General features: G+C 60.9%; 43 protein-coding genes, 1 tRNA gene and 1 pseudogene. 18 read left to right on the top strand and 27 right to left on the bottom strand.

What is annotated here, in order from left to right; translation table 11 throughout:
- The 5 genes and pseudogenes from ACIOMR_RS25750 to ACIOMR_RS25730 form a co-directional block, all read left to right on the top strand.
- The coding region (locus tag ACIOMR_RS25750) for an OmpA family protein (RefSeq protein WP_401197077.1) at window positions 1-283 on the top strand (283 nt) is incomplete at its 5' end.
- A gap of 6 nt (window positions 284-289) precedes the next feature.
- A complete protein-coding gene (ybgF, locus tag ACIOMR_RS25745) occupies window positions 290-1,123 on the top strand; it encodes a tol-pal system protein YbgF (RefSeq protein WP_023659229.1) in 834 nt (277 codons plus the stop codon).
- Window positions 1,124-1,287: 164 nt separating this feature from the next.
- Window positions 1,288-1,935 carry a 7-carboxy-7-deazaguanine synthase QueE gene (gene queE, locus ACIOMR_RS25740; protein ID WP_003209831.1) on the top strand — a complete coding sequence of 216 codons (648 nt, stop codon included), beginning with the start codon at window positions 1,288-1,290 and terminating at the stop codon, window positions 1,933-1,935.
- A 1-nt stretch (window position 1,936) separates the two neighbouring features.
- Window positions 1,937-2,613, top strand: a pseudogene (gene queC, locus ACIOMR_RS25735) (7-cyano-7-deazaguanine synthase QueC).
- 63 nt (window positions 2,614-2,676) lie between these two features.
- Window positions 2,677-2,752: transfer RNA gene (locus ACIOMR_RS25730), tRNA-Lys, on the top strand.
- 118 nt (window positions 2,753-2,870) lie between these two features.
- On the opposite strand, the gene pstB is transcribed toward ACIOMR_RS25730, so the two are convergent.
- The 5 genes from pstB to lldD form a co-directional block, all read right to left on the bottom strand.
- Complete coding sequence (gene pstB / locus ACIOMR_RS25725; RefSeq protein WP_003209835.1) at window positions 2,871-3,650, bottom strand: phosphate ABC transporter ATP-binding protein PstB; 780 nt, start codon at window positions 3,648-3,650, stop codon at window positions 2,871-2,873.
- Complete coding sequence (pstA, locus tag ACIOMR_RS25720) at window positions 3,650-4,522, bottom strand: phosphate ABC transporter permease PstA (protein WP_003209837.1); 873 nt, start codon at window positions 4,520-4,522, stop codon at window positions 3,650-3,652. The genes pstB and pstA overlap by 1 nt, the downstream gene beginning before the upstream one ends.
- Window positions 4,519-5,514 (bottom strand): phosphate ABC transporter permease subunit PstC, encoded by a 996-nt coding sequence (gene pstC / locus ACIOMR_RS25715; protein ID WP_401197080.1) that lies wholly within the window; start codon window positions 5,512-5,514, stop codon window positions 4,519-4,521. Before pstC ends, pstA begins: the two co-directional genes overlap by 4 nt.
- A gap of 65 nt (window positions 5,515-5,579) precedes the next feature.
- On the bottom strand, window positions 5,580-6,596 hold the full coding sequence (gene pstS / locus ACIOMR_RS25710) for a phosphate ABC transporter substrate-binding protein PstS (protein WP_003209841.1): 1,017 nt from the start codon (window positions 6,594-6,596) through the stop codon (window positions 5,580-5,582).
- A 169-nt stretch (window positions 6,597-6,765) separates the two neighbouring features.
- The gene (gene lldD / locus ACIOMR_RS25705) at window positions 6,766-7,908 is read right to left on the bottom strand and encodes an FMN-dependent L-lactate dehydrogenase LldD (RefSeq protein WP_003209842.1); all 1,143 of its coding nucleotides are present in this window, start codon (window positions 7,906-7,908) and stop codon (window positions 6,766-6,768) included.
- A 107-nt stretch (window positions 7,909-8,015) separates the two neighbouring features.
- Here lldD and ACIOMR_RS25700 point away from each other — a divergent pair, with 107 nt between their 5' ends.
- On the top strand, window positions 8,016-8,921 hold the full coding sequence (locus ACIOMR_RS25700) for a LysR family transcriptional regulator (RefSeq protein ID WP_003209844.1): 906 nt from the start codon (window positions 8,016-8,018) through the stop codon (window positions 8,919-8,921).
- Here ACIOMR_RS25700 and ACIOMR_RS25695 read toward each other — a convergent pair.
- A complete protein-coding gene (locus tag ACIOMR_RS25695) occupies window positions 8,918-10,876 on the bottom strand; it encodes a PAS domain-containing sensor histidine kinase (protein WP_087692901.1) in 1,959 nt (652 codons plus the stop codon). The two genes, ACIOMR_RS25700 and ACIOMR_RS25695, sit on opposite strands and share 4 nt — an antisense overlap.
- Before the next feature lie 359 nt (window positions 10,877-11,235).
- On the opposite strand from ACIOMR_RS25695, the gene ACIOMR_RS25690 reads away from it, so the two are divergent.
- The 3 genes from ACIOMR_RS25690 (at window position 11,236) to nadA (ending at window position 15,501) form a co-directional block, all read left to right on the top strand.
- Window positions 11,236-12,522 (top strand): OmpP1/FadL family transporter, encoded by a 1,287-nt coding sequence (locus ACIOMR_RS25690; RefSeq protein WP_008432395.1) that lies wholly within the window; start codon window positions 11,236-11,238, stop codon window positions 12,520-12,522.
- A 128-nt stretch (window positions 12,523-12,650) separates the two neighbouring features.
- Window positions 12,651-14,222 (top strand): lactate dehydrogenase, encoded by a 1,572-nt coding sequence (locus ACIOMR_RS25685; protein WP_401197069.1) that lies wholly within the window; start codon window positions 12,651-12,653, stop codon window positions 14,220-14,222.
- 220 nt (window positions 14,223-14,442) lie between these two features.
- Window positions 14,443-15,501, top strand: a complete 1,059-nt coding sequence (nadA, locus tag ACIOMR_RS25680; protein ID WP_003209852.1) for a quinolinate synthase NadA — start codon at window positions 14,443-14,445, stop codon at window positions 15,499-15,501.
- A gap of 854 nt (window positions 15,502-16,355) precedes the next feature.
- Here the strand turns inward: nadA and ACIOMR_RS25675 are convergent.
- From ACIOMR_RS25675 to arcD (ACIOMR_RS25620), 12 genes are all read right to left on the bottom strand, one after another.
- Complete coding sequence (locus ACIOMR_RS25675) at window positions 16,356-16,844, bottom strand: RDD family protein (protein ID WP_003220044.1); 489 nt, start codon at window positions 16,842-16,844, stop codon at window positions 16,356-16,358.
- 95 nt (window positions 16,845-16,939) lie between these two features.
- Complete coding sequence (locus tag ACIOMR_RS25670) at window positions 16,940-17,152, bottom strand: cold-shock protein (RefSeq protein ID WP_003220045.1); 213 nt, start codon at window positions 17,150-17,152, stop codon at window positions 16,940-16,942.
- Between the two features lie 390 nt (window positions 17,153-17,542).
- Window positions 17,543-18,667, bottom strand: coding sequence for a glycine cleavage system aminomethyltransferase GcvT (gcvT, locus tag ACIOMR_RS25665; protein WP_003220046.1), 1,125 nt, complete (start codon window positions 18,665-18,667; stop codon window positions 17,543-17,545).
- Between the two features lie 39 nt (window positions 18,668-18,706).
- A complete protein-coding gene (locus ACIOMR_RS25660) occupies window positions 18,707-20,083 on the bottom strand; it encodes an L-serine ammonia-lyase (RefSeq protein WP_087692646.1) in 1,377 nt (458 codons plus the stop codon).
- 141 nt (window positions 20,084-20,224) lie between these two features.
- Entirely contained in the window at window positions 20,225-23,071 is a 2,847-nt protein-coding gene (gene gcvP / locus ACIOMR_RS25655) for an aminomethyl-transferring glycine dehydrogenase (RefSeq protein WP_003220048.1), read from the bottom strand.
- A gap of 10 nt (window positions 23,072-23,081) precedes the next feature.
- Window positions 23,082-23,465, bottom strand: coding sequence for a glycine cleavage system protein GcvH (gene gcvH, locus ACIOMR_RS25650; protein WP_177036758.1), 384 nt, complete (start codon window positions 23,463-23,465; stop codon window positions 23,082-23,084).
- A 402-nt stretch (window positions 23,466-23,867) separates the two neighbouring features.
- Complete coding sequence (locus ACIOMR_RS25645; RefSeq protein ID WP_102605962.1) at window positions 23,868-25,376, bottom strand: sigma-54-dependent transcriptional regulator; 1,509 nt, start codon at window positions 25,374-25,376, stop codon at window positions 23,868-23,870.
- Window positions 25,377-25,575: 199 nt separating this feature from the next.
- Window positions 25,576-25,938, bottom strand: coding sequence for a DUF5064 family protein (locus tag ACIOMR_RS25640; RefSeq protein ID WP_003220051.1), 363 nt, complete (start codon window positions 25,936-25,938; stop codon window positions 25,576-25,578).
- A gap of 18 nt (window positions 25,939-25,956) precedes the next feature.
- Window positions 25,957-26,886, bottom strand: a complete 930-nt coding sequence (arcC, locus tag ACIOMR_RS25635; RefSeq protein ID WP_087692649.1) for a carbamate kinase — start codon at window positions 26,884-26,886, stop codon at window positions 25,957-25,959.
- A gap of 172 nt (window positions 26,887-27,058) precedes the next feature.
- Window positions 27,059-28,069: an ornithine carbamoyltransferase gene (locus ACIOMR_RS25630; RefSeq protein WP_010169901.1), complete on the bottom strand. Its 1,011-nt coding sequence runs from the start codon at window positions 28,067-28,069 to the stop codon at window positions 27,059-27,061.
- A gap of 69 nt (window positions 28,070-28,138) precedes the next feature.
- Window positions 28,139-29,395 carry an arginine deiminase gene (gene arcA / locus ACIOMR_RS25625; RefSeq protein ID WP_401197061.1) on the bottom strand — a complete coding sequence of 419 codons (1,257 nt, stop codon included), beginning with the start codon at window positions 29,393-29,395 and terminating at the stop codon, window positions 28,139-28,141.
- Window positions 29,396-29,419: 24 nt separating this feature from the next.
- Window positions 29,420-30,847 carry an arginine-ornithine antiporter gene (gene arcD, locus ACIOMR_RS25620; protein ID WP_003220056.1) on the bottom strand — a complete coding sequence of 476 codons (1,428 nt, stop codon included), beginning with the start codon at window positions 30,845-30,847 and terminating at the stop codon, window positions 29,420-29,422.
- A gap of 413 nt (window positions 30,848-31,260) precedes the next feature.
- Between arcD (ACIOMR_RS25620) and arcD (ACIOMR_RS25615) the strand changes: the two genes are divergently transcribed.
- Together arcD (ACIOMR_RS25615) and ACIOMR_RS25610 are read left to right on the top strand one after the other, a co-directional pair.
- On the top strand, window positions 31,261-32,688 hold the full coding sequence (gene arcD, locus ACIOMR_RS25615; protein ID WP_401197058.1) for an arginine-ornithine antiporter: 1,428 nt from the start codon (window positions 31,261-31,263) through the stop codon (window positions 32,686-32,688).
- Window positions 32,689-32,690: 2 nt separating this feature from the next.
- Window positions 32,691-33,554: a DNA-3-methyladenine glycosylase gene (locus tag ACIOMR_RS25610; protein ID WP_008433096.1), complete on the top strand. Its 864-nt coding sequence runs from the start codon at window positions 32,691-32,693 to the stop codon at window positions 33,552-33,554.
- A 123-nt stretch (window positions 33,555-33,677) separates the two neighbouring features.
- Here ACIOMR_RS25610 and ACIOMR_RS25605 read toward each other — a convergent pair whose 3' ends face one another.
- From ACIOMR_RS25605 to ACIOMR_RS25575, 7 genes are all read right to left on the bottom strand, one after another.
- A complete protein-coding gene (locus tag ACIOMR_RS25605; RefSeq protein WP_401197055.1) occupies window positions 33,678-35,027 on the bottom strand; it encodes a CoA transferase in 1,350 nt (449 codons plus the stop codon).
- Between the two features lie 40 nt (window positions 35,028-35,067).
- On the bottom strand, window positions 35,068-36,411 hold the full coding sequence (locus tag ACIOMR_RS25600; protein ID WP_003220063.1) for a cell wall metabolism sensor histidine kinase WalK: 1,344 nt from the start codon (window positions 36,409-36,411) through the stop codon (window positions 35,068-35,070).
- Window positions 36,412-36,476: 65 nt separating this feature from the next.
- Entirely contained in the window at window positions 36,477-36,941 is a 465-nt protein-coding gene (locus ACIOMR_RS25595) for a Spy/CpxP family protein refolding chaperone (protein WP_087692654.1), read from the bottom strand.
- Window positions 36,942-37,185: 244 nt separating this feature from the next.
- Window positions 37,186-37,863 carry a response regulator transcription factor gene (locus ACIOMR_RS25590; RefSeq protein ID WP_003220065.1) on the bottom strand — a complete coding sequence of 226 codons (678 nt, stop codon included), beginning with the start codon at window positions 37,861-37,863 and terminating at the stop codon, window positions 37,186-37,188.
- Between the two features lie 7 nt (window positions 37,864-37,870).
- Window positions 37,871-38,278 carry a hypothetical protein gene (locus tag ACIOMR_RS25585; protein WP_003220067.1) on the bottom strand — a complete coding sequence of 136 codons (408 nt, stop codon included), beginning with the start codon at window positions 38,276-38,278 and terminating at the stop codon, window positions 37,871-37,873.
- 106 nt (window positions 38,279-38,384) lie between these two features.
- The gene (locus ACIOMR_RS25580) at window positions 38,385-38,684 is read right to left on the bottom strand and encodes a YciI family protein (RefSeq protein ID WP_087692655.1); all 300 of its coding nucleotides are present in this window, start codon (window positions 38,682-38,684) and stop codon (window positions 38,385-38,387) included.
- Between the two features lies 1 nt (window position 38,685).
- Entirely contained in the window at window positions 38,686-39,282 is a 597-nt protein-coding gene (locus ACIOMR_RS25575) for a septation protein A (RefSeq protein WP_003220071.1), read from the bottom strand.
- Between the two features lie 87 nt (window positions 39,283-39,369).
- Between ACIOMR_RS25575 and ACIOMR_RS25570 the strand changes: the two genes are divergently transcribed.
- From ACIOMR_RS25570 to rluB, 6 genes are all read left to right on the top strand, one after another.
- Window positions 39,370-40,233, top strand: a complete 864-nt coding sequence (locus ACIOMR_RS25570) for a PHP domain-containing protein (protein WP_401197049.1) — start codon at window positions 39,370-39,372, stop codon at window positions 40,231-40,233.
- A 13-nt stretch (window positions 40,234-40,246) separates the two neighbouring features.
- Window positions 40,247-40,876: an L-threonylcarbamoyladenylate synthase gene (locus ACIOMR_RS25565; RefSeq protein ID WP_003220075.1), complete on the top strand. Its 630-nt coding sequence runs from the start codon at window positions 40,247-40,249 to the stop codon at window positions 40,874-40,876.
- Window positions 40,877-40,996: 120 nt separating this feature from the next.
- Window positions 40,997-41,695 (top strand): ScpA family protein, encoded by a 699-nt coding sequence (locus ACIOMR_RS25560; protein ID WP_173406103.1) that lies wholly within the window; start codon window positions 40,997-40,999, stop codon window positions 41,693-41,695.
- A 12-nt stretch (window positions 41,696-41,707) separates the two neighbouring features.
- Complete coding sequence (scpB, locus tag ACIOMR_RS25555) at window positions 41,708-42,667, top strand: SMC-Scp complex subunit ScpB (RefSeq protein ID WP_214499553.1); 960 nt, start codon at window positions 41,708-41,710, stop codon at window positions 42,665-42,667.
- Window positions 42,668-42,798: 131 nt separating this feature from the next.
- Window positions 42,799-42,990, top strand: a complete 192-nt coding sequence (locus tag ACIOMR_RS25550) for a DUF1289 domain-containing protein (RefSeq protein ID WP_003220079.1) — start codon at window positions 42,799-42,801, stop codon at window positions 42,988-42,990.
- Between the two features lie 143 nt (window positions 42,991-43,133).
- On the top strand, window positions 43,134-44,381 hold the full coding sequence (gene rluB, locus ACIOMR_RS25545) for a 23S rRNA pseudouridine(2605) synthase RluB (RefSeq protein ID WP_003220080.1): 1,248 nt from the start codon (window positions 43,134-43,136) through the stop codon (window positions 44,379-44,381).
- A 210-nt stretch (window positions 44,382-44,591) separates the two neighbouring features.
- On the opposite strand, the gene ACIOMR_RS25540 is transcribed toward rluB, so the two are convergent.
- Together ACIOMR_RS25540 and ACIOMR_RS25535 are read right to left on the bottom strand one after the other, a co-directional pair.
- Complete coding sequence (locus tag ACIOMR_RS25540; RefSeq protein WP_177009254.1) at window positions 44,592-45,551, bottom strand: leucyl aminopeptidase; 960 nt, start codon at window positions 45,549-45,551, stop codon at window positions 44,592-44,594.
- 77 nt (window positions 45,552-45,628) lie between these two features.
- Complete coding sequence (locus ACIOMR_RS25535) at window positions 45,629-45,766, bottom strand: hypothetical protein (RefSeq protein WP_003175756.1); 138 nt, start codon at window positions 45,764-45,766, stop codon at window positions 45,629-45,631.
- A gap of 525 nt (window positions 45,767-46,291) precedes the next feature.
- On the opposite strand from ACIOMR_RS25535, the gene ACIOMR_RS25530 reads away from it, so the two are divergent.
- A complete protein-coding gene (locus tag ACIOMR_RS25530) occupies window positions 46,292-47,698 on the top strand; it encodes an amino acid permease (protein WP_134327224.1) in 1,407 nt (468 codons plus the stop codon).
- The last annotated feature ends 127 nt before the right edge of the window (window positions 47,699-47,825 follow it).

The raw sequence follows: 47,825 nt of genomic DNA, 5'->3' as shown, positions 1-47,825 counted from the left end.
CCTGAAACCCGAAGCCATGCGCGCTCTGGACGTTCTCGCGAAGGACCTGAAAGCTAACGGCGCTCGCGTTGTTCTGGAAGGTAACACCGACGAACGTGGTACTCGTGAGTACAACATGGCACTGGGCGAGCGTCGTGCGAAAGCCGTTCAGCGCTACCTGGTTCTGCAAGGTGTTGCTCCAGGCCAACTGGAACTGGTTTCCTACGGTAAAGAGCGTCCAGTTGCTACTGGCCACGACGAGCAGTCCTGGGCTCAAAACCGTCGCGTCGAACTGCGTAAGTAATTCGTCATGCGAACGTGCCGTCGTGCTCTAACTGTATTGGCTCTCAGCCTGGCACCGCTTGCGGTGTGGGCTGCGGTTCCTGTGGAAGATAGCAACTCTGGCTATAACAATAGCGGGAGCAGTTATCCGCCAGCGGGTTATGGCACGAACGGCGCCTATGCCGGGGGCGCGGCAACTGCCGCGCCTTCGGCACAGGGCGAACTGTTCAACCAGCTGCAACGCATGCAGGATCAATTGTCGCAGCAACAAGGCACGATTGAGGTTCTGCAGAATCAAGTGAACCAGCTGAAGCAAGAAGGCCTGGAGCGTTACCAGGATCTTGATCGACGCATTGGAGCCGGCGTTACACCAGCCGCCACTCCTGATAATTCTTCTGCCGGTGGCGCCGCAAGCGCCGCCGGTGGTGCAGCGGCAGGGGCCGCGGCTGCGAGCCAAGCCCCTGCCGCCAGCAGCGAACCGGGTGATCCGGCGAAGGAAAAGCTGTATTACGATGCAGCCTTCGACCTGATCAAAGCCAAGGATTTCGATAAGGCCAGCCAGGCTTTTACCGCATTCCTGCGCAAATACCCGAACAGCCAGTACGCGGGCAACGCCCAGTACTGGTTGGGTGAGGTGAACCTGGCCAAGGGTGATCTGCAGGGCGCAGGCCAGGCATTTGCCAAGGTCAGCCAGCTGTACCCCAAGCACGCCAAGGTGCCGGATTCGCTGTACAAACTGGCTGACGTAGAACGCCGCCTGGGTCATACCGACAAGGTCAAAGGCATTCTGCAGCAGGTGGTGGCCCAATATCCGGGTACCTCTGCGGCCCAGTTGGCTCAGCGGGATCTGCAACGCATGTAAGCGTCGCAACCCGTTCAGAAGAAACCCGCGCCCTGCGCGGGTTTTTTCGTTAGAATCCACGCCCTTTTATGAAACACGCTTCCTGGGGTTTACGCGTTGGCGCAATTCCTTGAAGTGCCTGACGGAGGCGGACAGCCTGTTTAGCTGTTACGCCCGTGGCGACTATGCAAGACACATTACGTATCACCGAAGTTTTTTACTCGTTGCAGGGTGAAACGCGCACTGCCGGGCTGCCCACTGTATTTGTGCGCCTCACCGGTTGCCCGCTGCGTTGCCAGTACTGCGACAGCGCCTACGCCTTCAGCGGCGGCACCGTGCGCACCCTTGAAGACATCCTTGAGCAGGTGGCCGGTTACCGGCCGCGTTATGTCTGCGTCACGGGTGGCGAGCCACTGGCACAGCCCAATGCCATTCCCTTGCTCAAGCAGTTGTGCGATGCCGGTTACGAGGTGTCCCTGGAAACCAGCGGCGCCCTCGATATCTCTGCAGTCGACCCTCGGGTCAGCCGAGTCGTCGACCTCAAGACCCCAGGCTCCAAGGAAGTGCATCGCAACCGCTACGAGAACATTGAGCTGCTGACGGCCAACGACCAGGTCAAGTTCGTCATCTGTTCCCGTGAAGACTACGACTGGGCGACCTCCAAGCTGATCCAGTATGGCCTGGACCGCCGCGCCGGCGAAGTGCTGTTTTCCCCCAGTCATCATGACCTGAATGCTCGCGACCTGGCCGACTGGGTCGTTGCAGACAACCTTCCGGTGCGTCTGCAACTGCAGCTGCACAAGTACCTGTGGAACGATGAGCCGGGGCGCTGAGATGACTGATCAAAAACGTGCGGTGATCCTGCTGTCCGGCGGCCTCGACTCCGCGACCGTGGTCGCCATGGCCCGTGCAGAAGGCTACAGCTGCTACACCATGAGCTTCGACTACGGCCAGCGTCACCGTGCCGACTGAACGCTGCCGCCCGTGTCGCCCGAGACCTGGGCGCGGTTGAGCACAAGGTGATCGGCCTGAATCTCGACGGCATGGGTGGCTCGGCGCTGACCGACAGCTCCATAGACGTGCCGCAAGGCCCCAGCGAAGGCATTCCGGTGACCTACGTGCCGGCACGCAACACGGTCTTCCTGTCCCTGGCCCTCGGCTGGGCCGAGGTGCTCAATGCCCGCGACATCTTCATCGGCGTCAACGCCCTGGACTACGCCGGATACCCGGACTGCCGCCCCGAGTACATCGAGTCGTTCGAGCGCATGGCCAATCTGGCGACCAAGGCCGGTGTAGAAGGGCAGGGCTTTCGCATCCTGGCGCCGCTGCAGAACCGCAGCAAGGCCGATATCGTGAAGGCAGGCGTAGGACTTGGCGTCGATTACTCGCTGACTGTTTCCTGCTATCAGGCAGACACTGATGGTCGCGCTTGTGGGAAATGCGACAGCTGCAGACTGCGTGCAGAGGGCTTCCAAGCGGCCGGAATTACTGACCCAACGCGTTATTTCTGATTTATTTTAAATAAGGTGTTGAATAATCCTTAGAAATCAGTATTATACGCGCCACCACACAGCGGGTCGTTAGCTCAGTTGGTAGAGCAGTTGGCTTTTAACCAATTGGTCGTAGGTTCGAATCCCACACGACCCACCATTTTTGGCGGTTTAGAAAATCCGGAAGGCCCACGCAAGTGAGGATTTCCGGGTTTTTTTTTGCCCAGTAAAAAGCCGATCACTCTCGCGACAGAGAGTGATCGGCTTTTTTGTTAAAGCTAGCCAAACCGCCCGGTGATGTAGTCCTCGGTCTGTTTCATCTTCGGCTTGGTGAAGATCTCATCCGTATTGCCATGCTCAATCAGTTCGCCCATGAACATGAACGCCGTGCTGTCCGACACCCGGGCGGCCTGCTGCATGTTGTGGGTCACGATGATCACCGTGTATTGCTCTTTCAGCTCGGTGATCAACTGCTCGATGCGCCCGGTGGAAATCGGGTCGAGCGCCGAGGTCGGTTCATCCAGCAGCAATACCTGTGGGCGCAGCGCAATGGTGCGGGCGATGCACAGGCGTTGCTGTTGTCCGCCGGAAAGACTCTGGGCGCTTTGTTTGAGTTTGTCCTTCACCTCATCCCACAGCGCGCCGCCGCGCAAGGCTTGCTCGACTCGATCATCCATTTCCCGGCGCGACAACTTTTCGTGGTGACGCACGGCATAGGCGATGTTGTCGTAGATCGACATCGGGAACGGTACCGGCTTCTGGAAGACCATTCCGACGTGGCTGCGCAGGCGGTTCATCGAATATCCGGGGGCGAGGATGTTTTCGCCATTGAGCAGCACTTCACCGCGGGCTTCCTGCTTCGGGTACATCGAGTAGATACGGTTGAACACCCGCAGCAAGGTCGACTTGCCGCAGCCCGATGGGCCGATGATCGCGGTGATGCGTTTTTCCGGAATGTCGATGTCGATGGATTTCAGCGAACGTTGGTTGTTGTAGAAAAACTCCAACCCACGGACACGGATTTTGGTTTTTTCAGGATCAAGGCGGGTCGATTGCATCAGTGGGACCTATTGCGCAAAAGAATCAGGCGAGACAGCAAGCTCAGCACCAGCACGAACATCGTCAGTACCAAGGCGCCTGCCCATGCGAGGGAGTGCCAGTCATCGAAGGGGCTCATGGCGTACTGGAAAATAACCACCGGCACGCTGGCAATCGGCTTGAGCAGGTTGCTGCTCCAGAACTGGTTGCCGAAGGCGGTGAACAGCAGCGGCGCGGTTTCCCCGGTAATCCGCGCCAGCGCCAGCAGGATGCCGGTCACCACGCCGGCCTTGGCCGCTCTCAACACGATCTGCAACGTCAGTTTCCACTGGGGTACGCCCAGGGCCAGGGCCGCCTCGCGCATGGTGGAAGGTTGCAGTTGGAGCATCTCGTCGGTCGTGCGCACCACCACCGGAATCACCAGCAAGGCCAGCGCCAGGGCACCGGCAATGGCGGAGAAACCTACCTGGTGATTGGTCAGCAGGTTCAGCGGCAGGATCACCCCGGTGTAGATGAACAGGCCCAGCACGATCGACGGCGCGGACAGCAGGATGTCGTTGATGAAACGCACCGTGGTACCCAGGCGCGAGTGCCGTGCGAATTCCGCCAGCCAGATACCGGCCATCAGCCCGATGGGCGTGCCAATCAGCAGCGCAATCCCGGACATCAGGGCGCTGCCATAAAACGCGTTGGCCAGGCCGCCGTCTGTTCCAGGTGGCGGCGTCATCTCGGTAAACAGGCGCAGGTTGAGCGCCTGAAAGCCGTTGATGATGGTGGTCAGCAGAATCCACGCCAGCCACAGCAGGCCAAAGACTGTCGCGCCACAACTGAGCAGCATGGCCACCCTGTTCTTCAAGGCACGCTTGCGGTACAGGCGTTCGTTGCTGCTCATAGGCCCTCCTTGCGGGACAGGCGCATGAGCATCAGCCGCGCCAGTGCCAGCACCACGAATGTCACGATAAACAGCAGGAAGCCCAGGGCGATCAGCGCCGAACGATGCAGGTCGGTGTACGCCTCGCTGAACTCGTTGGCGATGACGGACGCGATGGAACTGCTGGGCATCAGCAACGAGGCGGAGAACTGTTGCGCGTTACCCAGCACGAAGGTGACGGCCATGGTTTCACCCAGGGCGCGACCGAGGCCGAGAAAGATCCCGCCGACCACGGCCGAACGGGTGTAGGGCAGGACGATGTCCCACACCACTTCCCAGGTAGTACTGCCCAGTGCGTAGGCCGACTCCTTCAATTGAGTCGGCACACTGCGGAAAACCTCATGCATCACCGACGTGATGAACGGTGTGATCATGATCGCCAGCACGATGCCGGCGGTCAGCATCCCGATGCCCAGCGGCGGCCCCTGGAACAGCGAGCCAATAAACGGAAGCGCACCCAGGTAGTCATTGATCCAGGGTGACAAGTGTTCAGCCATAAAGGGCCCGAAAACAAACAGGCCCCACATGCCATAGATAATCGAGGGAATGCCCGCGAGCAATTCAACGGCGGAGGCGACCGGCATTCTGAGCCAGGGCGGCGCCACTTCGGTGAGGAAAATCGCGATGCCGAAACTCACCGGCACCGCAATCAGCAACGCCAGCAACGAGGTGACCAAGGTGCCGTAGATCGGTACCAGGGCGCCGAAGTGGTTGTTGACCGCATCCCACTCGGTGCTGGTGATGAAACCGAAACCGAAGGTCTTGAAGGCCAGGCCGCCGCCCCAAAGCGTTGAGGCAGCAATGCTGGCCAATAACAGCAAGACCAGCATGGCAGCGCCGAACATGGAGCGTTTGAACCACAGGTCGTTGCGCTGATCGCGAGCAGCACGGTTGTCACCGCTCACATCGCCCGCGTGAGTAGTCATCACCATCGGTTGCACGGTTTCGTTCATATCAGATGTGCTCACCAGCGCCCCCTGGCATCAGGTTGCTTGAGGGCGCGGGTCTCAGGGACGGATCAGTGGGCGAAGTCAGACTTCCAGTAACCTTCGATCCGGGTCACGAGGGAATCGGGCAACGCTACGTAGTCCAATGCCGCAGCCTGCTGCTGACCTTTCTCCAACGACCATTTGAAGAAGTTGAAAGCGGCCTGGCTTTGCTCGGCGTTTTTTGCCTGCTTGTACATGATGATCCAGGTGGTCGCCGTGATCGGCCACGCGTTCTCGCCCGGTGCGTTGGTCATGATCAGGTTGAAGTCATGGGCGTTGGCCCAATCGGCAGTATCAGCCGCTGCCTGGAAGGCCTTGGCGTTGGGCTCGACGAATTTGCCGGACGCGTTCTTCAGTGAGGCGTAGGTCATCTTGTTTTGCAGGGCGTAGGCGTATTCAACAAAGCCGATGGAGTTCTTGATCTGCTTCACGTAGGCCGAAACACCTTCGTTACCCTTGCCGCCCACACCGACCGGCCACGGCACGGTGGTGCCGAAACCGATTTTGGTTTTCCAGCCATCACTGACTTTGGAGAGGTAGTTGGTGAAGTTGTACGAGGTGCCCGAGCCGTCCGAGCGGTGGACCACGGTGATATTCGCGCCCGGCAGTTTCAAGCCGGGGTTGAGGGCGGCAATCGCCGGGTCGTTCCAGGCCTTGATGTCACCGAGGAAGATCTTCGCCAGCACATCACCATCGAGTTTCAGCTGGCCAGCTGCAACGCCCTCGACGTTCATCACCGGCACGATGCCGCCAATCACGCTTGGGAATTGGCCGAGGCCGCCGGCCTTCAGTTCATCCGCCGACAGCGGCGCGTCGGACGCACCGAAGTCCACGGTAGCCGCCTTGATCTGGGCGATACCACCACCGGAGCCGATGGACTGGTAGTTGATCCGGTCACTGGAGCTTTTGCTGTATTCCTGGGACCACTTGGACAGCACCGGGTAGACGAAACTGGAGCCTGCGCCCGTGACGTCAGTGGCGTGAGCGACACCACTCAGGCACAGGGCAGTGAACAACACTGACAGACTCTTTTTGGTCAGCAACATCACGACGACACCTCAAAGGAAGGGGGCAGGTGGAGGGCTCCACCTGCCTGGGACGTGACGATTTAATTCCTGAAATGTGTCTGTTTAATGACGGTTTGGCTTTATGAAGAAACATTTAGAAATATCTGTGGGCGACCCCGGAAGGGATGTTCCGAGGTCGCTGCACTGATCAACCCTGGCTGCGCACCAGGATCGACTCATCGATCTGGGCGATCGACGTGACTCCGGTCAACGTCATGGCCACGCGCATTTCCTTGGCGAAGATATCCAGCAGGTTCTCCACGCCACGCTGCCCGTCGGCGGCCAGTGCGTAAGCCTGTGCACGGCCCAGCAGAACGCCCTTGGCGCCCAGCGCGAGCATGCGCACCACGTCCAGCCCCGAGCGTACGCCGGAGTCCACCAGCACCGTCAGATCGCTACCCACGGCTTGTACGATAGGCGCCAGTGCCTTGGCTGTGGACAGCACGCCATCCAACTGGCGCCCGCCGTGGTTGGAGACGACGATGCCGTCGGCACCAAAGCTCACCGCGTCCTTGGCATCCTGTGGGTCGAGGATGCCTTTGATGATCATCGGGCCTTTCCAGAATTCGCGGATCCACTCCAGGTCTTTCCAACTGATGGAAGGGTCGAAGTTGTTGGCCAGCCAGCCGATGTAGTCCTTCAGTTGGGTGGGCTTGCCCAGGTACTTGGAGATGTTGCCCAGGTCGTGGGGGCGACCCAGCAGGCCCACATCGAAGGCCCAGGCCGGTTTGGTCATGGCCTGCAGGATTTGGCGTTGCGGCCCGTAGGCGCCGGACATACCCGAATGGGCATCGCGATAACGCGCGCCGGGGGTGGGCATGTCGACCGTGAACACGAGGTTTTTCACCCCGGCGGCCTGGGCGCGCTCCAGGGCGTTTTTCATGAAGCCGCGGTCTTTCAGCACATACAGCTGAAACCAGATCGATTGCGGGCTCTGGGACGCCACTTCCTCGATCGGGCACACGGAAACGGTCGACAGGCAAAACGGAATGCCCTTGTTCGCTGCCGCCTTCGCCGCCTGGACTTCACCACGCCGGGCAAACATGCCGGTCAGGCCCACCGGGCTGAGGACCACCGGCATCGCCAATGGCTGGTCGAACAACGTGGTTTCAAGGCTCAGGCTTTCGACGTTGCGCAGGATGCGCTGGCGCAGGCTGATATCCGACAGGTCGGAGCTGTTGGCCCTGAGGGTGTGTTCGGCGTAGGCGCCGCCGTCGATGTAGTCGAACAGGAAACGCGGCAGTTTGCGGCGGGCGGCTTCGCGGTAATCCGATGCAGACGAAATGATCATGAACAGTGATGCCCCGAGTGAAGAAAACGGTGGGGTGAGGATAGACAAAGGCCTTTCATGGTAAAAACAACTTTTCCAACTTGAATCAAGTCGCAAACGGAATACTCATGAACCTTCGTACGTTGCTGGCCTTTGTCGAAGTAGTTCGCCAGGGCAGCTTCTCACAAGCAGCCGAGGTGGTATCGCTCACCCAGTCTACCGTCAGCAAGGCGGTCAAGACTCTGGAAGATGAATTGGGCACGCCGCTGTTCAATCGCATCGGCCACAAGAGCGAGCTCACGGCCGCCGGCGAAATTGCCTACCGCCGAGCGCTGGTGTTGCTGGCGGAGCGCAGTGACCTGGTGGCCGAGATCAACGACTTGCTGGGGCTCAAGCGCGGTGTATTGCGCATCGGCTTGCCGCCGGTGGGCAGTGGGGTGCTGTTTGCGGCGATGTTTGCCTTGTATCGACAGCGTTATCCGGAAATCGAGATCGAGCTGATCGAGCATGGCAGCAAGAAGTTGGGCGAATGCCTGGAGGCCGGGGAGGTGGACCTGGCCGCGTTGCTGGTACCGGTGGCGGGAGAATTTGAATATCAGGATGTGCGCGTCGAGCCACTGATGGTGGTGATGCCGATCGACCATCCTTTGGCCGGGCGTAAAAGCGTCGATTTTTCCGACCTGGCTGACTCGCCCTTTATTCTGTTCGAGGCCGGGTTTGCGCTTAACCGGATCATTCTCACAGCCTGCGAGCGCAGAGGCGTAGTCCCGCGTATCACCGCCCGCAGTGCCCAGATCGACTTTATCGTCGACCTGGTTGCCGCAGGCCTGGGTGTCGCGTTTCTACCGAGCATGCTGGCTTACAAACACCTGCACGCCGGCATCGCCCTGATCCAGCTGGACGAGCCCCAGACTGATTGGCACATCGCCCTGGCCTGGCGGCGACAGGCGCACTTGCCACCGGCGGCGCGGGCCTGGCTGGATCTGGCCCTGGAGATGGGGAATGTTCCGGACACGACCCGGCCTGCGGTCTAGCCTTGTGCGACCAGGGGCAGGCGGCTCTTGACGACTTTTTGCAGCAGCAGGGCCAGCACCTCGGTGGAATACGGCTTCTGCAGCAAGACAAAACGGCTGGCCTCTTCCTGGGCGATACGCGCGTATTCGTCGTTGTAGCCGGTGGTGAGCACCACCGGCAGCCATGGGTACAAGGCTTCGATTGCGTCCAGCAACTCCAGGCCACTCATGCCGGGCATGGAGATATCGGAGAACACCACCTGGAAGCTTTCCGGGTTGGGGGCCAGGGCTTCCAGCGCGCTGTTCGCATCCGGCACCCACAGCACGTGAAAGCCCATCTGTTCCAGGGTTTGCGAGGTGTACAGGCCCACATCGGCGTTGTCCTCGACCATCAGCACGCACAAGCCTGAGATGATGGGCGAAGCGCTGGTGTCTTGAGGTACCGGCATGGCACTTGGCTCGACCTTGGGCAGGTACAGCGTAAATTGGCTACCCCTGCCGCACTCGCTCTGTACCAGGATTTCCCCGCCTGATTGCTTGGCGAAGCCGTACACCTGGGACAAGCCCAGGCCGGTGCCCTGGCCGATACCCTTGGTGGTGTAGAAGGGCTCAAAGATCGCGTCGAGTTTTTCCGGCGGGATACCCGAGCCGGTGTCCGCCAGTTCGATGGTCACGTAATCGGCGACACGTACCGGGTGAGCGCGAACCGAGGGTAGCCAGCTTGCCGTCGAAACGGTGATGGTCAAATGCCCGTTGCCGGCCATGGCATCCCTGGCGTTCACCACCATGTTGACCAGCGCGGTATCGAACTGGCTTTCGTCGGCGTTGATAAAGCAGGCGTCGTCAGGCACCTGGATGCTTACCTTGACCCGTGAACCGGTCAGGCTGTCCATCATCTCGCCCACCCGCTTTACACTTTCGCCGACGTTGAACACCTCGGGTCGCAAAGCCTGGCGGCGGGCGAATGTGAGCAACTGGGCCGTCAGGCGGGCCGCGCGATCGACCGTGCTGGCGATGGCTTCCACGTATTTCACGCGGCGTGCTTCGCTCAGGGCAGGTGGCTTGAGCAAGTCGGCACAGGACTTGATCACCGTCAGCAGGTTATTGAAATCATGTGCGACACCGCCAGTGAGTTGGCCGATGGCTTCCAGTTTCTGTGACTGACGCAGGGCGTCTTCCGACAGTCGCAGGGCTTCCTTGGCTTCTTCCTCAGCCTGGATATCACGGCCCACGGCGTGGATGTAGTCGCTGTCGGGCACGGCCGTCCAGGCGATCATGCGGTAGCTGCCGTCCTGGTGGCGGTAACGGTTCTTGAAATTGGGGAAGTTCTTGCCATCGCCCAAACGGCTGACCGCCGAGGATGAGACGGCCAGGTCGTCGGGGTGAACCAGGGCCAGCAACTGACTGCCCACCAGGTCGTTTTCGGCGTGGCCGAGCATGCGTGTCCAGGCCGGGTTCACGGCGGAGATCACACCGTCGAGTTGTGCCACCAGCATCAGGTCCGGCGACAGGCGCCAGATACGGTCGCGATCGCGAGTGCGTTCGACCACCCGCTGTTCCAGGGACTCGTTGAGTTTGCGCAGGGACTCTTCGGCTTCGCGCAGGGGCGTGATGTCCCGGGACACGCAGAGGATTTTCTCCGGCAGGCCGTCACTGCCCATGATCGGGCTGACGTTCACGTGCCACCATTTAAGGTTGCCGGCCAGGGTGTGGGCAGCGCCGACAAAGCTGGCATTGCGACCGGCCTTGGCGGCCTCAACGGCAGCCTTGGCATCGAGATTGCCCTGGTCGTGCCAGAAGTCGGGCCAGGGGCAGCCGCGGATCGCATTGAAGTCGCTGACTTCCATGATCTGCTTGCCGCCTTCGCTCATGAAGGTCAGGCGGGCGTCGAGGTCCAGCACCTTGATGCAATCGTTGATGCTGGCAAGCACGCGTTCGGTGAAGGCTTCGCTGTGGTTGAGGCCCGCGGCGGACAAATCACTCTCGCCAGATTCAGGTGGGCTGTTTGTCTCAGGACCCGTCCCGATAGTGCTATTCATTTGAGTGCTGCCACGCGTGTTAAATGGCCGTCATCATGTCATTGCGACACTTATATCACCAGCGCCTTCACGCATATTCGATGGCAGGCAATCCGGCCTGCTGCAAGCGTGACGGCGAGATTAAAACCCGTCAGTCATATTCAGGTTCCGGGGTCTGAATAAGTGCTGGAAAAACCGTCGAAGTCTTTGAAAGAAATAGGATTGTCGGACAATTTTGCGCATGAAAAACTCTTCATAATTTGCCCGCTCGAAGATTGGTAGCTTCCTCTCGCTGCCCAATAATTCGAGTTCTAATAATGAATAAAAAACTCTTCAAGAGCGCTTTGGCGCTGTCGATTTCCCTTGCCTCCACTTCCTTGTTTGCCGGTGGTTTCGCCCTCAACGAACAAAGCATCAGTTCAATGGGGACCGGTTACGCCGGGCGTTCCTCCTCCGCGGATGACGCCAGCACGGTGTTCGGCAACCCGGCGGGCATGTCTCGCCTCAAGCAGAATGAAGTGAGCATCGGGGCGACCTACCTGGATGCCAAGTCGAACATCAAGGACGCCAGCTCCAGCCAAGGTGGCGTGGACAACCCCGGCACCAACAAAGGCGATATGGTCCCCGGCATCGCCGTACCGATGGGCTACCTGGTGACGCCGATTGATGAACACTGGGCGTTTGGCCTGGGAATCTACGCGCCGTTCGGCCTCGTGACCGACTATGAACACAGCTTCCAGGGCAATGGCTTTGGCAACAAAAGCAAGGTTCAAGTCATCACGGTGCAGCCAACCGTCAGCTATGCCTTCAACGACAAGGTTTCGGTGGGCTTCGGTCCGACCTTCAACCGTATCAGTGGCGAACTGGACTCCAAGGTCCCGGCATTTGGCCTCGGCACGGAAAGCGTAAAGGTCAAGGGCGACGACACCGCCACCGGTTTCAACGCCGGTATCCTGGTGCAGCCGATTGAAAGCACGCGCATTGGTGTGACCTACCACTCGCAGGTTGTGTATCACCTGTCGGGCAAAACCAACGCCTCGGGGGTGCTCACCGACCTGGTGGATGGCGGCCCGCAGCGGTATGACGCCAAGCTGGATGTCACCACGCCGTCGTCCGTGGACTTCTCGGTCACCCATAAACTCAACGATGACTGGACCCTGTACGTCGGCAGCACCTACACCCGCTGGAGCCAGTTGAAGAAGATTACGATCAACAACAGTGGCGTCTCTGACCTCGCCACCGAACTGGCCGGCCTGAACTCCATCACCGAAGAACAGCACTGGCATGACACCTGGTCTCACGCCATCGGCCTGTCGTACCAGTTGAACAAGCAACTGGTGCTGCGTACCGGCTTTTCGGTGGACCAGACGCCCACCAACAACACCGACCGGTCCGTACGTATTCCTACGGGCGATCGCACGGTGTTCAGCTTGGGCGCCGGCTGGACGCCAGTGGATAACCTGACCTTCGACGTCGCTTATTCCTACCTGAAAGAAGAGCCGATCAAGGTCCGCGACAATAATCCGCAACTGGCGCTGACCTACGACGCCAAGTATGAAAACAGCGCCAACGGTTTCGGCGGTTCGGTGACTTACCGCTTCTGATGCACCGGAAGAGGGCAAAGAGTCAGTTTTCTGACATGGCTCTTTGCTAGCAATTGTATCGGTCGCGCTACCAAACCTTCCCTGTCTTGGTTAAATTGGCTGCAATCCAGCTCAAGACAGGGATCGTCATGACTACGCTTTCGCCGATCAGCTCGGCCATCGCCCTTACCAATCGACCCGCCGTTACCCCGCCAGCTACGCAGGCGCCAGAAACGGGCGCCGCTGCCGTGCGACCTTCCTCGGTGGTCAGCCTTGGCAATGTCACGGTAGACGTTCAAGCCGAGACGTATTCCCGCAACGGCCAATTGCCCGGCCATGGGCCGATCAATGCCTGGGAAAGTGACAGCGACGATGCGGTCACCAAAGCGATCAGCACGAATTTCCCTGCACTGCCCAGAGGCACAGGCTTCAGCGGCCTGGGCGCCACCCTGATCGAGCAATTTGCGAAGAGCGGTACCGACATTTCCCAGTCGGCGCTGAGCACCAGCTCTTCCAGGACCCAAAGCCCCGCCGAACTCAAGGTTCAACAGGCGCTGCTGCACAGCAGGGCCGACAACCTGGTCAGCCTGACCGTCAAGACGGCCAGCGGCAAGACCGTCACCTTCAGCCTGGCCAGCCAGTTCGGAGGCTTGGCCGCGCAGGCGAAGGTGGACGGTGGCGCCCTCGGCGCCGCCGAACTCAAGGAAGTCGCCAAGTTGGGCGAAGCCTTCCAGGACGCGATCGACGGCCTGGCCGCCCAGCCGCCGAAACTCGAGCTGAACAAGCTGACGCAGTTTGATTCCAGCGTATTGGCTTCGGTGGACCTCAGCGGCAAATTGAAAGTGAGCAATGCTGACGACCTCACGCTTGCATTCCATGCGGACAGCCAGGGCCGCACCACGCGCATGAGTAGCCCGGCGGGGGAAGTGAATCTCTCGGTCGACCTGAAGAACGCCGGCATCCTCGGCAACGCCAAGCAACAGGCAATCGCGCTGAAAAGCTACCTGGCCCAGTTTGACAAGGCCCAGGCGCGGGGCAAAGCCGATGCTGACCTGATGGCGATGTTCAAGGATGCGTTTAGCGCCATGAACAGCAACTACCCGCAGGGCGCCAAAGCGCCTGCGCCGCTGACCCGCAGCGCGGCAGATCAAGGCCTGCTGACGGGCCTGGCGGATTTCAAGGCATCCATCAGCCAGGCGGCCAGTTCCCCCAACCCAGCGCGCCCAGGGGAAACCGATACGTTTGCCTATGGGATTTCCCAGAAAACGCGCATCGGCGGCAATGACCTCTCCAATCGCACGATCGATCAGGTCCAGCGATCAAGCCTCAAGGCCAGTTTCCATCAGGGCCTGGATGGCGGGAAGCCGCCGGCTTTCGATACCAGGCGCGAGTCGCAGAACTACCTCTATGTGCAGGTCGACGACAAGGCCAGCAGTGCGGCGAACATCACCTACAAGGATGGCTTCCTGACCAACGCCTCCGTGGACCAAAGCGCCAGCCAGAACACCCGCACCCAGCGATACGAGATGGCTCGACTGGTTAAAGACAGCGTGGTACCGAACGAGGCCACCAGCCATCGCGACTACCTGGTACTGCTGGAATATGCGGCGCGGGAAGGCAAGAGTGCCAAGGGCGCCGATGAAACCATCCTGAAGGATGCCCTGGCGAACATGCATCAGTGGGCGTTGCTGCAAGGCGATCCGTCCGCTTTGCCCGGTTAAACCGGTCGTTGTAAAAAAAGGGAAACCCCTGGCCGGGTTTCCCTTTTTCATGCCTGGCCGAATCCCAGATTAGGCTTTTGAAACCATTCGATATTCTGTAGCCTTGCGCAGCTTCACCGTGCTTGATGAACACAATCACTTCGTCCGGCGGCGCCCGAAAGGCTCCAGAGCCGGTGGTACACTCGACTTTCGCGCAACTGCGCCTGCAGGTCTTGCGAACATGACGCAAATTTCCGAACGCCTTCTGGTCCAAGCCCACCTCGACGCCAAGCAGCCCAAGGTGCTGAGCGCCGAAGAAGAGGCGGGCTACCGCGCCGCCATCGCCGCCGAGCTCAAGGCTCAGGACGCGGTGCTGGTGGCACACTTCTACTGCGACCCGGTGATTCAGGCCCTGGCCGAAGAAACCGGTGGCTGTGTCTCCGACTCCCTGGAAATGGCCCGCTTCGGCGCGGCGCACCCGGCCAAGACCGTATTGGTGGCGGGCGTGCGATTCATGGGGGAGACGGCCAAGATCCTCACGCCTGAAAAACGCATCCTGATGCCGACACTGGAAGCCACGTGCTCCCTGGACCTTGGCTGCCCGGTGGATGAGTTCTCGGCATTCTGTGATCAGCACCCTGAGCGCACGGTGGTGGTCTATGCCAACACGTCGGCGGCGGTGAAAGCCCGTGCTGATTGGGTGGTGACTTCCAGTTGTGCGCTGGAGATTGTCGAAAGCCTGATGGATAACGGCGAGACGATTATCTGGGGGCCGGACAAGCACCTGGGCACCTATATCCAGCGTCAGACGGGTGCAGACATGTTGCTGTGGGATGGTGCGTGCATCGTGCACGAGGAGTTCAAGTCCAAGCAGTTGGAGGACATGAAGGCGTTGTACCCGGACGCGGCGATTCTGGTGCACCCGGAGTCGCCGACGTCGGTGATCGAGTTGGCGGATGCGGTGGGGTCTACCAGCCAGTTGATTGCGGCGGCGCAGCGGTTGCCGAACAAGACGTTTATCGTGGCCACCGACCGCGGCATTTTCTACAAGATGCAGCAGCTGTGCCCGGACAAGGTGTTTGTCGAGGCGCCGACGGCGGGGAATGGGGCGGCGTGTCGCAGTTGTGCGCATTGCCCGTGGATGGCGATGAATACCCTGGAGCGCACGCTGCAGTGCTTGCGTGAGGGGAGTAATGAGATTTTTGTTGAGCCTTCGGTGATTCCGCAGGCGGTTAGACCGCTGAAGCGGATGTTGGATTTTACTCAGGCGGCTCGGTTGAGGTTGGCGGGGAATGCTTGATTTGCGGTGGGTTGGTTTGTGTACATATCCGTTGCTGCGGTAACGGCCACCTATGGTTCCGCTCTTACAGCGGGTCACTTTTGGCAAACGCCCCAAAAGTAACCAAAAGGTCTTTGCCCCACCACTCGGTGCCTCGCTTAGGCTCGGCATGCCCGCACTCCGGCACGGCTCCGCGGGCCGCCGCGACGGGCCATCCATGGCCCGGCGCGGCTAAATCGGCATCCCTGCCGATTTACCCGCTCCACCGTGCCTACTTGCGGCCATCGTGGTTAACGGGGCCCGCAGATCAAGATCAAAAGCAGATCAAGAGCACAGCGGCCTGCCGGCCGGCTTGAGTGTTAAAAGCAAAAGCAAAGACCAGAGCGAAAACAGATCTGCTTTTATGTGGGAGCGGGCTTGCTCGCGAAAAACCTGAGAGCGCCGCGTTGAATCAGGATGCCCACGTCATCGTTAACGACCTTCGCGAGCAAGCCCGCTCCCACATTTGGACCGTGCCCGCTTTAGCTTTTGATTTTGTTCTTCAACACTCAAGCCGGCCGGTAGGCCGCTGTGCTCTTGCTGTTGATCTTGATTTTGATCTTAGGCGCCCCGTTAAACCACGCTGGCCGAACGCAGGCTTTGGAGCGTGGGTAACCTGGCAGGACGCCAGGTTAGCCGTCCTGGGCCAGGGATGGCCCATGACGGCGGCCCACGGTCCAAAGCCGGAGTGAGGGCACACCGAGCCTAGGCGAGGTGCCGAGTGGTGGGGCAAGAGCGTTTTGCTTACTTTTGCGCTCTTCAAAAGTGAGCCGCTGTAAGAGCGGAACCAATAGCGGCCATAACCGCAGCAACGGATATGCCCCCAATCTAAAAACCTACTTCTTTTTCTTCGGAACCCGCACCAACCGCGTATCCGAATAAATGTCATGCCAGCCACGCTTCTGCTTGTCGAACAACGACCAGATAAACCCAAGCCCCAGGCACAACCACGAAGCAATCGACACCACAAACCGCAACAACGCCTGCCACAGACTAATCCGCGACCCATCAGCGTTCTGCACCCGCACCCCCCAAACCTGCATCCCCAGGGTCTGCCCCGAGTGCGTCCAGAACTTGGCAAAAAACCCAAACAACACAAAAAACAAAATCGTCGACAACAGCGGATCACCATCCAGCGCGCCAGACTCAGACAGCGCCCGCAGCTTGGCCTCACCGACAAACCCCATCCACACCAGCTTGTAGATGAAGGCCGTGACGATCAGCAGGGCGGTGCACAACAGGAAGTCATAGAACATCGCTGCCAGACGACGGCCCAGGCCTACGGCGGGAAACTCGCCTTGGGGGCTCAGCAGGTGTTTCGACATGGCATGGCTCTCGGCAGGAAAAAAGCCATTTTACGGAAGAACGCCCATAAAAAAGCCCCTGATGTCATATCAGGGGCTTTTTGTCGCAGCAAGGATCAGCCTTCTGCTTGTACTTCGTCGGCTTGCATGCCTTTCTGGCCTTGCACCGCGATGAAGGTCACTTTCTGGCCTTCTTTCAGGCTTTTGAAGCCGTTGCCCTGAATAGCGCGGAAGTGGACGAACAGATCCGGACCGCTTTCTGGAGTGATAAAACCAAACCCTTTTTCGTCGTTAAACCACTTGACGGTACCGCTCTGACGATCAGCCATTTTCTTATTTCCTTGACGCAAAAAAATTAATGACAGCCCCTTTCACATGAAAGAGTACTGGGCTGGGTTGCAGGAAAGTAAGAGACGTCGAACGGGTTGTAGCAAACTTTGGCTACTGCCCAGGTCCAGGTTCAAAGCGACCCATGCAAACACAGTGGGCAAACTCTACGCCAACTAATACAGAAAAAACAAGCCCCGGCAAAACCCCAGGTTTTGCTCGGCCTCGTTACACTTATGCCCACAATGTGGAACGCGTTTATTCGATAGAATTCGTCACTTGTTATAGGTGACTGAACATAACATTGACTATCGTCAATGCACTTTAATGTGGCGGTTGCGTTACAGATTAGTGCACGTTAACGCAACCGCGTTACTTATAGGAACAGTCAATCAACCACGGTAGTAACGTTGTGGTACGAATGGCATTTTACTTACACGTAGTGGCACCTTTTTCCCACGTACCAACGCAGATACTTCGGTATCCAGTGCGATGAAAGCGCTGTCCAGATAACCCATGGCCAGCGGGCCGCCCAGGCTCGGGCCAAAACCGCCGCTGCAGACGCTGCCGATCACGGTGCCGTGTTCGTCGACGATTTCTGCGCCTTCACGGACCGGCGTGCGTTCCTGTGGCAACAGGCCTACGCGTTTGCGGCTGACGCCGGTTTGTTGCTGGGTGAAGATCGCATCGGCGCCCGGGAAGCCACCGGCGCGTGCGCCATCAGCACGACGGGCCTTGGAAATTGCCCACAACAGGCTGGCTTCAATCGGCGTGGTCTCGGTGTTCATGTCATGGCCATAAAGGCACAGGCCGGCTTCCAGGCGCAGGGAGTCGCGGGCGCCCAGGCCGATGGCCTGTACTTCGGTTTCGGCCAGCAGGCTGCGGGCCAGGGCCTCGGCGTTCGCGGCCGGTACCGAGATTTCGAAGCCGTCTTCGCCGGTGTAGCCCGAGCGGCTGACGTAACAATCCACGCCCAGCAGGCGGGTCGGTGCGAATTGCATGAAGGTCATGTGCTTGACCTCCGGCGCCAGGCGCGCCAGCACGCTGACGGCAGCCGGGCCTTGCAGGGCCAGCAGGGCGCGTTCCTCGAACAGTGGCTCGATGGTGCACTGGTCACCGATGTGCTGGCGCAGGTGGGCCAGGTCCTGGTCCTTGCAGGCGGCGTTGACCACCAGGAACAGTTCGTCGTTACCCAGGTTGGCGACCATCAGGTCATCCAGGATGCCGCCTTGCTCGTTGGTGAACATCGCATAACGCTGCATGCCCACCGGCAAGTCGATGATGTCCACCGGCACCAGGGTTTCCAGGGCCTTGGCGGCACCGGCGCCGGTCAGGCGGATCTGGCCCATGTGCGACACATCGAACAACCCGGCTTGTTCACGGGTGTGCAGGTGTTCTTTCATCACGCCCAGCGGGTATTGCACCGGCATGTCGTAGCCGGCGAAGGGCACCATGCGTGCGCCCAGTTCGATGTGCAGGGCGTGCAACGGGGTTTTCAACAGGGTTTCGGTGGACATATTCAGCTCCTGAAAAACGTGCGGACGCGCTTATAGGCGTCAGCACTCGATAATGTTGACCGCCAAACCGCCACGGGCGGTTTCCTTGTATTTGCTTTTCATGTCGGCGCCGGTCTGGCGCATGGTGCGGATGACCTTGTCGAGGGACACGAAGTGTTGCCCGTCGCCGCGCAGGGCCATGCGCACCGCATTGATGGCCTTGACCGAACCCATGGCGTTGCGCTCGATGCAGGGCACCTGCACCAAGCCGCCGATGGGGTCGCAGGTCAGGCCGAGGTTGTGTTCCATGCCGATCTCGGCGGCGTTTTCTACCTGGGAAACCGTACCGCCCAACACTTCACACAGGGCGCCGGCAGCCATGGAGCAGGCCACGCCGACTTCTCCCTGGCAGCCGACTTCGGCGCCGGAGATCGAGGCGTTTTCCTTGTACAGAATGCCGATGGCCGCGGCGGTGAGCAGGAAGCGCACCACTCCGTCTTCGCTGGCCCCCGGGATAAAGCGCATGTAGTAGTGCAACACCGCCGGCACAATCCCGGCCGCACCGTTGGTGGGCGCCGTCACCACGCGCCCGCCATTGGCGTTTTCTTCGTTGACCGCCAGGGCGTACAGGTTGACCCAGTCCAGCACCGACAGCGGGTCGCGCAGCGCCGATTCCGGGTTCTTGCACAATTGGCGATGCAACGCGGCGGCGCGGCGCTTGACCTTCAGCCCTCCCGGCAAAATCCCTTCGTTGCGACAGCCCGCGTCCACGCAGTCCTGCATCACCTGCCAGATCTTCAGCAGGCCGGCGCGGGTTTCCGCTTCCGGGCGCCAGGCGCTTTCATTGGTCAGCATCACCTGGCTGATGGACAGCCCATAGGTGGCGCAATGGCCGAGCAAGTCCTTGGCACTTTTGAACGGGAACGTCAGGGGCGTGGCGTCTTCGACAATCCGGTCGTGGCCGGCGGCGTCTTCATCCACCACAAACCCGCCGCCCACCGAGTAGTACTCGCGGCTGCGAATCTGCAAGCCGGCGGCGTCGAAGGCGCGGAAGATCATGCCGTTGGGATGATAGGGCAGGGGTTTGCGAATCATCGCCAGGTGTTCTTTCTCGTTGAACGCAATGCTGTGTTCGCCGAGCAGGTTCAAGCGTGCGTTGCCGCGAATTTCCAACAGGCGGGCGGCAACGGTTTCGGTGTTCACGGTATCCGGGTGCTCGCCTTCCAGGCCCAGCAATACGGCCTTGTCACTGCCGTGGCCTTTGCCGGTGGCGCCGAGTGAGCCGTAGAGCTCCACCTTGACGCAGGTGGTGGCGCCCAGCAGGTTGTCGCGCTTCAGTCCCTCGACGAATCGAGCGGCAGCGCGCATCGGGCCGACGGTGTGAGAGCTGGAGGGGCCGATGCCAATCTTGAACAGGTCGAACACGCTTAAAGACATGGTTGTTCTCCGGTTTCTTATTATTGATCGGATGTACGCGGTCCAATGTGGGAGCGGGCTTGCTCGCGAAAGCGGTGGGTCAGTCACCAGATGTATCAACTGACACTCCGCATTCGCGAGCAAGCCCGCTCCCACATCAGGTTACGCGTAGCTCTCGATCGACGGGCACGCGCACACCAGGTTGCGATCGCCAAACACGTTGTCGACCCGGCCAACCGGCGGCCAGTACTTGGCTTCGATCAACGACGCCACCGGGTACACCGCTTGCTCGCGGCTGTATGGGTGGCTCCATTCGCCAACCAGTTCCGCAGCAGTGTGTGGTGCGTTCTTCAGCGGGTTGTCGTCCTTGTCCAGCGAGCCATTTTCCACCGCGCGGATTTCTTCGCGGATGGCGATCATCGCGTCGCAGAAGCGGTCCAGTTCTTCCCGGGATTCGCTTTCGGTCGGCTCGATCATCAGGGTGCCAGCCACCGGGAACGACATGGTCGGCGCATGGAAACCAAAGTCGATCAGACGCTTGGCCACGTCATCCACGCTGATGCCGCTGCTGTCTTTCAACGGGCGCAGGTCGAGGATGCATTCGTGGGCCACCAGGCCGTTGCTGCCGGTGTACAGCACCGGGTAGTGCTCTTCCAGGCGACGGGAAATGTAGTTGGCATTCAAAATCGCCAACTGCGAAGCGCGCTTGAGGCCTGCGCCGCCCATCATGCTGATGTACATCCAGGTGATCGGCAGGATGCTCGCGCTGCCGAACGGTGCGGCGCAGACCGCGCCTTCCTTGCGTTCCATCGCGGCATGGCCGGGCAGGAACGGCGTCAGGTGGGATTTGACGCCAATCGGGCCGACGCCCGGGCCGCCACCACCGTGGGGAATGCAGAAGGTCTTGTGCAGGTTCAAGTGGGACACATCGCCGCCGAACTTGCCCGGGGCGCAGAGGCCGACCATCGCGTTCATGTTGGCGCCGTCGATGTACACCTGGCCGCCGTTGTCGTGAATGATCCCGCAGATTTCGCGGATGCCTTCTTCGAACACGCCGTGGGTGGACGGGTAGGTGATCATCAGCGCAGCGAGGTGCTCGCGGTGCTCGATAGCCTTGGCACGCAGGTCTTCGATGTCGACGTTACCGCGTGCATCGCAGGCGGTGACCACGACGCGCATGCCGGCCATGTTGGCGGTGGCCGGGTTGGTGCCGTGGGCCGACGACGGGATCAGGCAGATATCGCGGCGTTCTTCGCCACGGCTCTGGTGATAGGCACGGATGGCCAGCAGGCCGGCGTATTCGCCCTGGGAACCGGCGTTCGGTTGCAGGGAAATCGCGTCGTAACCGGTGGCCGCGCAGAGCATGGCTTCCAGTTCGGTCGTCAGTTGCTGGTAGCCGGCGCTTTGCGAGGCCGGGGCGAACGGGTGCAGGGCACCGAACTCGGCCCAGGTCACCGGGATCATTTCGCTGGCGGCGTTGAGCTTCATGGTGCACGAGCCCAGCGGGATCATGGTGCGATCCAGGGCCAGGTCCTTGTCGGCCAGTTTGCGCAGGTAGCGCATCAGCTCGGTTTCGGAGTGGTAACGGTTGAACACCGGGTGGCTGAGAATTGGCGACTGGCGCAGCAGCGCGGCCGGCAGGGTGCTTTCAACGCTGGCAGCCAATGCGGCGAAGTCCGGCAGGGCTTTACCGCCGGCGAACACGCTCCACAGGGTTTCGATGTCGGCTTGGGAGGTGGTTTCGTCCACCGACAGGCCAACGCGTTCGCCGTCGACCACACGCAGGTTGATGCGCTGGGCGCGAGCCTTGTCGTGCAGGGCAGCAGTTTGCGCGCCGGTCTTGATGGTCAGGGTGTCGAAGAAGTGGGCTTGTTCAACTGCCAGGCCCAATGCGCCCAAGCCTTTGGCGAAGATCGCGGTCAGGTGGTGAATGCGGTTGGCAATCTGGGTCAGGCCTTTCGGGCCGTGGTACACGGCATACATGCTGGCGATGTTGGCGAGCAATACCTGGGCGGTGCAGATATTGCTGGTGGCCTTCTCGCGGCGGATATGTTGCTCGCGGGTCTGCATGGCCAGGCGCAGGGCCGGCTTGCCGAAACGGTCCACGGAGACGCCGACCAGACGGCCCGGCATGTCGCGCTTGAACGCATCCTTGGTGGAGAAGTACGCCGCATGCGGGCCACCGAAGCCCAGCGGCACGCCGAAGCGTTGCGCGCTGCCGATGGCCACGTCGGCGCCGAACTCACCCGGCGGGGTCAGCAGGGTCAGGGCCAGCAGGTCGGCGGCCACGGCCACCAGTGCGTTGGCGGCGTGGAAGCGCTCGGTCAGCTCGCGGTAGTCGAACACGTCACCGTTGCTGGCCGGGTATTGCAGCAGGGCGCCGAAGAAGGCGCTGACGTCGGTCAGTTCACGCTCGTCGCCCACCACCACGTCGATGCCCAGCGGCTCGGCACGGGTGCGCAATACGTCGAGGGTTTGCGGGTGGCTGTGCACGGAGGCGAAGAACGCGTTGCTGCCTTTGTTCTTGCTCAGGCGTTTGCAGAAGGTCATGGCTTCGGCAGCGGCGGTGGCTTCGTCCAACAGCGAGGCGTTGGCGATCGGCAGGCCGGTGAGGTCGCTGATCAGCGTCTGGAAGTTCAGCAGCGACTCCAGGCGGCCCTGGGAAATCTCCGGCTGATACGGAGTGTAGGCGGTGTACCAGGCCGGGTTTTCCAGCAGGTTGCGCAGGATCGGCGACGGTGTATGGCAGTTGTAGTAGCCCTGGCCGATGTAGGTCTTGAACAGCTCGTTCTTGGCGGCGATCGCCTTGATCGAAGCCAGTGCGTCGGCTTCGCTCAAGCCATCGCTCAGGCCCAGCACAGCGGTGCCCTTGATGCTTTCCGGGATCACGCTGGCGCTCAGGGCTTCCAGGGAATCAAAGCCCAGGGTGGCGAGCATGTGTTGCTCGTCGTCCTGGCGCGGGCCGATGTGGCGGGCGATGAATTCGTTGGCGGTGGTCAGATTAGTCATGGCGCGCTCCTCAGGCTTCAGCGTTGGCTTTGATCAGGCGGTCATACGCATCCTGATCCAACAGCTTAGCTACTGCGTCGGCATCAGCCGGTTTAAAGCGGAAGAACCAGCCTTCGCCCATCGGGTCTTCGTTGACCAGCTCGGGGCTGCCGTCCAGCTTTTCGTTTACTTCGAGGACTTCGCCGTCCAATGGCATGTATACGCCGCTGGCGGCCTTGACCGATTCAACGGTGGAGGCTTCTGCCCCTTTGTCGTAGGACTGCAGCTCAGGCAGTTGCACGAAAACCACATCACCCAGCGCGTTCTGCGCAAAAGCGGTAATGCCCACGGTCACGCTGCCGTCGGCTTCGGCGCGCAGCCATTCGTGATCTTCAGTAAAGCGCAACTCGCTCATGGAAACTCCTCAGGGCCAGATTCGTCTGGTGGACGGGATTGGAATAATGGGGAGTTGCTTAGCAAAATTGCGGCCAATGTTTTTTTATCGTTATAAAACAATTAGTTACTGATTATGGCGGGTGATGATCGGAAGGTGGTTGTAGCGATATCGCTACAGCTGGGCCGTTGAAAAAAAGACTATGAGGATCAAAGCCTTGCATCGCGACGCCTGGGACGGTGTGTATTGATATCGTTCCACTGTAGCGCTTTCAGTACAGGCGGAGGTCGCTTTTGAGGGCGCCGTAGATCAAATGTGGGAGCGGGCTTGCTCGCGAAAGCGGTATGTCAGTGCCGAATGTATTGACTGACCCAACGCATTCGCGAGCAAGCCCGCTCCCACATGTTGATCGCGTGCAGTCAGTCAGGGCTTGTTGGGAATACCGTACTTGCGCAGGCGATGGGCAATGGCGGTGTGGGAGGTTTGCAGGCGGCTGGCCAGCTGGCGCGTGGACGGATAGCTGACATAGAGCTTCTCCAGCAACCCGCGCTCGAAATCCTCCACGGCCTGCTCCAGGCTGTCGACTTCACCATCGTTCTGCCGCGCCACCGAGGTGCCGGCGATGTCCAGGTCGCCGATGTCCACCAGGCTGCTTTCGCAAATGGCTGCGGCGCGGAAGATCACGTTCTGCAACTGGCGCACGTTGCCTGGCCAGCGGTTGCCCAGCAGCGCCGGGTAGGTGCCCGGCGCCAGGCGGCAGACCGGGCGCTGGATCTGCGCGCAGGCCTGCTGCATGAAGTAGCGGGCCAGCAGCAGGATGTCCTGGCCGCGCTCGCGCAGGGGCGGCACTTCGACGTTGAGCACATTGAGGCGGTAGAACAGGTCTTCGCGGAAGGTGCCTTCGCTGACCATCTTTTCCAGGTCGCGGTGGGTGGCGCTGAGGATCCGCACATTGACCTTCACCTCACGGTCGCCGCCCACCCGGCGGAAGCTGCCGTCGTTGAGAAACCGCAGCAGCTTGGCCTGCAAGTACGGCGACATCTCGCCGATCTCGTCGAGGAACACCGTGCCCTGGTTGGCCAGTTCCATCAGCCCCGGCTTACCGCCACGCTGGGCACCGGTGAAGGCGCCGGGGGCGTAGCCGAACAGTTCGCTCTCGGCCAGGTTCTCCGGCAGCGCCGCGCAGTTCAGGGCCAGGAACGGCGCGCTGTGGCGTGCGCTGATGGCGTGGCAGGCACGGGCCACCAGCTCCTTGCCGGTGCCGGTCTCGCCCTGGATCAACAACGGTGCATCCAGCGCCGCCACCCGTTGCGCCCGCGCCTTGAGGGTGCGGATCGCCGGAGACTCGCCCAACAACGCGTCGAAACCTTCGGCGTGGTCATGGTGCAGCGCCGACAGTTGTTCGCCGATGCGGTTGGGTTGGTACAGGGTCAGCAGGGCGCCGGCGTCGGTGATCGGCGTGGCGTCCAGCAGCAGGGTCTGGCCGTTGACGCTGATTTCCCGCAGGGCCAGGCGAAAGCCGTGCTCCAGCAGGGTGGCCAGCAGGGTTGGGTCGTCGAACAGTTCGTTGATGCTTTCCCCGGCGGGTTCACGACCGTACAAGGCGATCAGCGCCGGGTTGGCCAGCAGGATCTTGCCGGCGCTGTCCAGGGCCAGTACCGGGTCGGTCATGGCGGCGAGCAGGGCATCGAGTTGCAGGTGCTGGCGCTGGCCGGGGAGGATGTCGACCACGGTCACGGCTTGCACGCCGCGCACGCTGAACAGTGCATCACGCAGCTCTTCCAGTACCTCGGCGCTCAAGGTTGGCGCGTCGATGTAGACGTTGGGCGGAACCATTTCCACCGCATCCAGGTTCAGATTGCGCCCACCGAGCAAGGCCAGGACTTCCTGGGTGATGCCGACGCGGTCGATGAAGCTGACGTGGATACGCATGGGGCTGTTTTTGGTTCTGGCGAGCGAGAGGTGGCAAGTATGCCTTGGAGAAGATAGAGATCAAAATGTGGGAGCGGGCTTGCTCGCGAATGCGGTGTGTCAGTCACCGGATGTATTAGCTGACACACCGCATTCGCGAGCAAGTCGAATCGTCGCACCGCCGCTCCCACATTTAATGGTTGGTGCCTGGGAAATCGGGTTATTCGAGGTGTTCGGGTTTGACTGGATCCCCAGGCTTCACATCCAGCTGATGCCGCACATCCTCAAACATCAAATCGTACTGCTTGTGCATCTGGCCATTGAGCACGGCAATCTTCGGCATGCCGTACTTCTGCGCGATGTTCATCGCCTGCCGGGCGAAGTCGAACGACTGGTCCTTGGGCAGGAAGAACTCTTCCTTGAGCTCCTTGCCCTGCACCGTGCCGTGCATCTTGAAGAGCATTCCCTTGCCTTCCTTTGGGTCCTGGCTGACTTCGTAGTCGATGCACAGGTTGTAGCTGTAGTCATCCTTGTTCAGCGCGTGGCGTTCGATGTGCAGGTGACCAGGTTCAAAGGTAGCCATAGGCGTTTCTCCTCTACTTCACAGGTAGGTGATGCCAGGTTTTGCGGTACTGATGCGGGTGCCGGCGCTGCCCTGGACGATCGCTTCGATGTCCGAGAGTGAACCGATCACTGCGGTTTTTCCAGTCTGGCGGGCGAACTCGCACGCGGCCTGGACCTTGGGCCCCATGGAGCCGGCAGCGAAGCCGAGCTTTTCGATTTCGTCCGGGTGTGCCTGGCCGATGGCTTTCTGGGTGGGCTTGCCGAAGTCGATAAAGGCGGCATTGACGTCGGTGGCGATCACCAGCAAATCGGCGTCCAGTTGCCCGGCCAGCAACGAGGAGCACAGGTCTTTGTCGATCACGGCTTCAATGCCCTTGAGCTTGCCGTCTTCGCCATACATCGTCGGAATCCCGCCGCCGCCGGCGCAGATCACGATGCTGCCTTTTTCCAGCAGCCACTGGATCGGGCGGATTTCAAAGATCCGCTTTGGCCGTGGGCTGGCCACCACGCGGCGATACTTGTCGCCATCGGGGGCAATCGCCCAGCCTTTTTCAGCGGCCAGTTTTTCCGCTTCGGCTTTGGAGTACACCGGGCCGATGGGTTTGGTCGGGTTCTGGAAGGCCGGGTCCTTGGCGTCCACTTCCACCTGGGTCAGCAGCGTGGCGAACGGCACTTCGAAGTCCAGCAGGTTGCCCAGTTCCTGTTCGATGATGTACCCGATCATGCCCTCGGTTTCGGCTCCCAACACATCCAGCGGGTAAGGTGAAACCTGGGTGTAGGCGGCAGCCTGCAGCGACAGCAGGCCCACTTGCGGGCCATTGCCGTGGGCAATCACCAGCTCGTTGCCTTTGTGGATCTTGGCGATCTGTTCGGTGGCGATGCGGATATTGGCCCGTTGATTGTCTGCGGTCATGGGTTCACCACGGCGCAGAAGGGCGTTGCCGCCCAGTGCAACGACGATACGCATATAAGGTTGTCCTTCCAGAATCCAGCGTTGTGAACACCGGGCCAAATGTGGGAGCGGGCTTGCTCGCGAAAGCGGTGTGTCGGTGAAAAATATAGCGACTGGCACGCCGCCTTCGCGAGCAAGCCCGCTCCCACATTTTGGACCGCGTATCAAAAGTGGGAGCGGTATTGGTTTAGATATCCGCCAGCGCCGACACCAGGATCGCCTTGATGGTGTGCATACGGTTTTCCGCCTGCTCAAAGGCGATGTTGGCCGGGGACTCAAACACTTCTTCGGTCACTTCCACGCCATTGGCCAGGTTCGGATAACGCGCGGCGATGTCCTTGCCGACCTTGGTCTCGCTGTTGTGGAACGCCGGCAGGCAGTGCATGAATTTCACGCGGGGATTGCCCGAGGCCTTCATCATCTTGGCGTTGACCTGGTACGGCAGCAGTTGCTCGATGCGCTCGTCCCACGCTTCCACCGGTTCGCCCATGGACACCCAGATATCGGTGTGGATGAAGTCCACGCCTTTCACCGCTTCCTTCGGGTCTTCGGTGATGGTGATGCGCGCGCCGCTTTCCTCGGCAAATTCCTGGCACTGCTTGATGAAATCAGCATGGGGCCACAGGGCTTTCGGTGCGCCGATGCGCACGTCCATGCCCAGCTTGGCGCCAATCATCAGCAGCGAGTTGCCCATGTTGTAGCGGGCGTCGCCCAGGTAGGCGTAGCTGATGTCATGCAGCGGCTTGTCGCTGTGCTCGCGCATGGTCAGGGTGTCGGCGATCATCTGGGTGGGGTGGAATTCGGCGGTCAGGCCGTTGAACACCGGCACCCCGGCGAACTTGGCCAGCTCTTCGACGATTTCCTGTTCAAAGCCACGGTACTCGATGGCATCGAACATCCGGCCGAGGACGCGGGCGGTGTCTTTCATGCTTTCTTTGTGGCCGATCTGCGACGACACCGGGTCGATGTAGGTGACGTGGGCACCCTGGTCGTGGGCCGCGACTTCGAACGCGCAACGGGTGCGGGTCGAGGTTTTTTCGAAGATCAGCGCGATGTTTTTGCCCTTCAGGTGCGGACGCTCGGTGCCGGTGTATTTGGCGCGCTTGAGGTCGCGGGACAGGTCCAGCAGGTAGTGCAGCTCGCGAGTGGTGTGGTGCATCAGCGACAGCAGGCTGCGGTTGCGCATATTAAAAGCCATGGTGGATCTCCTTCTGTTTAGGTTATCCCCCTGGCCGGCGCCTTATGAGCGGCGGCCAGGGTTTGAATATCAGTAGTCGATTGGGTCGCGAATGATCGGGCAGGTCATGCAGTGGCCGCCGCCACGGCCACGGCCGAGTTCACCGGCGCTGATGGTGATGACTTCCACACCGGCCTTGCGCAGCAAGGTGTTGGTGTAGGTGTTGCGGTCGTAGCCGATCACCACGCCAGGCTCCACGGCCACTACGTTGTTGCCGTCATCCCACTGCTCGCGCTCGGCGGCGAAGCTGTTGCCGCCGGTTTCCACCACACGCAGGGCCTTGAGGTTCAGGGCGGCGGCGACGGTGTCGAGGAAGTTGGTTTTTTCGCACTGGATGTCGATGCCGCCGGGTTTGGTCTCGTCCGGGCGCAGGGTGAAGGCGACGATCTGGTTGACCACTTCCGGGAAGATCGTGACCAGGTCGCGGTCGCAGAAGCTGAACACGGTGTCGAGGTGCATCGCCGCGCGGGATTTTGGCAGGCCGGCGACGATCACACGCTCCACGGCCTTGTGCTTGAACAGGTTCAGGGCGAGTTGGCCGATGGCCTGGCGCGAGGAACGCTCGCCCATGCCGATCAACACCACGCCGTTACCAATCGGCATCACGTCGCCGCCTTCCAGGGTGGCGTTGCCGTGTTCCTGGTCAGGGTCGCCGTACCACACCTGGAAGTCCGCGTTGGTGAACTCGGGGTGGAATTTGTAGATGGCGCTGGCCAGCAGGGTTTCCTGGCGTCGCGCCGGCCAGTACATCGGGTTCAGCGTCACGCCACCGTAGATCCAGCAGGTGGTGTCGCGGGTGAACTGGGTGTTGGGCAGCGGCGGCAGGATGAAGCTTGAGTGGCCGAGGAAATCGCGGAACATCTCGATGGTCTTGCCACCGAAACTGCTCGGCAGGTCATCGGCCGACACGCCACCGATCAGGTACTCGGCGACCTTGCGCGGCTCCAGGCTGCGCAGCCACGAGCTGACCTCATTGACCAGCCCCAGGCCCACCTGGTTGGCGGTGATCTTGCGCTCCAGGATCCAGTCCAGCGCTTCGGGGATGGCGACGATGTCGGTCAGCAGGTTGTGCATTTCCAGCACATCGATGTCGCGCTCGCGCATCTTGGTCACGAAGTCGAAGTGGTCGCGCTTGGCCTGGGCTACCCACAGCACGTCATCGAACAGCAGTTCATCGCAGTTGTTTGGGGTCAGCCGCTGGTGGGCCAAACCTGGGGAGCACACCATGACTTTGCGCAGTTTGCCGGCTTCGGAATGTACGCCGTACTTCACTTTTTCCGTGGTCATTACAGATCCTCCAGTGAACAATGATTACAGGGTCAGGAAGCCGGAGTAGAGGCCATAGCCCGCCACGAGGGCGCCTATGACGACTGCGGCGAAAATCAGCTTCTCGACGTTGGTGAAAATCGGTTTGCCCAGTTCATGCTTGGCCATGGCGAACAGGATCACGCCAGGGGCGTAGAGCAGGGCGGACAGCAACAGGTACTTGGTGCCACCGGCGTACAGCAGCCAGACCGCGTAGATCAACGCGATGGCGCCGATCAGTAGGTCTTTCCTGCGTTCGCCCGGGGCGCTTTCATAGGTTTCACCGCGCACCGCCAGCAGCAGTGCATAGGCCGCCGACCACAGGTAAGGCACCAGGATCATCGAGGTGGCGAGGTAGATCAGCGACAGGTAAGTGCTGGCCGAGAACAGCGTGATCACCAGGAAAATCTGCACCATGGCGTTGGTCAGCCACAGGGCGTTGGCCGGCACGTGGTTGGCGTTTTCCTTACGCAGGAACTCCGGCATGGTGTGGTCCTTGGCGGCGGCGAACATGATCTCCGCACACAGCAGCACCCACGACAGCAGCGCCCCCAGCAAGGAAATGATCAAGCCGACGCTGATCAATACCGCGCCCCAGTGACCCACCACGTGCTCCAGCACGGCGGCCATCGACGGGTTTTGCAGCTTGGCCAATTCCGGTTGGGTCATGATCCCCAGGGACAGCACGTTCACCAGCATCAGGAACAGCAGCACGGTGATAAAACCAATCACCGTGGCCTTGCCGACGTCGGAGCGTTTTTCGGCGCGGGACGAGAAGATGCTTGCGCCCTCAATGCCGATGAACACCCAGACGGTGACCAGCATCATGTTGCGCACCTGGTTCATCACGCTGCCCAGGTCCGGGTTTTTCACGCCCCAGATGTCGGCGGTGAAGATGTCCAGCTTGAACGCGAAGAGCGCGATCAACACAAACAGCACCAGTGGCACCACCTTGGCGATGGTGGTCACCAGGTTGATGAACGCGGCTTCCTTGATCCCGCGCAGTACCAGGAAGTGCACGGCCCACAGCAGCACCGACGCGCCGATCACCGCCGCCGGGGTGTTGCCTTCGCCGAAGATGGGGAAGAAGTAACCGAGGGTGCTGAACAGCAGCACGAAATAGCCGACGTTGCCCAGCCAGGCACTGATCCAGTAACCCCAGGCGGATGAGAAACCCATGTAGTCGCCAAACCCGGCCTTGGCGTAGGCATAGACCCCGCCGTCGAGGTCGGGCTTGCGATTGGCCAGGGTCTGGAACACGAACGCCAGGGTCAACATGCCCACGGCGGTGATCACCCAACCAATCAGTACCGCGCCGACATCGGCGCTGGCCGCCATGTTTTGCGGCAGTGAGAAGATCCCGCCACCAATCATTGAACCCACGACAAGTGCAACCAGTGCGCCGAGTCGAAGTTTTCCGGGAGATTCAGACATCGCATGACTCCAATGCAGGAGAAGAGAGACCACAGAATAAATCCGTGCGCTAATCAAACAGCTGACTCAGATCACTTCATTGGCACATTCCATTGTGAATTAATGACTTATGATGAAAGGTACGGGCGCTCAAGTGCCTCGCAGAGGCTCGTCGTAGAGCGGTTCTGCGTTTCAAACAACAGGTTTTCTCATTAGCGTGGACCTTTGAAGCTAGCCCGTATTTGCAGATATGCAAACTTTTACAGCGCAGCGTTATTTAAATTATAAATTTGCCTTAACGCTGTTTATTGTCATGCCTTTAAGTTATGAAACAGGCGCCTTTATTGGCTATATCTAATAAACGCTGCGCCGGCTTAATAAATTAGTTGAGTGCACAGTTGTTGGCTCAATGGTTGTTTTGTTCAGGAGTATTCATGTCCCAATCCTCGGAAAAGCTGCGCCTCAATGCCTTGATCGCCCTGGTGGTGGGCTCGATGATCGGCGGCGGGATTTTCTCGTTGCCGCAGAACATGGCGGCGCGGGCCGAGGTAGGCGCGGTGTTGATTGGCTGGGGCATTACCGCCGTGGGCATGCTGACCCTGGCCTTTGTGTTCCAGACCCTGGCCAACCGCAAGCCGGAACTGGATTCCGGCGTATACGCGTACGCCAAGGCCGGGTTTGGCGACTACATGGGTTTCTCGTCGGCCTGGGGCTACTGGATCAGTGCCTGGATGGGCAACGTCGGTTACTTCGTGTTGCTATTCAGTACCCTCGGCTACTTTTTTCCGGTGTTCGGCCAGGGCAATACCCCGGTAGCGATTGGCTGCGCGTCGGTGTTGTTGTGGGCGGTGCATTTCCTGGTGATGCGCGGGATCAAGGAGGCGGCGCTCATCAACCAGATCACCACCGTGGCCAAGATCGTACCGCTGGTGATGTTTATCGTGATCGCCGCCGTGGCATTCAAGGCCGATATCTTTACCCGGGATATCTGGGGCCTGAGTAATCCGAATTTCGGCGGCGTGGTGGATCAGGTGCGCAACATGATGCTGGTCACGGTGTTTGTGTTTATCGGCATCGAGGGCGCCAGTGTCTACTCGGCGCGGGCCGAGAAACGCTCGGACGTGGGCCGGGCCACGGTCATCGGTTTCCTGGGGGTGTTGGCACTGCTGGTATTGGTCAACCTGCTGTCGCTCGGGATCATGAGCCAGCCGGAACTGGCCAACCTGCAAAACCCGTCCCTGGCCGGGGTGCTGGAACATATCGTCGGCCCGTGGGGCGCGCTGTTGATCAGCATCGGCCTGGCGGTTTCGCTGTTGGGCGCGCTGCTGTCGTGGGCCTTGCTCTGCGCCGAAATCCTCTATGCCACCGCCCATGACAAGACCATGCCGGCGTTCCTGAAAAAGGAAAACGTCAACCAGGTGCCGGTCAATGCGCTGTGGCTGACCAATGTGATGATCCAGCTGTTCCTGGTGATCACGCTGTTTTCGGAAAGTACCTACACCACCCTGATCTACCTGGCGTCGTCGATGATCCTGGTGCCCTATCTTTGGTCGGCGGCGTATGCGGTGCTGTTGAGCGGCCGCGGTGAAACCTACGAAGGCGCCCATGGCGAACGCACCAAGGACCTGCTGGTGAGCCTGATCGCCCTGGCCTATGCGGTGTGGCTGCTCTACGCCGGTGGCCTGAAGTACTTGCTGCTGTCGGCGCTGCTGTATGCACCGGGCGTGATCCTGTTTGCCCTGGCCAAGCGCGAGCAGGGCCAGCCCTTGTTTACCCATCTGGAAAAAGGCATTTTCGCCTGCGTGATCGCCGGGGCGAGCCTGGCGGCGTATGGGTTGTACAGCGGGGTATTGTCGTTGTGAGAATGCAGCTGGCGTATCAGGCGCCGTATGACTGGGCGGCGATGTTGGGCTTTTTGTCGGCGCGGGCGATCAGCGGGATGGAGACGGTGGACGCAGGCGTTTACTCGCGCAGTATCAGTGTCGACGGTCAGCAGGGTTGGCTCAGTGTGTCACCGGGGGCCGGTGATTGGCTTGAAGTAACGGTGGACTTCCCCGACCCGGCTGCGTTGCCGGAAATTGAGCGGCGGTTACGGGACATGTTTGACCTGTCGGCTGACCCGAAGCGGATCAACCGGCAATTGGCGAATGATCCCTTGATGGCGAGCTTGGTGGCGGCGCGTCCTGGCTTGCGGGTGCCGGGAACCTGGGATGGGCTGGAGTTGGCGATCCGCGCGGTGTTGGGCCAGCAGATTACCGTGGTGGCGGCGATCAAGCTGGCGGGCAAGCTGGTGGCGCAGTACGGCACGCCGCTGGTGACGCCCCATGCCGGTGTGACCCATGTGTTTCCTTCGGCCGAGGTGCTGGCAGCCGCAGATTTGGCAACCCTCGGCATGCCGAAAAGTCGCGGGCGTACCTTGTCGGGCGTGGCCCAGGCGTTGCTGGATGACCCGCAGATTTTCCAGGCGAAGGCGAACCTGAAGGAAGGCGTGGCGCGGTTGGTCGCATTACCCGGGATTGGTGACTGGACGGCGCAGTACATCGCCATGCGCCAGATGCGCGAGCAGGATGCGTTTGCCTCGGGGGATATCGGTTTGATCAATGCGCTGGTGGCGCTGGAAGGCGGGCCGGTGAGCCCGCGCCAGTTGCTGGCGCGGGCTGAGGCCTGGCGACCGCTTAGAGCCTATGCGGCGCAGCATTTGTGGACATCACTGAGCCGCGCGGATTGATTCTGCATACCTGTGGCGAGGGAGCTTGCTCCCGCTGGGGCGCGAAGCGGCCCCATCGACCCAAAAGCTGGGGCCTGCTGCGCAGTCCAGCGGGAGCAAGCTCCCTCGCCACAGGATCTTCGGTCACCACTGAGGGCGGTGTGAGCCCAATTCCCCTGCGGGCAAGTCCCACTGCAACGGTGTCCCGCTGATGGTCACCGGGGGCAGCAAGCGGTGGGCCGGGCCCCAGGCGGTTTGCTCCACCACCAAGCCTTGATCACCCGGTTCTTCGGCCCGCAGCGGTAGTTGTTCCGGGACTTGTCCTGCGTCCACCAACAGCTTTGCCGTGCGCGCGAGGGACAACAGTGCCGAACCGCCGCGGCCGGATTTCAATCGTTCACTCAACGCCTGAATCGCACTGGCCGCCATCAAATACCCGGTGGCGTGGTCCAGCGCCTGCAACGGCAGCGGCACCGGTTTGTCCGAGTTTTTCCACTGCCTGCCAGCCTCGGCAATCCCGGTGCTCATCTGCACCAGGCTGTCGAACCCCCGGCGATTGCGCCACGGGCCGCTCCAGCCGTAGGCGTTGAGGCTGGCGTCGATCAGGCCAGGCGCGAGGGCTTGCAGCGCAGCCTCACCGTAGCCCAACTGTTCCAGTGCATCGGCGCGGTAGCCGTGCAGCAGAATGTCGGTGTTCTTGAGCAGGTTTTCGAAGATCAGGCGGTCGTCGGGGTTTTTCAGGTCCAGGCGGGCGCAACGTTTGCCCAGGGTCATTTCCGGCACCACGCCGGGTTCGTTCCAGTCAGGGGAGTCGATGCGCAGTACATCGGCGCCGAGGCCTGCGAGAAAACGGCTGGCGGTGGGGCCGGCCAATACGCGCGTCAGGTCCAGCACCTTGATGCCCGCCAGCGGCCTTGCCACCGAGCCCAGCCAGGGTTTGTCGCTGAGGGCTGCAAAGGTCTGGCGATGGACCAGCGGTTCCTGATTGACCGCCAAGCCTTGTGGATGAACTTGCCAGTCTTGCCACGAACGCATCTGCGCCGCACAGCCGTTGGCTTCGACGATCGCCTGTTCCAGCTCGGCAGCGGTCCATGGCGCAACCTTCGCGGCCATTGCTTCACGGTCAGCGACCTGCCCGAGTACGCGCTCGGCGGCGGCACGGTGATGCGGTGCATTGGTGTGCAGGCGAATCCAGCCATCGGTGCAGGCGTAGTCGCCGGCAATCGGGTCCCACAGCGGCGGGGTGGTCCAGCCGTCGGGGCGCAGCGAGGAGGAGAACCAGAACGAGGCGAGGCGCCGGTCCACGGTCACCGAGGGCTGGCGCCCGGTTTGCTGCAACAGCAACTGGGCGACCGCCTGGCCTGCGGCACCGATGCTGGCGCTGGCCAGTTCGGTGACGGCAAAGGTCGAGGGCAGGGCGCCGACCTCGGTTACGGCCAGTGGGGTGACGGGTAAATCGAGTGCTTCCTGGATGGGGGTGAGCAGATCAGTCATCAAAGGCCCTCCTAATGAGAAGGACCATCATAGAAGATCATCAGGGTTGAATGACAACCCCCGGCTCCAGCGGCAGGTCCACGCTGGCGATAAAGCCGCCGCCTTGATGATTGGCCAGGATCAGGCTGCCGCCATGGCGCTCTGCGGCGCGCCGCGCAATGGCCAGGCCCAGGCCATGGCCCTGGGCGGTTTGCCCCGGGGCGCGGTAAAACGGCTCGCCGAGTTGGCTCAGGTGTTCGGCATCCACGCCGGGGCCGTGGTCGCGCACACTGATCACAATGCGTTCGCCCTGGCGTCTGGCTTCCATTTCAATCGGTTGCCCGGGCGGGTTGAAGCGTTGGGCGTTGCGCAGCAGGTTATCCACCGCGCGTTCGATCATGGTCGGCCAGCCCTTGAGGTGCAGCCCGGCCTCGGCATCCAGCTGCACGGGTTGGTCCGGCGCGCCGAGCAAGGCGTCTTTTTGCAGGGTCCGGAGCAACGGGTTGAGGTCGATGTCTTCGGCACTGGCGTTATCGGCGTCCACCCGGGCGAGTACCAGGATTTCGCTGATCAGCGCTTCCAGGCGGTCGCATTCGCGGGTCAGGCGCGGCCAGAGTTTTTCCCGCGCTTCGGGCGTGGCCCGTTCTGCCAGGGCCAGGGCGATCCGCAGGCGGGCCAGGGGCGAGCGCAGTTCGTGGGACACATCCCGCAGCAACTGGCGCTGGCTGCCGATCAGGCTTTGCAGGCGGGCGCCCATGCGGTTGAAGTCGGTGGCCAGTACGCCGAATTCATCGCGACGGTTGGCCAGCCGCGCCAGGCTGTTCTGCTGATAGGTGGTCTGGCCCAGGTCGTGCACTGCGCCGCGCAGGCGGCTGAGGGGGCGGGTGATGGACAACGTCACCAACAGGCTGAACAGGGTCAGCACCACCAGCGCAATCGCCAGGGCACTTAACGGCCAGAGCAGGCTGCTGCGGTGCCAGGCGTCCAGTTCCGGGTGGGGAATGCGGTAGATCAGCAGGTAGGTGTCGCCGGTTTTTTCGCTGGTGTACTCGGCGGTCAGCCGGCGCCAGGGCAGGTGGCGGTCCTGGCTGTCGTTTTGCCGGGCTTCGAGGGCGGCGGCGCGGCGCGGGAAGGTGCCGCGCACCACAGGCTCGCCGCTTTCGTTAAGCACTTGCACGTCAATGTGGTACTGACGCTTGCGCTGCTGCAGCAGCTCCTGGGCGGCGTCTTCGCCCTGGGCCTCGTAAAGCTGCGTCCATTCCTGCGCGAGGTTATTGAGCCCGGGGTGGCGGCTGAGAATCCAGGCGTCCTGGTTGAGCATATGCCCAAGCAGGATCGACAACCCGGCAACCAGGGCGATGGCCAGCCAGAAGCTGGCAAGGACGCGCCAGAACAATGAACGCACAAGAAATCCTCAAACAGGAAAAGCCCAGCGGCGGTGGCCACTGGGCTGGGAGTGAAGCTAGATCATTATTGCGCTTTTTGCGGCTGCTGGGCTTTCCAGGCCTGGAATTCCTTCCACTCGGCGCGGCGCTCGGCTTGTTTCTTCACGATCTCGTCGAATTTCTTCTGTTGATCGGGTTTCAGCACGGCACGGATGTCGGTCTGGGTTTTCTGCTTGGCGGCCGCCATTTCGTCTTTCATGGCTTTCTGATCAGCGGCTGGCAGTTTGTCCAGGTACTTGCGCACCAACTCTTTGCGAGCGTGCCATTGCTGGCCCATCAACTTGCCGATCTGCTGGCGCTGTTCAGGGCTCAGGTCCAGCTGGCTGAAAGGGCCACCTTTGCCCCGCATGCCGTGTTCACCGCCGTGACCTGGGCCACCCATCATGTGGCCTTCAGGGCCGCCCATCGGGCCTGGGCCTTCTGGCGCAGCGGCCATGGCAACGGTTGGCAGGGCAGCAGCGAACATCAAAGCGATAAGGGTCTTGCGCATGGTGATTCTCCTGTCTCTATTCCGGTGAGTCCGGATGTGAGTAGATTACGGAGATCAAGGTCAGCGGCAGTCAGGGGACGGTAAAGCTTGGGTAAAGAGGATTTTGGGCGGGGCTGACAAAACTATTGGCGACCGTAGCAACTGTCGAGCCTTGGCGAGGCGGCGAGGCAGGCGCTGCGGTCTGACACCTGTACCGAGGAGATGCTGTCGCAGCCTCGCCGAGGCTCGACAGCTGCTATGCGGGCTAGAGGCTGTAGTAATAGCCGCGGCTACGCAGCGCCACGATCCGTGGCCGGCCATCCGGGTGCGGGCCGATCTTCTTGCGCAGGTTGCTGACGTGCATGTCCAGGCTGCGGTCATACAGGGTCAGCTTGCGGCCCAGGGCGATTTGCGCCAGTTCCTGCTTGTCCAGCGGCTCGCCGGGCTGACGCAGCAAGGCTTCCAGCAGGCGGCTTTCGGACACGGTCAGGGCAAATTCCTGTTCATCGATAGTGACCACGCCACGCACCGGGCTGAAGCACAGGTCGCCCAGCTCCAGCTGAGTGGACACGGCGGCCGGGTGGCTGCGGCGCAGCACGGCGCGCAGGCGCGCGGTCAGTTCACGAGGATCGCAGGGTTTGGCCAGGTAGTCGTCGGCGCCCAGTTCCAGGCCGAGGATCCGGTCCAGGGGTTCGCCCCTGGCCGAGAGCATCAGCACCGGCAGTTCCGGGTGGTCGCTGCGCAATTGCTTGAGCAGCTCCAGGCCGCTGCCGTCGGGCAGCATCACGTCGAGCACCACGGCCGCCGGGGCGGCTTCGGCCAATGCCTTGCGGGCGCTCAAGCCGTCATGGCAGGCGCGCACCTGGAAACCTTCCTGGCTCAACCAACTGGTCAGCAGCTCACAGAGCTCCTGGTCATCATCTATCAGTAACAGCTCGCTCATGACTCACTCAATTTAGCCATTGTCGACGGCGCCGGTGCCCGCCACTGGCGAAGATCCCGCATAACAGGGCGATCAGCGCGACTGCCCCGCCGGTCACGAACCATTGTTGTTGCTCGGTAAGCCAGCGTGGCAAGGCACTGCCCTGTGCTTCTTTGAGTTGCTGGACCAGGCGTTGGTTCTCCTGGCGCAGTTTACTCAGTTGGGTACTTTCCCGCGTGGCGTCAGCACTTTGCAATTGCTTGCTCAGCTCATCGCGCTGGCGTTCGCTCTCTTTCAAACGTTGCTGCAAATCGGTGATCTGGCTGCCGGCACTCAAGGACAGGGGCGTGGAACTGCCGGTGTTCGAGGTTTCTTCAGCGTGGGCCGTAGCCCCGATCATTAACACTGCCAACAGACACAACTGACGTAAGCGCATCGGAACTCCTGATTCCACACGAATATTCAGAACGTTGTCGGCAGGTTACCGGGAATAATGAGCGTTTAGGAGTGCGCTGAAGCCATTTGGTTCAGCGCGCAACGAATCAAGGCAGGACTTGCTTGAACGGTTTGACCAGCACCTGGGCGTACACGCCGGCCGCTACATACGGATCAGCATCGGCCCAGGCTTGTGCCGCCGCCAGGGAGGCGAACTCGGCGACGATCAGGCTACCGATGAAACCGGCGTCTCCCGGGTCGTTGCTGTCTACCGCAGGATGCGGGCCGGCCAGTACCAGGCGGCCTTCGGCTTGCAGCTGTTTCAGGCGCTCGACGTGGGCCGGGCGTACGGACAGGCGTTTTTCCAGGGAGTTGGCGACGTCGGTGGAAATGATGGCGTAGAGCATGTCAGTCCTCGGTTTTCGGCGTGGTAGGGTCGGTGTCATGCAGGTGGCGCGACAGGTAGATACCCTGGCCGACCAGGAACAGCACGGTCATGCCCAGGCTGCCGAACACCTTGAAGTCCACCCAGTAGCTCTGGAAGGTAAAGGCGACGAACAGGTTGGCAGCGCCGCAGAACAGGAAAAACACGATCCAGGCGATGTTCAGGCGGGTCCACACCGGGTCTGGCAAGGTCAGCGCGTGGCCCATGATCCGCTTGATCAGCAGGCGATCACCGATGAAGTGGCTGCCGATAAAGGCCAGGGCGAACAGCCAGTTGACCACCGGGGCTTTCCATTTAAGGAAGGTTTCGCTGTGGAAGGCCAGGGTCAGGCTGCCGAACACAAGGCAGGCGACCAGGGTCAGCCACTGGCTTTTTTCCAGCTTGCGCTGGGAGATGAAGAGCGCGCCGTAGACCACCACGGAGCTGATGATCAGCACCGCCGTGGCGCTGTAGATGCCGCCGAGGGTCAGTTCGTGGCCGGCAAGATCGATAACGCGAGGGTCGGTTTTGTAAACGATGAAAAACAGCAACAGCGGGATGAAGTCGATGAATTGTTTCACAGTAAGAGCCAGAAGCTGGATGTGGCGGCATAATAACAAACATCCTTGGTAGCGAAAGCGCCAGCTGACTTGAGGTTACACACTCCCGTGAATGTTGATTTGCACTGCCATAGCACAGCCTCCGACGGCGCCCTGGCGCCCGCGGTCCTGGTTGCGCGTGCGTTTGAAAACGGCGTGCGAGTCCTGTCGTTGACCGACCACGACACCCTCGAAGGCCTGGCAGAGGCCCGCGAGGCGGCGCATGCGTTGGGCATGCAACTGGTCAACGGGGTTGAATTGTCCTGCACCTGGGGCGGCGCAACCATCCACGTATTGGGCTACGGTTTCGACGTCAACGCGCCGCCGCTGGTGGAGGCCATCGCCAAATTGCACGATGGCCGCTGGCTGCGGTCCGAAGAAATAAGCCGCAAGCTGGCCCTCAAGGGCATGCCCAACGGCCTGGAAGGCGCCCGCGCCATCCAGCAGGAACTGGGCGACAGCGGCAACGCCCCGGCCCGCCCGCACTTTGCCGACTGGATGGTGCGTGAAGGTTTTGTAAAGGATCGCGCCGAAGCGTTCCGCAAATGGCTGGGTGCCGGCAAGCTGGGGGACGTCAAGCAACACTGGCCAACCCTGGAAGACACCGTTGGCACACTGCGGGCAGCAGGTGCCTGGGTCAGCCTGGCGCATCCGTGGCATTACGATTTCACTCGCAACAAGCGTCGCAAGCTGATTGGCGACTATATTGGAGCGGGCGGCCACGCAATCGAAGTGGTCAACGGGCATCAACCCGCCGAGCAGGTAGGCAGCCTGGCGATTCTTGCCCGCGAATTTGGTCTGCTGGTCAGCGCCGGCAGTGATTTTCATGGCCCCGGCGGCTGGTCCGAGATTGGCGAGTACCGCGCCGTTCCGGAAGATTTGCCGCCCCTTTGGTGTCGCTTCAAACATGACCCCATTATTGCCACCGTCTGAACAGGTAGAACACGTGAGTCAATTCTTCCAGATTCATCCGGAAAACCCGCAGGCGCGCCTGATCAAACAGGCCGTGGAGATCATCCGTGCCGGTGGCGTGGTGATCTACCCCACGGATTCGTCCTACGCCATCGGTTGCCAGATCGGCGACAAGAATGCGGTCGAGCGCGTAAGACGCCTGCGTGACCTGGACAAGAACCACAACTTCGCACTGATTTGCAGCGACCTGTCCCAGCTGGGGCTGTTCGCCAAGGTCGACACCGGCACCTTCCGCCTGCTCAAGGCCCACACGCCGGGGCCCTACACCTTCATCCTCAACGCCACCCGCGAAGTGCCGCGCCTGCTGCTGCACCCGAAGAAGCGCACCATCGGCCTGCGGGTGCCGGAACACCCGATCGCCCTGGCGCTGCTGGCCGAACTCGGTGAGCCGCTGATGAGTGTGTCGCTGATCCTGCCGGGGGAAGAAGAGCCGTTGTACGACCCTTATGAAATGCGCCGGCTGCTGGAAAAACACGTCGACCTGATCATCGACGGCGGCTACGGCGGCAACAAGGCCTCCACCGTGATCAACCTGGCCGATGGCGAGCCGGAAGTGGTGCGTGTGGGGTGTGGCGACCCGGCACCGTTCATGGTCGAGGCCTGAATGTCGGCCGTGGAAGCCGTCGACAGCCAGGCGGGCGCCCAGCAGGAACTGCCATTTGCCATGGTCTACGGCCAGGCCGTGATGGAAATGCCGCTGGACCTGTACATCCCGCCGGATGCGCTGGAAGTCTTCCTCGAAGCCTTCGAAGGTCCGCTGGACTTGCTGCTGTACCTGATCCGCAAGCAGAACATCAATATCCTCGACATCCCGGTGGCGGAAATCACCCGCCAGTACATGGGCTACGTCGAACTGATGCAGACCGTGCGCCTGGAACTGGCCGCCGAATACCTGGTGATGGCCGCGATGCTCGCGGAAATCAAGTCACGCATGCTGCTGCCGCGCTCGGAGACTATCGAGGCGGAAGAGGATGATCCCCGCGCCGAACTGATCCGCCGCCTGCAGGAGTACGAGCGCTTCAAGGCCGCGGCCGAAGGCATCGACGGTTTGAGCCGGGTCGGCCGCGATGTGGTGGTGCCCAAGCTCGACGCCCCGGAAGCCCGGGCGCGCAAGCTGCTGCCGGACGTGAGCCTGGAAGAGTTGCTGATGTCCATGGCCGAAGTACTGCGCCGTGGCGATATGTTTGAAAGCCACCAGGTCAGCCGCGAGGCACTGTCCACCCGCGAGCGCATGAGTGATGTGCTGGATCGCCTCAAGGGCGGCGGGTTTGTGCCGTTTGTCGAGCTGTTTACCAAGGAAGAAGGGCGCCTGGGGGTAGTCGTGACCTTTATGGCGATCCTTGAGCTGGTCAAGGAATCCTTGGTCGAGCTGGTCCAGAATGAGCCTTTTGCGGCTATCCACGTGCGGGCGCGAGCCGAATAAAGAGCTGAATCGATGAATCTGACTGAACCCCGCGAACTGGCTCCGCTGCTGGAAGCCTTTCTCCTGGCCTCGGGCAAGCCGCAATCCCTGGAGCGCCTGTTCGAACTGTTTGAAGAAGCCGAGCGCCCTGAGCCGCCGGTGTTCAAGAAGGCCCTGGAGATTCTGCGCAAGTCCTGCGACGGCCGTGCCTTCGAGCTGCGGGAAGTGGCTTCCGGGTATCGCCTGCAAATTCGCGAGAGGTTTTCGCCGTGGGTCGGCCGCCTGTGGGAAGAACGCCCGCAGCGCTATTCCCGCGCGATGCTGGAAACCATGGCGCTGATCGCCTATCGCCAGCCGATCACCCGGGGCGAGATCGAAGACGTGCGCGGCGTCGCGGTCAACAGCCATATCGTCAAGACGTTGCTGGAGCGGGAGTGGATCAGGATCGTTGGCTACCGCGACGTGCCCGGCAAGCCGGCGATGTTTGCCACTACCAAGGTGTTCCTCGACCACTTCAACCTGAAAAACCTCGACGACTTGCCGCCGCTGGCCGAGCTGCGGGAGATGGAGCCGGACCCGGTCCTGGATTTCGACGACGCACCGGTGCCCGCCGGGTTGCAGGAGCTGGCCGACGCCAGCGCCGAGCCGGAAGAGCCGAAGGACGAAACCAGTTTCCACACATTGTTGCTGGAACTGGATGACATGGAGCAGGGCATCAAGACCGACTTCGATGACTTGCTGCGTGATGGTGCGGTCAGTGACGGTGAGCAGGAGCCTGCGCTGCAACTGAACGTTGAGGTTGAGCCGCCAGTCGAAGTTGAAGATGAGCCCGAGCCTGAACCCGAGGAGGACATCCTCGGCGTCGCCGAAGCCCGTGCCAAACTGCTGGCCGCCGTCGCAGCGCTCGAACAACCGCCGCTGAGCGACGAAGAAGACGAAGCCCGCGCCCTGGCCGAAGCCATCGAAAACGAACGCCGCCAATTCGAAGACTGACGCAGAACAAAATGTGGGAGCGGGCTTGCTCGCGAATGCGGTGGATCAGCCAAGCATCCGGCGACTGACACACTGCATTCGCGAGCAAGCCCGCTCCCACATTTGGATTGTCGCCAGCAAGGAGAATTCGAATGAGCTCCACCAAAGACCCCTGCATCAGCATTTGCAAATTCACCGATGACATCTGCGTGGGCTGCGGGCGCAGCAAGCGCGAGATCCGTGCCTGGAAGAAACTCGACAAGGTCGACAAGCGCACGGTACTCGCCGAAGCCGAGCTGCGCCTGCTGGCGCTGGGTGCCACCGGTCGGCGGAAAGGCAAATGAGCCTGCACTTATCGACTAGTCTCTGATGCGCAACGCGCGCCATGAGCGTATGATTCGCGACCCTTTGGCGATGCGTTCGCCAAAAGCCCAGCTTTTACTATCTTCAGGCCAAGCCTGAATCGACACACCGGGAGGTGCTTAAGATGAGTGACCAAGACCAGAACGACACCCAGGAAATCGGCCCCGCAGGCGAAAAACTGCAGAAAGTCCTCGCCCGTATCGGCGTAGGCTCGCGCCGCGACGTAGAAGCCTGGATCACCCAGAAGCGCATCAAGGTCAACGGCGTTGAAGCCACCCTTGGCCAGCGCGTCGACCTGCACGATGCCATCACCATTGATGGCAAGGTCATCAAGCGTGAAGAGGCCGCCGAATCGGTGCGCCGCGTCATCATGTACAACAAGCCTGATGGCGAAATCTGCACCCGTGACGACCCGGAAGGCCGTCCAACCGTATTCGACAAGATGCCGCGCCCCAAAGAAGGCCGCTGGATCAACATCGGTCGTCTCGACATCAACACCACCGGCTTGCTGATGTTCACCACCGACGGTGAGCTGGCCAACCGCCTGATGCACCCTTCCTACGAGATGGACCGTGAATACGCGGTACGTGTGCGTGGTGAAGTCGATGACGAAATGATCGAGCGCTTGAAAGCCGGCGTCGTGCTGGAAGACGGCCCGGCCAGGTTCACCGACATCAAGCAGGCGCCGGGCGGCGAAGGCTTCAACCATTGGTACCACTGCGTGGTGATGGAAGGCCGTAACCGTGAAGTACGTCGCCTGTGGGAATCCCAGGGCCTGGTGGTCAGCCGCCTGAAGCGCGTGCGTTTCGGCCCGGTGTTCCTCAACTCCGACCTGCCGATGGGCCGCTGGCGCGAAATGAGCCAGTACGAAGTCGACATCCTCAGTGCCGAAGTCGGCCTGACGCCGGTGGCCATGCCGCAGATGAACGCCAAGAGCAAAGACAAGCTTGAGCGTATGCAGCGTAAATCGTCGCGTCCGGTGGCGCGTACCGACCGTGTTGCCCGCACCCTGCGCCCTGCGCTGGATGCACCGGCCACGGGCGGCCGCATCTCCCGCGAGCCGCACATCGAAGGCGAGCGTCGTCCTTCGGCACCGCCCCGTCAGGATGGCGAACGTGCGCCGCGCGCACCGCGTCCAGCCGGTCGTGGTGATGCACCTGCTGGCGGTCGCGGTAACCGTGGCGAGTCTGGTCGTGGTGCTCCGGCTGCGGGCCGTGCCGACGACAGCGCCAGCACCAAACGTCCAGCCAAGCCATCGCCGAAAAAGCGCCCGGGCCTGAAGCTGGTCGATGACGCGCCATCGGGCAAGCGTCGTGGTGCACCGGCCGGTTCCGGCCAGCGTCCAGGTTTTGGTCGCAAGAAGCCGCAGTGATTCGTTAAGCGCTGCATGAAAACGCCAACCCTCGGGTTGGCGTTTTTTTTGGCCTGGATTTGGAACCTGCTCTATGAGCAAAGCAGGTCCATTGTGGGAGTGGGCTTGCTCGCGAATGCGGTGTATCAGTTGATACATCCAGTGACTGACCCACCGCATTCGCGAGCAAGCCCGCTCCCACAGTTGATCTCCATTGTTTTGGCGGGCGTGTCAGAACATGAAAGCCCCATCGAACACGGGTTTATCGTCGAGGGCCAACACGCCGCTGGCGAAGATCAGGTCCAGGTGGTGGCTGCCTTTCTGCCCGCCACCCAATCCCAGGTGCAGCCCGCAATGACGCTCTTCAAAGCCGGCGTTGCGCGCATACAAATCCTTCACGCCTTCATTGGTGCCAATGCCCAGTTCTTCCACCCGGCGATTGGACGGGTTGGCATTCAGGTATTTGTTGAAGTCATCCGCCAGCCCCGGCACTTCGCTGGCCACGGTGCAGATGGTCGAGTTCTCGATCCACAGTTCCAGCGGTGATTGCAGCACGCCGTATTTACGCGCAAAGGGAATGGTGCTGAGGAAGGTGCCGACAAACCGCACCTGGCCGTTGATGGCCTCGCTGTGGGTCGCGATCTCGCCGGGCGCCAGGTCGTGGTTGCCGACGCCGTTGATATTGGTCCACTTCTTGATGCTGCTCATGGGCGCTTCAAGGCGCGAGCCATGCTGGTCGGTGAAGCTCAGCACGCTGGCCTGGGACATGCGCCGGATCAACGTGGCGTTGAGGTCGGCAATCCGCTGTGGGGCGACGCTGAAGGTGTCGTAGAAGTAATCGCCATAGTCCTTGAGCAGCAGGGACTTTTTCCAGTGCTCGGCCATCACGCCTTGCAGGGCACGGATAAAGTCCGGGCCTTCGGCGCGTGGGTTGGGCAGGGTCGAGGAATCGTAGAGGAACATGTACAGGTCGCAGCCTTCGATGGCCTTGGCCAGCGTTTCGCTGGGGGCCTGGTCCAGGCGTTGTACCTGGAAGTCGAAGCGGGCAGCGCTGCCCTGGATGATCGATTGGGCGATGGCGTCGTAGCGTTCGGTATGGCCAAGCAAAATGGTGGGGCGGTGCAGGCCGGCGAGGGCCGGGTGATGGGCGAGGTAATACAGAAAATGTTCGACGGCGCGGGCCTTGTCCATGACGTCCTTCCTTCAAAGCCTTCGGTAGGAGCAGTGGCAGGTGCGGCGTCCCGCACCTGCCGGGGTGCCTGATCAGATTAGAAAGGCCACATCGCGGTGCCGAACGGCACGACGGCATCGGCTTGCATCATTTCAACGGCGGCCTCATGGGTCGGCGCTTCAAACCAATCGTCGAGTTGCAGTTCGGTTTCCAGGTCATTTTCCAGTGCTTGCATGGTGAATCTCCTAGATGACGTTGTTTGAGAACGAGCTTGCCAGCTTGCTGCGCTGGGCAAGTGGATGAACCTAGAAGAGAGTGTTTGGGATTGCAAAATTTTTATTGACACGGTTCCATTTGGATTTTTTATTCCGTTTTGATGGCGATTTGGTTTATGTCGATGAAACAGAGAGTTGGTTGCATGGTTTTGTAGGAATCGTCCTTTCGTCAACTTCTCGTTATCTGAAAGAATTTTCCTAATGTCCCTCCTATATGCCGCACCGCATCCTGTCAGCCCAGACAGGTTTGGCGGTGTACAATGCGCCGCGTTTTACTGTGATCCCACTCTCTCAGGGCTATCCGCCTTGTTCATTCCGCCTGGCCACAAGCCCGTCGGGTTCGATTTCGTCACAGATAAAAACAACAGGTGACGTATGACCGTAAGAAAAAACGCTGGACCGGGGTTTGATCGGCGCTGCTGTAGCCCGTTACCAAAGCAGCACCCCTCCATGAGCACCCTCAAACCTTGCGTGAGACCCTTTCCATGAGTGAAGCCAACTCGCATTCAGGCGAACTGAAGCGCGGCCTGAAAAATCGCCATATCCAACTGATCGCCCTCGGTGGCGCGATTGGCACCGGGTTGTTCCTGGGGTCGGCCGGCGTGCTGAAATCCGCCGGGCCGTCGATGATCCTCGGTTATGCCATCTGCGGCTTTATCGCCTTCATGATCATGCGCCAGCTGGGCGAGATGATCGTCGAAGAGCCGGTGGCCGGTTCCTTCAGCCACTTTGCCCACAAGTATTGGGGCGGTTTCGCCGGCTTCCTGTCGGGCTGGAACTGCTGGATTTTGTACATCCTGGTGGGCATGTCGGAGCTGACGGCAGTCGGCAAGTATGTGCACTACTGGTGGCCCGAGATCCCGACCTGGGTGTCGGCGGCGGCGTTTTTTGTGCTGATCAATGTGATCAATCTTTCCAACGTCAAAGTCTTCGGCGAGGCCGAGTTCTGGTTTGCGATCATCAAGGTGGTCGCCATTGTCGGGATGATCGCCCTGGGCAGTTACCTGTTGGTGAGTGGCACCGGCGGGCCACAAGCCTCGGTGACCAACCTGTGGGAGCACGGCGGGTTCTTTCCCCATGGCGTGGGTGGTTTGGTGATGGCCATGGCGATCATCATGTTCTCGTTTGGCGGCCTGGAGATGCTCGGGTTTACTGCGGCTGAGGCGGACAAGCCACGCACGGTGATTCCGAAGGCGATCAACCAGGTGATCTACCGGATCCTGATTTTCTACATCGGCGCGTTGGTGGTGCTGTTGTCGTTGACGCCTTGGGACAGCTTGCTGGAGACCCTGAATGCCTCCGGGGACGCCTATAGCGGCAGTCCGTTTGTGCAGGTGTTTTCGATGTTGGGCAGTAACACGGCAGCGCATATTCTCAACTTTGTGGTGCTGACGGCGGCGCTGTCGGTCTACAACAGCGGCACTTACTGCAATAGCCGGATGCTGTTGGGGATGGCCGAGCAGGGTGACGCGCCGCGGGCATTGGCGAAGATCGACAAGCGTGGGGTGCCGGTGCGGTCGATCCTGGCGTCGGCGGCGATTACGCTGGTGGCGGTGTTGATGAATTACCTGATTCCGCAGCATGCGCTGGAGTTGTTGATGTCGCTGGTGGTGGCGACCCTGGTGATCAACTGGGCGATGATCAGTTTTTCGCATTTCAAGTTTAGGCAGCATATGGATCGGACGGGGCAGGTGCCGTTGTTCAAGGCGCTTTGGTATCCGTATGGGAATTATGTTTGCCTGGCGTTTGTGGTGTTTATTCTTGGGGTGATGCTGCTGATTCCGGGGATTCAGGTGTCGGTGTATGCGATTCCGGTTTGGGTGGTGTTTATGTGGGTTTGTTATGGGATCAAGAACAGGCGCAAGGCTCGGGAGGGGGTGGTGTTGAGTTGATGGTGTACATATCCGTTTCTTCGGTAACGGCGACTTATGGTTCCGCTCTTACAGCGGGTCACTTTTGGCAAACGCCCCAAAAGTAACCAAAAGGTCTTTGCCCCACCACTCGGTGCCTCGCTTAGGC

Origin of the sequence: Pseudomonas sp. NPDC087814 (genome assembly GCF_044742865.1) — a bacterium.
In the GTDB taxonomy this organism is placed as follows: Bacteria; Pseudomonadota; Gammaproteobacteria; order Pseudomonadales; family Pseudomonadaceae; genus Aquipseudomonas.
Note: the sequence above shows the minus strand (reverse complement) of the source record. Positions and strands in the feature narration are given on the sequence as shown.

Coding starts and splice junctions, on each gene's coding strand:
- nadA (WP_003209852.1), top strand. CDS start 14,443: ATGACGCAAATTTCCGAACGCCTTCTGGTCCAAGCCCACCTCGACGCC.
- pstB (WP_003209835.1), bottom strand. CDS start 3,650: ATGCAATCGACCCGCCTTGATCCTGAAAAAACCAAAATCCGTGTCCGT.
- ACIOMR_RS25605 (WP_401197055.1), bottom strand. CDS start 35,027: ATGACTGATCTGCTCACCCCCATCCAGGAAGCACTCGATTTACCCGTC.
- arcC (WP_087692649.1), bottom strand. CDS start 26,886: ATGCGTATCGTCGTTGCACTGGGCGGCAACGCCCTTCTGCGCCGTGGT.
- ACIOMR_RS25585 (WP_003220067.1), bottom strand. CDS start 38,278: ATGCGCTTACGTCAGTTGTGTCTGTTGGCAGTGTTAATGATCGGGGCT.
- lldD (WP_003209842.1), bottom strand. CDS start 7,908: ATGATCATTTCGTCTGCATCGGATTACCGCGAAGCCGCCCGCCGCAAA.
- gcvT (WP_003220046.1), bottom strand. CDS start 18,667: ATGTCCACCGAAACCCTGTTGAAAACCCCGTTGCACGCCCTGCACATC.
- rluB (WP_003220080.1), top strand. CDS start 43,134: ATGAGTGACCAAGACCAGAACGACACCCAGGAAATCGGCCCCGCAGGC.
- ACIOMR_RS25590 (WP_003220065.1), bottom strand. CDS start 37,863: ATGAGCGAGCTGTTACTGATAGATGATGACCAGGAGCTCTGTGAGCTG.
- gcvP (WP_003220048.1), bottom strand. CDS start 23,071: ATGACTAATCTGACCACCGCCAACGAATTCATCGCCCGCCACATCGGC.
- ACIOMR_RS25675 (WP_003220044.1), bottom strand. CDS start 16,844: ATGTCGAAACACCTGCTGAGCCCCCAAGGCGAGTTTCCCGCCGTAGGC.
- ACIOMR_RS25685 (WP_401197069.1), top strand. CDS start 12,651: ATGACTACGCTTTCGCCGATCAGCTCGGCCATCGCCCTTACCAATCGA.
- pstS (WP_003209841.1), bottom strand. CDS start 6,596: ATGTTGCTGACCAAAAAGAGTCTGTCAGTGTTGTTCACTGCCCTGTGC.
- pstC (WP_401197080.1), bottom strand. CDS start 5,514: ATGAACGAAACCGTGCAACCGATGGTGATGACTACTCACGCGGGCGAT.
- ACIOMR_RS25550 (WP_003220079.1), top strand. CDS start 42,799: ATGAGCTCCACCAAAGACCCCTGCATCAGCATTTGCAAATTCACCGAT.
- ACIOMR_RS25630 (WP_010169901.1), bottom strand. CDS start 28,069: ATGGCTTTTAATATGCGCAACCGCAGCCTGCTGTCGCTGATGCACCAC.
- ACIOMR_RS25700 (WP_003209844.1), top strand. CDS start 8,016: ATGAACCTTCGTACGTTGCTGGCCTTTGTCGAAGTAGTTCGCCAGGGC.
- gcvH (WP_177036758.1), bottom strand. CDS start 23,465: ATGAGCGAGTTGCGCTTTACTGAAGATCACGAATGGCTGCGCGCCGAA.
- ACIOMR_RS25640 (WP_003220051.1), bottom strand. CDS start 25,938: ATGGCTACCTTTGAACCTGGTCACCTGCACATCGAACGCCACGCGCTG.
- ACIOMR_RS25540 (WP_177009254.1), bottom strand. CDS start 45,551: ATGGACAAGGCCCGCGCCGTCGAACATTTTCTGTATTACCTCGCCCAT.
- ACIOMR_RS25670 (WP_003220045.1), bottom strand. CDS start 17,152: ATGGCTGATCGTCAGAGCGGTACCGTCAAGTGGTTTAACGACGAAAAA.
- ACIOMR_RS25645 (WP_102605962.1), bottom strand. CDS start 25,376: ATGCGTATCCACGTCAGCTTCATCGACCGCGTCGGCATCACCCAGGAA.
- ACIOMR_RS25530 (WP_134327224.1), top strand. CDS start 46,292: ATGAGTGAAGCCAACTCGCATTCAGGCGAACTGAAGCGCGGCCTGAAA.
- pstA (WP_003209837.1), bottom strand. CDS start 4,522: ATGAGCAGCAACGAACGCCTGTACCGCAAGCGTGCCTTGAAGAACAGG.
- queE (WP_003209831.1), top strand. CDS start 1,288: ATGCAAGACACATTACGTATCACCGAAGTTTTTTACTCGTTGCAGGGT.
- arcD (WP_003220056.1), bottom strand. CDS start 30,847: ATGTCTGAATCTCCCGGAAAACTTCGACTCGGCGCACTGGTTGCACTT.
- ACIOMR_RS25610 (WP_008433096.1), top strand. CDS start 32,691: ATGCAGCTGGCGTATCAGGCGCCGTATGACTGGGCGGCGATGTTGGGC.
- ACIOMR_RS25580 (WP_087692655.1), bottom strand. CDS start 38,684: ATGCTCTACGCCATCATTTCCACCGACGTCGCCAACTCCCTGGAAAAA.
- ACIOMR_RS25595 (WP_087692654.1), bottom strand. CDS start 36,941: ATGCGCAAGACCCTTATCGCTTTGATGTTCGCTGCTGCCCTGCCAACC.
- scpB (WP_214499553.1), top strand. CDS start 41,708: ATGAATCTGACTGAACCCCGCGAACTGGCTCCGCTGCTGGAAGCCTTT.
- ACIOMR_RS25535 (WP_003175756.1), bottom strand. CDS start 45,766: ATGCAAGCACTGGAAAATGACCTGGAAACCGAACTGCAACTCGACGAT.
- arcD (WP_401197058.1), top strand. CDS start 31,261: ATGTCCCAATCCTCGGAAAAGCTGCGCCTCAATGCCTTGATCGCCCTG.
- arcA (WP_401197061.1), bottom strand. CDS start 29,395: ATGACCACGGAAAAAGTGAAGTACGGCGTACATTCCGAAGCCGGCAAA.
- ybgF (WP_023659229.1), top strand. CDS start 290: ATGCGAACGTGCCGTCGTGCTCTAACTGTATTGGCTCTCAGCCTGGCA.
- ACIOMR_RS25660 (WP_087692646.1), bottom strand. CDS start 20,083: ATGTCTTTAAGCGTGTTCGACCTGTTCAAGATTGGCATCGGCCCCTCC.
- ACIOMR_RS25690 (WP_008432395.1), top strand. CDS start 11,236: ATGAATAAAAAACTCTTCAAGAGCGCTTTGGCGCTGTCGATTTCCCTT.